This is a genomic window from Dolichospermum planctonicum (genome assembly GCF_005402965.1).
In the GTDB taxonomy this organism is placed as follows: domain Bacteria; phylum Cyanobacteriota; class Cyanobacteriia; order Cyanobacteriales; family Nostocaceae; genus Dolichospermum; species Dolichospermum planctonicum.
This window is the reverse complement of record NZ_BJCF01000033.1, coordinates 1-51,953: the sequence shown is the minus strand read 5'-3', so window position 1 is coordinate 51,953 and position 51,953 is coordinate 1. Positions and strand designations below refer to the sequence as shown.

Annotated in this window: 41 protein-coding genes and 1 tRNA gene; 24 read left to right on the top strand and 18 right to left on the bottom strand. The window is 39.7% G+C overall.

Going from position 1 to position 51,953, the window contains the following annotated elements; genetic code table 11:
• Positions 1 to 7,186: pre-peptidase C-terminal domain-containing protein (locus tag FFO06_RS14440; RefSeq protein WP_137908656.1), on the bottom strand; the 7,186-nt coding region annotated here is incomplete at its 3' end.
• A gap of 1,078 nt (positions 7,187 to 8,264) precedes the next feature.
• Between FFO06_RS14440 and FFO06_RS14435 the strand changes: the two genes are divergently transcribed.
• The 3 genes from FFO06_RS14435 to FFO06_RS14425 all read left to right on the top strand — a co-directional run bounded on the left by FFO06_RS14435 (position 8,265) and on the right by FFO06_RS14425 (position 12,436).
• A complete protein-coding gene (locus FFO06_RS14435; protein ID WP_137908655.1) occupies positions 8,265 to 9,203 on the top strand; it encodes a serine hydrolase in 939 nt (312 codons plus the stop codon).
• 145 nt (positions 9,204 to 9,348) lie between these two features.
• A complete protein-coding gene (locus FFO06_RS14430; protein ID WP_137908654.1) occupies positions 9,349 to 11,214 on the top strand; it encodes a tetratricopeptide repeat protein in 1,866 nt (621 codons plus the stop codon).
• 223 nt (positions 11,215 to 11,437) lie between these two features.
• Complete coding sequence (locus FFO06_RS14425; RefSeq protein WP_137908653.1) at positions 11,438 to 12,436, top strand: tRNA-dihydrouridine synthase family protein; 999 nt, start codon at positions 11,438 to 11,440, stop codon at positions 12,434 to 12,436.
• A gap of 274 nt (positions 12,437 to 12,710) precedes the next feature.
• Here the strand turns inward: FFO06_RS14425 and FFO06_RS14420 are convergent, their stop codons facing one another.
• The 3 genes from FFO06_RS14420 to ccsB all read right to left on the bottom strand — a co-directional run bounded on the left by FFO06_RS14420 (position 12,711) and on the right by ccsB (position 17,634).
• Positions 12,711 to 15,392: a DEAD/DEAH box helicase gene (locus FFO06_RS14420; RefSeq protein WP_137908652.1), complete on the bottom strand. Its 2,682-nt coding sequence runs from the start codon at positions 15,390 to 15,392 to the stop codon at positions 12,711 to 12,713.
• 345 nt (positions 15,393 to 15,737) lie between these two features.
• Positions 15,738 to 16,427, bottom strand: a complete 690-nt coding sequence (locus tag FFO06_RS14415) for a sterol desaturase family protein (RefSeq protein ID WP_236097151.1) — start codon at positions 16,425 to 16,427, stop codon at positions 15,738 to 15,740.
• A gap of 163 nt (positions 16,428 to 16,590) precedes the next feature.
• Positions 16,591 to 17,634 (bottom strand): c-type cytochrome biogenesis protein CcsB, encoded by a 1,044-nt coding sequence (gene ccsB / locus FFO06_RS14410; protein WP_137908650.1) that lies wholly within the window; start codon positions 17,632 to 17,634, stop codon positions 16,591 to 16,593.
• A gap of 537 nt (positions 17,635 to 18,171) precedes the next feature.
• On the opposite strand from ccsB, the gene FFO06_RS14405 reads away from it, so the two are divergent.
• Both FFO06_RS14405 and FFO06_RS14400 read left to right on the top strand, forming a co-directional pair.
• The gene (locus FFO06_RS14405) at positions 18,172 to 18,351 is read left to right on the top strand and encodes a hypothetical protein (RefSeq protein WP_137908649.1); all 180 of its coding nucleotides are present in this window, start codon (positions 18,172 to 18,174) and stop codon (positions 18,349 to 18,351) included.
• 389 nt (positions 18,352 to 18,740) lie between these two features.
• Positions 18,741 to 19,088 (top strand): UPF0175 family protein, encoded by a 348-nt coding sequence (locus tag FFO06_RS14400; protein ID WP_137908648.1) that lies wholly within the window; start codon positions 18,741 to 18,743, stop codon positions 19,086 to 19,088.
• 139 nt (positions 19,089 to 19,227) lie between these two features.
• Here the strand turns inward: FFO06_RS14400 and FFO06_RS14390 are convergent, their stop codons facing one another.
• Positions 19,228 to 19,842, bottom strand: coding sequence for a chorismate lyase (locus tag FFO06_RS14390; RefSeq protein WP_137908647.1), 615 nt, complete (start codon positions 19,840 to 19,842; stop codon positions 19,228 to 19,230).
• Between the two features lie 307 nt (positions 19,843 to 20,149).
• Positions 20,150 to 20,232 (bottom strand) — tRNA-Leu (locus FFO06_RS14385).
• A 278-nt stretch (positions 20,233 to 20,510) separates the two neighbouring features.
• Here FFO06_RS14385 and accC point away from each other — a divergent pair.
• Complete coding sequence (gene accC / locus FFO06_RS14380; protein WP_137908646.1) at positions 20,511 to 21,857, top strand: acetyl-CoA carboxylase biotin carboxylase subunit; 1,347 nt, start codon at positions 20,511 to 20,513, stop codon at positions 21,855 to 21,857.
• 482 nt (positions 21,858 to 22,339) lie between these two features.
• Here the strand turns inward: accC and FFO06_RS14375 are convergent, their stop codons facing one another.
• Positions 22,340 to 22,627 (bottom strand): YggT family protein, encoded by a 288-nt coding sequence (locus tag FFO06_RS14375; protein WP_137908645.1) that lies wholly within the window; start codon positions 22,625 to 22,627, stop codon positions 22,340 to 22,342.
• A gap of 262 nt (positions 22,628 to 22,889) precedes the next feature.
• Here FFO06_RS14375 and psbX point away from each other — a divergent pair, with 262 nt between their 5' ends.
• The 4 genes from psbX (at position 22,890) to FFO06_RS14355 (ending at position 25,454) form a co-directional block, all read left to right on the top strand.
• Positions 22,890 to 23,009: a photosystem II reaction center X protein gene (psbX, locus tag FFO06_RS14370; protein WP_028083398.1), complete on the top strand. Its 120-nt coding sequence runs from the start codon at positions 22,890 to 22,892 to the stop codon at positions 23,007 to 23,009.
• A 270-nt stretch (positions 23,010 to 23,279) separates the two neighbouring features.
• The gene (locus tag FFO06_RS14365) at positions 23,280 to 24,206 is read left to right on the top strand and encodes a Ycf66 family protein (protein ID WP_137908644.1); all 927 of its coding nucleotides are present in this window, start codon (positions 23,280 to 23,282) and stop codon (positions 24,204 to 24,206) included.
• Positions 24,207 to 24,266: 60 nt separating this feature from the next.
• Entirely contained in the window at positions 24,267 to 24,827 is a 561-nt protein-coding gene (locus FFO06_RS14360; RefSeq protein WP_137908643.1) for a TolB family protein, read from the top strand.
• Positions 24,828 to 24,929: 102 nt separating this feature from the next.
• Positions 24,930 to 25,454, top strand: a complete 525-nt coding sequence (locus tag FFO06_RS14355; RefSeq protein ID WP_137908642.1) for a TolB family protein — start codon at positions 24,930 to 24,932, stop codon at positions 25,452 to 25,454.
• A 65-nt stretch (positions 25,455 to 25,519) separates the two neighbouring features.
• Here the strand turns inward: FFO06_RS14355 and FFO06_RS14350 are convergent, their stop codons facing one another.
• A complete protein-coding gene (locus FFO06_RS14350) occupies positions 25,520 to 26,527 on the bottom strand; it encodes a succinate dehydrogenase/fumarate reductase iron-sulfur subunit (protein WP_137908641.1) in 1,008 nt (335 codons plus the stop codon).
• A 641-nt stretch (positions 26,528 to 27,168) separates the two neighbouring features.
• On the bottom strand, positions 27,169 to 27,303 hold the full coding sequence (locus tag FFO06_RS22350) for a hypothetical protein (protein WP_265915575.1): 135 nt from the start codon (positions 27,301 to 27,303) through the stop codon (positions 27,169 to 27,171).
• Between the two features lie 469 nt (positions 27,304 to 27,772).
• Here FFO06_RS22350 and FFO06_RS14345 point away from each other — a divergent pair, with 469 nt between their 5' ends.
• The 7 genes from FFO06_RS14345 (at position 27,773) to FFO06_RS14310 (ending at position 35,451) form a co-directional block, all read left to right on the top strand.
• The gene (locus FFO06_RS14345) at positions 27,773 to 28,204 is read left to right on the top strand and encodes an AbrB family transcriptional regulator (protein ID WP_137908640.1); all 432 of its coding nucleotides are present in this window, start codon (positions 27,773 to 27,775) and stop codon (positions 28,202 to 28,204) included.
• Positions 28,205 to 28,400: 196 nt separating this feature from the next.
• A complete protein-coding gene (locus tag FFO06_RS14340) occupies positions 28,401 to 29,270 on the top strand; it encodes a CPBP family intramembrane glutamic endopeptidase (protein ID WP_201275465.1) in 870 nt (289 codons plus the stop codon).
• Between the two features lie 176 nt (positions 29,271 to 29,446).
• Positions 29,447 to 29,812: a response regulator gene (locus FFO06_RS14335; protein ID WP_137908639.1), complete on the top strand. Its 366-nt coding sequence runs from the start codon at positions 29,447 to 29,449 to the stop codon at positions 29,810 to 29,812.
• Between the two features lie 13 nt (positions 29,813 to 29,825).
• Positions 29,826 to 30,386: a CheW domain-containing protein gene (locus FFO06_RS14330; RefSeq protein ID WP_137908638.1), complete on the top strand. Its 561-nt coding sequence runs from the start codon at positions 29,826 to 29,828 to the stop codon at positions 30,384 to 30,386.
• Positions 30,387 to 30,402: 16 nt separating this feature from the next.
• Positions 30,403 to 32,763, top strand: a complete 2,361-nt coding sequence (locus FFO06_RS14325; protein ID WP_137908637.1) for a methyl-accepting chemotaxis protein — start codon at positions 30,403 to 30,405, stop codon at positions 32,761 to 32,763.
• 51 nt (positions 32,764 to 32,814) lie between these two features.
• Positions 32,815 to 35,253 (top strand): chemotaxis protein CheA, encoded by a 2,439-nt coding sequence (locus tag FFO06_RS14315; RefSeq protein WP_370743813.1) that lies wholly within the window; start codon positions 32,815 to 32,817, stop codon positions 35,251 to 35,253.
• A gap of 15 nt (positions 35,254 to 35,268) precedes the next feature.
• On the top strand, positions 35,269 to 35,451 hold the full coding sequence (locus FFO06_RS14310; protein WP_137908636.1) for a response regulator: 183 nt from the start codon (positions 35,269 to 35,271) through the stop codon (positions 35,449 to 35,451).
• Here FFO06_RS14310 and pheA read toward each other — a convergent pair.
• A complete protein-coding gene (gene pheA / locus FFO06_RS14305; RefSeq protein WP_137908635.1) occupies positions 35,444 to 36,304 on the bottom strand; it encodes a prephenate dehydratase in 861 nt (286 codons plus the stop codon). The two genes, FFO06_RS14310 and pheA, sit on opposite strands and share 8 nt — an antisense overlap.
• Before the next feature lie 58 nt (positions 36,305 to 36,362).
• Between pheA and FFO06_RS14300 the strand changes: the two genes are divergently transcribed.
• Entirely contained in the window at positions 36,363 to 36,953 is a 591-nt protein-coding gene (locus FFO06_RS14300) for a DUF1997 domain-containing protein (protein WP_137908634.1), read from the top strand.
• 24 nt (positions 36,954 to 36,977) lie between these two features.
• Here FFO06_RS14300 and FFO06_RS14295 read toward each other — a convergent pair whose 3' ends face one another.
• Entirely contained in the window at positions 36,978 to 37,622 is a 645-nt protein-coding gene (locus tag FFO06_RS14295; protein WP_137908633.1) for a ribonuclease HII, read from the bottom strand.
• Between the two features lie 157 nt (positions 37,623 to 37,779).
• Positions 37,780 to 39,972: a ribonuclease E gene (gene rne, locus FFO06_RS14290; protein ID WP_137908632.1), complete on the bottom strand. Its 2,193-nt coding sequence runs from the start codon at positions 39,970 to 39,972 to the stop codon at positions 37,780 to 37,782.
• A gap of 1,252 nt (positions 39,973 to 41,224) precedes the next feature.
• On the opposite strand from rne, the gene FFO06_RS14285 reads away from it, so the two are divergent.
• Entirely contained in the window at positions 41,225 to 41,422 is a 198-nt protein-coding gene (locus tag FFO06_RS14285; protein ID WP_137908631.1) for a hypothetical protein, read from the top strand.
• A 20-nt stretch (positions 41,423 to 41,442) separates the two neighbouring features.
• On the opposite strand, the gene FFO06_RS14280 is transcribed toward FFO06_RS14285, so the two are convergent.
• Positions 41,443 to 41,943: an acyl-CoA thioesterase gene (locus tag FFO06_RS14280; RefSeq protein ID WP_137908630.1), complete on the bottom strand. Its 501-nt coding sequence runs from the start codon at positions 41,941 to 41,943 to the stop codon at positions 41,443 to 41,445.
• Positions 41,944 to 42,128: 185 nt separating this feature from the next.
• On the opposite strand from FFO06_RS14280, the gene FFO06_RS14275 reads away from it, so the two are divergent.
• The gene (locus FFO06_RS14275; RefSeq protein WP_137908629.1) at positions 42,129 to 43,601 is read left to right on the top strand and encodes a leucyl aminopeptidase; all 1,473 of its coding nucleotides are present in this window, start codon (positions 42,129 to 42,131) and stop codon (positions 43,599 to 43,601) included.
• 55 nt (positions 43,602 to 43,656) lie between these two features.
• Here FFO06_RS14275 and gntT read toward each other — a convergent pair whose 3' ends face one another.
• Positions 43,657 to 45,012 (bottom strand): guanitoxin biosynthesis MATE family efflux transporter GntT, encoded by a 1,356-nt coding sequence (gene gntT, locus FFO06_RS14270; RefSeq protein WP_137908628.1) that lies wholly within the window; start codon positions 45,010 to 45,012, stop codon positions 43,657 to 43,659.
• 502 nt (positions 45,013 to 45,514) lie between these two features.
• On the opposite strand from gntT, the gene plsX reads away from it, so the two are divergent.
• The 4 genes from plsX (at position 45,515) to FFO06_RS14250 (ending at position 49,244) form a co-directional block, all read left to right on the top strand.
• On the top strand, positions 45,515 to 46,540 hold the full coding sequence (plsX, locus tag FFO06_RS14265) for a phosphate acyltransferase PlsX (RefSeq protein WP_137908627.1): 1,026 nt from the start codon (positions 45,515 to 45,517) through the stop codon (positions 46,538 to 46,540).
• A gap of 190 nt (positions 46,541 to 46,730) precedes the next feature.
• On the top strand, positions 46,731 to 47,732 hold the full coding sequence (locus FFO06_RS14260; RefSeq protein WP_137908626.1) for a beta-ketoacyl-ACP synthase III: 1,002 nt from the start codon (positions 46,731 to 46,733) through the stop codon (positions 47,730 to 47,732).
• A gap of 35 nt (positions 47,733 to 47,767) precedes the next feature.
• Positions 47,768 to 48,649: an ACP S-malonyltransferase gene (gene fabD / locus FFO06_RS14255; protein ID WP_137908625.1), complete on the top strand. Its 882-nt coding sequence runs from the start codon at positions 47,768 to 47,770 to the stop codon at positions 48,647 to 48,649.
• A gap of 133 nt (positions 48,650 to 48,782) precedes the next feature.
• Positions 48,783 to 49,244 (top strand): DUF4079 domain-containing protein, encoded by a 462-nt coding sequence (locus tag FFO06_RS14250; protein ID WP_137908624.1) that lies wholly within the window; start codon positions 48,783 to 48,785, stop codon positions 49,242 to 49,244.
• Positions 49,245 to 49,255: 11 nt separating this feature from the next.
• Here the strand turns inward: FFO06_RS14250 and FFO06_RS14245 are convergent, their stop codons facing one another.
• The 4 genes from FFO06_RS14245 to FFO06_RS14230 all read right to left on the bottom strand — a co-directional run.
• Positions 49,256 to 50,086, bottom strand: a complete 831-nt coding sequence (locus FFO06_RS14245; protein ID WP_137908623.1) for a CPBP family intramembrane glutamic endopeptidase — start codon at positions 50,084 to 50,086, stop codon at positions 49,256 to 49,258.
• A gap of 30 nt (positions 50,087 to 50,116) precedes the next feature.
• Entirely contained in the window at positions 50,117 to 50,398 is a 282-nt protein-coding gene (clpS, locus tag FFO06_RS14240) for an ATP-dependent Clp protease adapter ClpS (protein ID WP_137908622.1), read from the bottom strand.
• Between the two features lie 254 nt (positions 50,399 to 50,652).
• Positions 50,653 to 50,850: a hypothetical protein gene (locus FFO06_RS14235; RefSeq protein ID WP_137908621.1), complete on the bottom strand. Its 198-nt coding sequence runs from the start codon at positions 50,848 to 50,850 to the stop codon at positions 50,653 to 50,655.
• A gap of 480 nt (positions 50,851 to 51,330) precedes the next feature.
• Positions 51,331 to 51,953: RNA-guided endonuclease InsQ/TnpB family protein (locus FFO06_RS14230; protein ID WP_137908620.1), on the bottom strand; the 623-nt coding region annotated here is incomplete at its 5' end.

The following is a 51,953-nucleotide window of genomic DNA, read 5'->3' as shown; positions in this document are numbered from 1 at the left end:
CTGTTCCTGTTAAAGTCAGGTTTTCCACGTTAGCAGGCAAAACAGTGTAAGTAACACTAGATTGAACGGTATCTATACCTGCGTTGGTAAGTTCAGTAATGGTGTCAGTGGTGCTATCTACAATGTAGATATCGTTGCCTAAACCACCAATTAAGGTATCTGTACCTGCACCACCGTCAAGGGTGTTATTAGCACCGTTACCAGTGATGGTGTTATTAGCAGTGTTACCAGTACCGTTAATGGCTGCTGTTCCTGTTAAAGTCAGGTTTTCCACGTTAGCAGGCAAAACAGTGTAAGTAACACTAGATTGAACGGTATCTATACCTGCGTTGGTAAGTTCAGTAATGGTGTCAGTGGTGCTATCTACAATGTAAATATCATCCCCTAAACCACCAATTAAGGTATCTGTACCTGCACCACCGTCAAGGGTATCATTACCTTCACCACCATCAAGAGTATCATTACCTGCCAAGCCGAAGATCTGATCATTTCCAGCATATCCATACAGAAGATCATTCCCAGCAGCACCGGATAAAGTGTCATTTCCGGCAGTACCCTCAAGAGATGGGTCAAAGAACAACGAATAACCAACTGCTGCTTGACCACTTGGTTGACTGATTTTTAACTGATAGTTTTGCCCATCTTCCGCAGAATACTGGATTTTTAGTTCACCCGTACCAGTTTGAGAAGCGATCGCTGTTGAATTTCCCACCCGGAAAAGTTCTGCACTCACAGTTGAACTACCAGCAATGCTAACAATAACTTGTCCAGGTTTTGCAGTGAGACTTCTGGCACTAGCAAAATTAAAGAAATCTGGGTTTGTGGCATCAATCCTCAGTCCAGGGACCCGTAAATCACTTAAAATCACCCCCAAATCTTCCGACTTACCAGAGCGATTATTAGCCCCCACCCAGTCATTGCCATTAGTAACTGTTCCCGGTGCGTCTATACTCAAAGAGTAATCAGGGACAACCGTTGTACCATTCCCCGTCACCTTAATTAAATATTCTCCCGCAGCCAACCCTGTTAAAGAGACAATTTCTTGTCCCGAACCAGTATTAGAGGTAAGTTGCTGTTGTTGACCATTAGCATTAGTGTAACGGAGTGACAGAGATAGACTTTGTCCATTGATTGGACTATAGTTGACCTTAACGCGATCGCCAGTTGCTCCAGTTTGGTTAATAGTAAAACGGAACCAGTCCTGATCACCAGCTTGATGAATATTCAAGCGATTAAAAGTATGACCATCACCAATCAAAGTCCGTAAATTATAAGCAGTAGCCGCTAAATCATTCGACTCCGACCAATCTAAAGACCAATCTGGAGTAGAACCACTCCGTCCAGCAGACCGAGTAGTAAAACTTTGGAGATAATCTTTCCAACCAGTAGCCGTAAAGAAAGACTGATAACCATTTAGATAACTACCGTCCAGACTTGAGCCTGGTGCAGGAAGATAAATTGACAGTCCTTGAGTATTGAACTCATCAGTTGTATCCGCAATCACTAAATTATTCAAAGCAGTAATTACCAATTGGGCATTAGTGCGAATAACTTGGGTAATACCACTATTATTAGCGATCGCTCCCATATACTGCCCCAAGTCCCGGAACTCTTGGTAACTAAACCCCGTAGCAGAATCACGGGCTGCTTGCAACTTAGTCCAATCACTAGCCGTGGCACTAGTGCTGACACTGGTTGTAAAACCCCTTAAAGCCGTTGTGAAAGCATTAAATTGAGTTGTATCAGTAGCCGAAAGCGTATCCCATCCATTTCCACTTCCCTGATATTGATTTTGAAAACTTGTAACCAAGCCCGAAGCCAGAGATTGAGCAGTGACTTGACCAGGATTAGTCAATAAAGTATTAAAGGCAGTAGTGTAATCATAGCCATCTCCACCCACAACTTCCTCAGAAGCAACAAACACCCTAGCGTAATCCTTCAAAGCGAAGCCAACTTCCGCCATCGCCATCAAACAAGCATCAAAAGCCAGCACACTAATATTAATACCCGCTGACTTGAGAGTATTCAAAGCTGTAGCTAACTCATTAGTAGTCAGGTTATCACTAGTCGTACCATCAGAGTCATCATAGTTAAAACCATAGAACCCACCACCATGGTCCCACATCACCAAAGCGTAATTATTAGCAGGAGCATTAGTTGTTGCCCATTGTACAAAATTGACTAAAGTGTTTGGATTACCCGTATTTTGTTCACCAATGCGCTCAAAAGGAGTAACAACCGTATTTGTGTTAGTATCCGGTCGAATAATCGCCCGACCCGTATCACCCCAGGCCGCACTTCCACCAGTGGCATAAATTGTCTCTTGAGAACTTTGATCCCAAAGAGCCGCAAAATTAACGGTACTAGGTAAACGAGAAGCAGCCACCTCCATTTCGTTAATATCTTTAAAGGCATAGGGGTCTAGATCACTTGCCGTTATATAGGCCATTACCGTCCAATCATTGCGGTTATTGGGTTGGCTGCCTTGAGTTGGGGCATCAATATTCAGTTGATAGGAATTAGTAGCAGTACCATTACCATAGACATGGGCATAGTAAGTACCCGCAGCTAATCCATTCAAAGAAAGGCTTTCATTATTAGTAGTCCCTACAGAACTGCTAACCAAGACTTGACTACCGCTTTGTTCTCGATACAGTTTTAGCTGTAAATCACCAAGACTATTCTCAAATTGCAGACTAATGGAATTAGAATTTGTGCCTGTTGCCGTTGTCGTAAACTTGAAATAATCCACATCACTGCTATGGATAGTAGCAGCAATATTAGTCACCCCATCTACCAAGTTTAAATTAGTTGCCGTAGCAAAACTATTATTGGGTTCAAAGTCATCAGCAGCAACAGAAGTGTCTGGGGCAATTACAGAAAGATTATATTGGGGGTTGAGCGCACCATCGTAACCATAAACCTTAACCGTGTAAGTTCCAGCAGCCAAACCATTGAGACTAATCTCTTCAAAGTCTTCCGTACTATCAGACTTACCAATTTCTTGACCGCTTTGATTATACAGAACCAGGTCTATATCACCCTGGTCGTGGCTAAAATCAATGCGAACCTTATTAGCTGCTTGTCCTGGCCGTAATGTTGTAAACTTAAACCAATCCTGATCTGTGTCCGTATGGATAGACAGGTTATTGAGAGTACGAGTACCATCCACAGTTCGTAAATCGTAAGCTGTGCTAATGGTGTTATTCGCTTCTGCAAAGTCCCCTTGATTAATTGTACCAGTATTCAGTGCGATCGCATAAAGGGGATTAGTCGCGCCATTAACTCCACTAACGCGAACATAATAACTACCCGCCGTTAAACCAGCTAAACTAACTTGCTCATTATCACCACTATTATTAGAACTATCCACCAAATAGCTTTGATATTGACTAGCAGGGGTATTAGTTGCAAAAGCCTCAAACAGTTCTAATTGTAAATCCCCCAAATTGTTATCAAAGCTAATAGCAACTTGACCCTCTTCTCCACTACCGCTAAGTTCAAACTTAAACCAGTCCGTATCAGTAGAAGTGTGAATAGACAGATTTTCCAGTGGGTTATCAATCCGGTTAGTTACAGTCCGAACAGGAGGACTACTTCCAGCAGCGGGATTATAACCATTGCTATAGGGATTGTCACGACCTGTGTAAACATTATTATTCGCCGCATTAGAACCAACAGCGCCGTCATTACCAGCATTTCTCCTTGCCCTATTCCGCAAATTGTATGCTACTGCTGGAGAATCATTAGGCTCTAAAGCATCTGGTCGTAAAGCAGCAGGACCATCAATCACTAAACTGTAATTAGGATTAGTTGCTCCACCAACTCCCGACACCCTAACGTAATAAGTTCCTATTCCCTTACCCGCTAAAGAAATTTCTTCAAAATTACTACTCGTGTTAGCATTATAAGTCTGACCATCAGCACCGATTAACTGTAAAGCCAGATTACCTACAGCATTTTCAAAATTAATCCGTACCGATTGACCCAGTACAGGAGCAGTTGTTAAATTGAACTTAAACCAATCTACATCTGTACTAGTATGAATGGATAGATCCTCTTGAGTAACTATACCATCAATAGTCCTTAAATTGTATGCAGTCACCTGGGTATTATTGGGTGTGCTGGCATCAATAACATCCGCAACAGCGGTTTCTGGAGCATCAATAACCAAGCGATAACTGGGATTAACAGTCGCGCTAGTTGCCCCAAATACCCTGACATAGTAAGTTCCCTGGGCCAGGTTTTCTAAAGAAACTTGCTCACGGTTGGCATTAGAGTTTGATGTATATTGTTGACCATTAGCACCAATAACCAACAAACTTAAATCACCCAAACTATTGTCAAATTCAACCGTAACTGCATCCCCAGCCTTACCTTGACCAACAGTAGTGAACTTAAACCAGTCCTGATCTCCGGCTACATGAATTGAGTAATTTTCAGCAATGAATTGTCCCTGTATTTCCCGTAAATCATAAGCGGTGGCTTGAGTATTATTAGCTTCTGCTGCATCACCCGCTGGTTCATTACTATCAGGTGCATTGATGATTAAATCGTATGCTGGGTTAGTCGCACCATTGTAGCCAAATACCTTGAGCAAATATGTCCCCACCGCTAAACCGTTGAGGTCAAACAACTCATAATCGTCAACTGAGTTAGAATTACGCAACCGGGTTGTTCCCGTTGCGTTATATAACTCCAAGTCAAGATCCCCCAAGTCATGACTAAAAATAATTCCCACATTATTTTCTGCCGTACCAGCACGGGTAATCGTAAACTTGAACCAATCCTGATCACCTGTGGTAATTGATAGGGGTTGGGAATTAACAGTAGCAGAATCCCACCAACCGTTAATAGTTCGCAAATCTTTGGCGGTTGCAGCGGTATTATTCGTTTCTGCCCAATCTCCCGTTACCCCTTGAGGTGGGTTAATAAATAGACTATAATCAGGATTAACAGCACCGTTATAACCATAGACTTGCAGATAATAACTGCCAGCAGTTAGTCCCTCTAGGGAAATCGTTTCTTGATTATCTACCCCCGTAGAATTATTGAGGAAATTACCATTACTATCATACAGTCCAATATCCAAATCCCCTTGAATATGGGTGAAGTCAATGCCCACAGAATTGGTTTCATTACCTGCGGTTGCTAAAGTAAATTTAAACCAGTCAACATCACTACTAGTATGAATTGAGAGATTACCACGATTAAAGGCGCTCGTTAGAGTTCCTAAATCCGTTGCTTCTGCTTGGGTATTATTAGATTCTGCACTGTCTCCAGAGGGGTTTAACGCAGTCCAAGGTGCGTTAACAAAAAGAGAGTATTCCGGGTTTGTAGCATTATTATAGCCAAAAACTCGCAGATAATAGTCCCCAGCCACCAAACCATCAAGACTAATTTCCTCGCTGTTGGTGACACAATTAGAGTAGTCTAGTTGAGTTCCCGTAGCGTCATATAGTTCAAAATCTATATCACCCTGATCATGCTCAAACTCAATTTTGGCATAGTGAGTATAATCTCCTGCACCAGCAATGGTGAACTTATACCAGTCCTCATCTCCAGTTGTATAAATAGATAAAGGACGAGCGGGATTATCTAATGCTAATATCTGTTCTCCAGCCTGTAATAATGCATTCAAGTTCGTGGCGGTTGCACGGGTATTATTTGGCTCAAAAGTATCAACAATTGTGGCAGGAGGAGCATTGATAGTTAAGGTATAATCTGGATTAACGGCACCATTGTAACCATAGATTTTAACCCTGTAAGTACCAGCAGCCAAACCATCGAGACTGATTTCTTCAGCATCATCAATGCCTGTGGAACTACCGACTTCAATGCCATTGAGGTCATAAAGTTTGAAGTCTACATCCCCTAGAGAATGAGTAAACTCAATCCGCACATAATCACTTTCCGTTCCCGCATTAGCTATAGTGAATTGAAACCAATCTTGATCACTAGAAGTATGAAGAGAAAGATTGTCAATTACCCTTAACCCGGTGATTTGTCCTAAATTAGTCGCCGTAGTATTGGTATTATTTACTTCGTAAGCATCCCCACCAGGAGCATTGATAGTTAAGGAATAGTTGGGATTAGTTGCACTATTGTAACCATAGACCTGAACAAAGTAGTCACCAGCAGCAAGTCCCTGTAAACTAATTTCTTCCTCATCTCCAACCCCGGTTGAACTAGCTACCTCAACGTTGCTGGCATTATAGAGTTTGACATCTACATCACCAAGGCTATGAGTAAAAGCTATCTTGAGGAAATTTCCCTCACTACCTGTAGTCCCTAGCCGGAATTTAAACCAATCTTGATCACCAGAAGTTATTGAGAGGTTTTCCCACTCACGAATACCGCTAATTAAACCAAAGTCTTTAGCGGTTAGTTGAGTGTTATTTGGCTCAAATTCATCCCCTGTAATTGTTGTTGTTGGTAGACTGGTTTGTAAACTATAGGTATTGGTCGCGCCATAAAAACCATAAACCTGAACGAAGTAGTCACCCGCAGCCAGTTCTTCTAAGGAAATTAACTCTTCATCACCTGTACCTGTTGAGCCGGTAATGTAAGTTCCATCTGCTTGATAGAGTTTTAGGTCTATGTCTCCTGAACTGCCAGGAAAGTTAATTTTGACGTAGTTGCTGCTTGTTCCGGTGTCTAGCAAGGTAATCTTAAACCAATCTTCATCGCTACTACTGTCAATGGTGAGATTACTCCAAGATTGACTTACAGACCCTAGTGAAGCAGCGGCGCTTTGAGTGTTATTTGGCTCAAATTCATCGCCTGTAATTGTTGTTGTTGGTAGACTCGTTTGTAAACTATAGGTATTGGTCGCGCCATAAAAACCATAAACCTGAACGAAGTAGTCACCCGCAGCCAGTTCTTCTAAGGAAATTAACTCTTCATCACCTGTACCTGCTGAGCTGGTAATGTAAGTTCCATCTGCTTGATAGAGTACTAGGTCTATGTCTCCTGAACTGCTAAGAAAGTTAATTTTGACGTAGTTGCTGCTTGTTCCGGTGTCTAGCAAGGTAATCTTGAACCAATCTTCATCGCTGTACAGGTTGTCAATGGTGAGATTACTCCAAGATTGACTTACAGACCCTAGTGAAGCAGCGGCGCTTTGAGTATTATTTGGCTCAAATTGATCGCCTAACAGTCTGAAGTTATACAAAGTATTGCTCATAAATTAAATCAGTTCTGAGTAAGTAACTGTATGTACGTTTCTAGTTTAGATAATAACTGCTGATTTAATTTTCGTAAATATACAGAAGTGTTAATTTTTGTATCATAATTTTATTGCCAATTTATTGCCAAAGTTCTGAACTATTCTATTTTACCTTGGGGCTTGAGTAGCTAACGGGAGATATTAGGCACAATCGTATAGAGTGTAAAGACGGATAAAAAACAACCTATTGACAGGAAAACCAGCAGATATTACTCATCTTTGCTGTTCTCTGAAAATGGCAAATGGCACATTAGATCACACTCTATTACCCATTGAGCAGTACAACGAGGGTAACTATTTGGATCACAAGTCCACACTAGTTTTTGGTGACAGTTTTCACTCTCCTGATTAACTGAGTTTTCACTCTCCTGGTTATTGATATTAGTCGAGGACATAATTTAAACTCCTCTTATCTTTTTTTTAATTAAACCTTAACTATTTTATATACCAAGTTACGGGGAAATTAGTAAATAACTAAAGTAGATATTGTAATATTTATTTACATTGTGTCCCATTTTGTAGGTGTCATGATGTCCGATATTAAGGAGAAAACCAAAAGATGATTTTAGCCAACATTCCGCAATTCAATAAGTAGGATGAATAAACTACCAGGGATTCAAAATATAGGTTTTAAAAATCAATTAGGCATGATAAAATAAATTATGACTGCTGAAATTCCAGGTTTCTTATACAATAAAAAAGCTAGTTAAATAAGTGAACGGAAAAAAACCGACATAAGCAACGAAAAGTAAAGTTGCCCAAAACCTCTTCCCCGTCCCCTGTTCCCAGTTAAGAGTTCCCAGTTAACAGTTCCCTTGTCATAACGACAATTTTTAACGCCAACCTACTAAATAGGATTTTACTAAACTTTAAAACTTAACTTTAAAACTTATTTAGGACTTATTTAGGGAAAATAAAAGTAAGATAAAAAAAAGATAAAAAAAAGAGATATTTCTCAATAACTAATTACCAATGATCAATGACTAATAACTAATGATAAGATTACACTAGTAAAATATCAGGAAATTATTCACAAATGGTTTTTTTTAATCAAGACAAACAACTAGAAAATCTCGGTAATCAAATATTAGAAGCAACTTGGGCAAAATTTTCGACTTTAGCACCTAACCAAATTGCGCTGACTTGGGTTGTATATGATCCTCCTGCACCAGTTAATACAGGTGGTGCGCTGACTCCCAATGCTTTCTGGGAACACCCAGTCCGGGGATTTAGCTATCGTGGAGGAGAACGTATTTATCCTGCTAGTGTGGTAAAATTATTCTACCTGGTAGCGGTGCAAGAATGGCTAGAAAAAGGCATGAGTCAAACAACGGACGAACTAAACCGGGCTTTGACGGATATGATAGTAGATTCTAGTAATGATGCTACTAGCTTAATTGTTGATATTCTCAGTGGTACTACTTCCGGTCCTGTGTTAACCCCTGGTCCTTTTGAAACCTGGAAATATCAGCGTCAGATTGTTAACCGCTATTATCAGTCCTTGGGGTGGGAGGAAATAAACGCAATTAATGTCTGTCAAAAAACCTGGGGTGATGGTCCCTATGGACGGGAAAGGGCGTTTTATGGGGAAATGTTTGAAAACCGCAATATGCTAACAACAGATGCCACTGCGAGATTATTACATAGTATCGTGGGTGGGGTGGCAGTGTCTAGTGGGCGATCGCAAGGGATGATGAAGTTACTTAAACGCGGTCTTAATGCTGATGAATTACCCCAAAATGTGGAAGAAGACCAAGTTACAGGCTTTTTAGGCGGTGGATTACCGGAAAATAGTCAAATCTGGTCAAAACCAGGTTGGACAAGCACGGTGCGTCATGATGCGGCTTATATTGAATTACCAAATCAACGTCCTTATCTGTTAGTGGTATTTACGGAAGGGAAGGAACAAGGAAAAAGTCGGGAAATCTTGCCTTTTGTTTCTGGGAAAATTGCGGAAGCAGTTAGCAAACTATAACCAGGAATTAACCGCAGATAAACACAGATAAACACAGATAAATTTTTCCATTGGTGGATTAGGAAATGCTATAATGATTCCTGAATGATTTTTAGTTGCTTCTAATTCCCAATACTTAAAGCTGCTACAGCTACAATTAGCTAAAGTGTCAAATTCTCTACCATTACGTGATCAATATCTGACTTTAATTGATGACATTATCCAAACCACTCTCAAGGGTAAGATTAGCTCTGTAGAGCAGGTTTATCAAATGTTACTCAAGGGTATTACTTCTGGAACTGGGGAAGTATTTGAGTTAGTTTTGAGCGATCGCCTCAATATTATACAATCTCAAGTAGACTCGGAAACGGATGAACTGAAAAAAGCCAAGGCTACCCGGAGTTTACGCGCCGCTAAAACGATTCAAACTCAATGGCAACGGTGGCAAGAACAAAATAAAGCCACTGAAGCGATATCCTTATCTATGCGGGAAATTACCACAGCCACCGCAGATGAGAGATTAACAGCTTTATTACGAGCCATTGATCCTAATCAAAAGTATCCATTAAATTTATCCCAACTGCAACAGTTAGCCAAGTCTTTACAACAGTTTGCAACTGCTAATGAAGATTTTGGGCAAATTGCTGAAGGTATTACCCATGGTATAGCCTCTTGGCAGAGAATACAAGCAAATTTACTGAATTGGATGTATGAACAACAGAATACTTTAGGATTTGGGGGTTTACCCGGAGAAAATAGTCCTTGGGCAAGTTGGGCTAAAGTAGTCAATAGCGAAATTCCCCAAGTATTTTTTCAGACTTTAGCAGTAGAACAATCAGCGCTAGAATTTGCCCAAAAACAGCAGGGAATTAGTTTAAGTAATTGGGTAGAATTAACAATAGTTTTACAGTTTTTACAAAGGGGTTTAATTACTTGGTTTGATTCCTACGGAGCGCTTCGCTATCAACAAGCCTATGATATTAAAGCCGGACCAAAATTATCTATTTCCACATTTTTAACCTTTGCAGTAATTTGGAGTCAATTAGCAAATGGTTTTGAAAATCAAGCAGTAAAATATAGTAATGCTGCTTCTCAAATCATGCTACAAATTTTGCGAAATTTCGCCCAATGCCCTTATTTTCCTTTATATGGAGGGATTTTTGCCTCATTTTCTGGTAGTTATTTACGTGATGCTTTAGATTATTTAGATGCCCCCTTGCGTTCAACAGCAGGTACTCAAGAAAAAGCCCGGATTTTGACCTTATTGGGTTATTCCCAGCGCGGTTTAGGCAGATATGATCGTTCTCTCAATTTTCATCAACAAGCTTTAGAAATAGCTAGAAATGCGGGTGATAAAACCTGCGAAATTGCTAATCTTAATCACCTCAGTCGCACTTATGTGCAACAACAAAATTATAGCGCAGCCATTAATTATAGTCAACGGGCATTAATTTATAGCAGACAAACAGGAGACAAAACCGGGGAAGCTAACGCTTTAGTCAACTTAGGTTATAGCGAAGTTATGCAAGCCAAAGAAACAGAAATTAGTGAGCCAGAAGTTTATGAAACTGCAATTAACTATTTAGAACAGGGGTTAAAATTAGCAGAAAAATTAGGTGATTTACAAAGTCAAGCTTTATGTTTTAGTAGTTTAGGTATTGCTTATTTAATTACCGCACAATACCCAACAGCAATTAAATATTTAGAAAATGCCTTCAAAACTGCTCAAATTGCTGGTGATTTGTATTTACAAGGCAGAAATTTAGCATATTTAGCCGAAGCTAATTATCATCTTGCTAATTATGAAAAAGCAGTTTACAATGGTAGTTTAGGAATGTATCTTTTAGAGCAAATTGCATCTCAAGAATGGCAAAAACCAGCTAGTTTACTAAATATTATTAAAGGACAAATTGGGGTAGACAAATTCCAATTACTACTACAACAAAATCGCCAAAAAATGATCGCCATTATTGGTATTGACGGCTATGATTATATTCCCCCATTGCTGGTAAAATATCAAGAAGAGATGTAATTGAAACTTGTATCTAAATGATACAGGACTTACGCAAAATATCTCTCAAATCCTCATTTCTCCGTGACCTCTGTGCCTGGAGTGGTTCGTTATTCCATGAATCTTGCGTAAGTCCTATGATAAAAAATCAAAGAGTCACCCTGTATACCTAGAAAAGTGGAAATAATTTACTCATAAACAATTCCTTACTCCAGTTATGCCTGATTAAAAGCTACTTATTTCTATGTCCCTACTTCAAAAAGGAATACCACTCACTGCTCTTGCGCCAATGCAAGACGTGACAAATCTCTGGTTTATGAAAGTTATCGCCCATTATGGTAGTCCTGATTACTTTTTTACTGAGTATTTTCGCGTAAATGAAACCTCACGGCTCAACCCTAAAATTTTGGCAGCAATCACGGAAAATGATACAGGTCGCCCAGTTTTTGCACAAATGATAGGGGAAAGTGTTCCCGATTTAGCAAGAACAGCAAAGGAACTCTGTAAATATAATACTGCGGGAATAGACTTGAATATGGGCTGTCCAGCACCGAGGATCTATCGTAAAAATGTAGGAGGTGGATTACTACGAGAACCAGAAAAAATAGAGCGGATTTTAGCAGAACTGCGGTGTGTTGTGAATGACCGCCCCTTAACCGTTAAAATGCGCCTAGGCTTTGAAAATACGGATAACTTTTATAAAATACTCGATATAATTGCCCGTCAAAACATTGATTTATTAAGTTTACATGGTCGCACAGTCAAAGATATGTACCACGGGGTAGTAAAATATGATTTAATTGCTGAAGCCGTCAAACGGGTTGATTGTCCAGTGCTGGCTAATGGTAACATTAACTCAGCCACAACTGCTATGGAGGTGCTTTCTCAAACTGGTGCAGCGGGTGTCATGGTGGGACGTTGGGCTATCGGGAATCCTTGGCTGTTTGATCAAATTCGTCAGGCTTTAGCAGGATACCCTATTATACCTGTATCTTTAGTAAAAGTACGTAATTATATTGACCGCTTGTGGCAAACCCCCACAGCGTCAACTATGCCAGAACGAGCGCGGGTTGGCTACCTGAAAATGTTTCTTAACTACATTGCTTTAAGTGTTGATACTGATGGTTATTTCCTCCGCATGATGCGACAAGCACAAACGGAGGTAGAATTATTTACTATCTGCGATCGCTTTCTCCTGGCTGAAACGAAAACTTTGGCTTTAGTACCATCATTAAGCGGGTAATTTTAATCACTATTTAGATGAGGAGGGATTTTCTAATTGTGGTATAAATTATGTTTCGCGCCAAGCCGCAAAGTCGCAAAGTCGCAAAGTCGCAAAGTCGCAAAGTTGGAGATCTTGAATTTTCTTGATTAAAGGCAACTATTTAGAGATTATGCTTATTTAATTAAGATTAAATCTACTCTTACTCTATATTCTGTATTCTTGAACAGCCCGGACAGGCAAGATGCCTGTCCCACAATGGTTTAATTATGGTTTAATTTAAGTATGGTCTGATTTACTCCATTGCTTCATTCACAGGGAATCTATCAATTAACTGCATAGCTCTTTGAGCATTACGCCGCAATACATCTGGTAAATTAGGCACATGAGGAATCTGGGATAATAAATCCAGGGTTCGGCGCAAAATTCGCACTACGTCCCCTTCGTCTAAAGTGGTTTTCTCACATAATACCTTCCACTCTACCCCTAGCGCCCACTGTTCCACTAGAGAAATCAAGCTAATAAAGCGAGTTTCCAAGCCTACTGGTAAAGCCACACCATGACGATACTGTACTTTTAACACAGAACGGCGAATAGGTTGTAATGCTAACCAGGCTGTATCCGCTTCCGTGGATAAACTAAAGTCAACTTTAGTATCTGGACGGGGGCTTTCAGTCACTAAAGCCGCTACTACTGCTGCTAGGTTATGGGGACCAATATTGTCTAATTCCCCACTGGCCAAGACTAAACCTAACCATAACTCATTTTCGCCACGAATGGCTGCCGCAATCTCTCCTAATTTTGTCGGTATTAAATTATCTAAACATTCAAATGACTGCAAAATTTCAATTAAACAAAGAAATTCCTCCCAGTATCTTTGGGATTGTAATGATACTTGTTCTTCTAAATGTTCGATTTCTGCTTCTAATTCGACACAACGCGCTCTATTTTTAAATATTTTGGCAATATTTCCTGATTTATAGATGGGGTGATTTTCTAACTGTTCTTGAATAGCGGTTAAGCGTATAAGTTGTTCTCTTACTTCTGTTGGTAGATGATTAAATTCTTCAGGGTTAGGGATGCTTTGAGCAAGAGCAATTGTGCTTTCATCACCACGTATAGAGTGTCCTCTTTTTAAGCTCAATTCTGAGGGTGGGATAATATCATCTGGTACTTCTACTCGTGGCATTTCTGCATACATATCTAATATATCTGCCGAAGTTGCTACATACCAACGATTATTTTGTCCCAAGCACACAAAGTAAGAGATTTCACCAGCACTCACAGCTTTATCAATTAACACTACTGTTATCGGTAAAGGTGACATGGAACTTCTGTCTTGAAGACTCAACATAGTCCCAGATATGGCAAAATCTAGCATCATTGCCAATTGGGCTTTTCTGTCCTCCTGTGCTTGTTCTTGCAAGGTTTTGAAAATTTGCCGTTCTACTTTCAATCTTTGACGCAATTTTTCATACACCATTAATTCATTTTCATCAATAGCTGCCAGTTGTCGTTGAATTTGCCCTAATTCGGCTTTAAATTGCGCTAATTCTTCAAAATCTGGTTGTAGATGCAAATTAGACATATATTGTCCAAAACTGCGTTCTATCAGTTCTCTGGCTTTTTCTATGGTATGAGTTTGCAAGAGATTCAATACCATGCCGTAGCTGGGTGTAAACTGACTTACAAGGGGATCAGCTTTAGCTGTGGCTAAATAAGATGCTTCCTTAGCTCCTTCAAAGGGCGTTTGCAATGTCACTACATAACCTTGTAGATCCATGCCTCGACGACCAGCGCGGCCTGCCATTTGCAAAAATTCTGAAGCATTGAGTAAGCGATGTCCGTTATCAGTGCGTTTAGATAGGGTAGAAATTACTGTAGTTCGTGCAGGCATATTAATTCCCGCTGCCAAGGTTTCCGTAGCGAACACTACTTTAATTAATCCCTGTTGAAAGAGTTCTTCAACTAATCCCTTCCAAGCTGGTAAAATACCCGCATGATGAGCGGCAATTCCTCGGTATAATGGGGCAACTTGTCCAGTCCTGGCTGCGTCAGGGTTTTTACGTAAAAATTCATCAATTTGTTTACGTAGAATTTGAGACTCATCATTATTCACTAACCATAAATCACCGACTTCCTCCACCGCTTTATCACAGCCTCGACGACTGAAAATAAAGTAAATTGCCGGTAGCATATCCCGTTCTTGTAGTTGGCTGAGGGTATAAATAATACTCGGTGGCTCTGGTCTTCCAGCTTTGCCTTTTTCCCAATATCCCTTTTTAGCCCGTTTTACCAAGCGGGGGTTAATTTTGCTATTAGTTTCATTTAATAACGGAAATAAGCCCTTGGGATTACAAAAGTTAAATTCTAGGGGAACAGGGCGAAAATCGGAGTAAATTAGGTCTGTCGGACCATGAACGTGATTTAACCAACTGGTGAGTTGATCACTGTTGGCAACGGTAGCAGAAAGCGCTACAAGTTGGATAGAGCGGGGACAGTAAATAATGGATTCTTCCCATACTGTACCCCGTTGGCGATCGTTCATGTAGTGGCACTCATCTAGGACTACAGCCTCAACATCTGTCAAGGAGATGCCAATTTGACCTATGGGCGTGCCATAGAGCATATTACGGAAAATCTCCGTAGTCATAACCAAAATTGGCGCATCTCGATGAATGGAAGCGTCTCCCGTCAGGAGTCCAACTTGATCAAAGCCAAACTTTTCGCGGAAGTCCCGCAGTTTTTGATTAGATAACGCCTTGAGGGGAGTGGTGTAAAATACCCGTTTCCCGCGAGATAAGGCACGATAGATAGCATATTCCCCAATTAAGGTCTTTCCTGAGCCTGTGGGCGCACAGACCACTACTGAACGGTCAGCATTTAGGGAAGAAATCGCTTCCTTCTGGAATTGATCTAATTCAAAGGGGAAAATTGACCCAAGGTCAATGTCATTAACAGGGGGAGAATAATTCACTCAATCATAATTTACAAGCAGACTATCTACTATCATAACGTGATTAGTGGTTGGCTACGTTGGTAAGAAAAGCTGAGTTGTGGAAGCATTGCTTAAAGGTTGTTTTAAAAGTATATGGCCATGTCACGCTACTAGCGATTATACGGTAATTTTCTCGTAAATAAACCACATTTTTTATCTCACACAAAAGCACACCGGGCGCGGATTTGTAGTTAGCTCAGTCAGGTGTAAGCGCCTGTGCTTTGCTAGAAATGTTTGATTATACAGCAAGTAGCTTTGAGTGAGGTACACTTTGTGCGGGCAAGATGCCCGCACCACAAGAGTTTTATTATTAATATCTGTACTTCATAAGATCGGGAACTGCTGTTTTTTAGTAACTATCATCACATCAGTATTCATCAATTTATCCCAAAAGCGAAAGTAAAGACCATAATTACAATTAAACTTATGATGATGGAGTGTATGGTGGGTTGGTGTAATCCAATTTTTACCCCAAAAACCACTCATCCAAGAACGGGGATAAACTTCATAACCAGTATGATTGACAACAGCAAATATGGTCATTAAGGTTAATAATAAAAGTACCATACTAATGTGAATGGGAATGATAAAAACCAGAATAGGAATAATAATTGCTTGAATAACACTCTCAAAGGGATCAAAAGAAAAAGATGTCCAGGGTGTAGGATTAATAGATTCGTGATGTATTTGATGATAACGACGATATATACGGGGAATGTGTAACCAGCGGTGGGTCCAGTAAAAATAAGTATCGTGAAGAAATAAATAAATAAACAAACTCAAAGGTAAATATAATAAACTATATTCCAGCGGATTAAAATAAACTTTCGTATATCCTGAGACAATCAGAGTCATCATTAAAGCACCAGGTACAGCAAAAATCAGACAAGATAAAAGTGACCATTTGATTTCGCTGTTGATTTTACTTTTACGTCCGTCCAAGTCATGAAGACGACGACCCTCCCAAGACTTTGGACGACGCACCCAAAGTAACCAATAGAGAAATGAGGACACAACTAGGTATCGTGTGGAAAGTACAAAAAACATGAACAAAATTGAGATGGCAAATTGTGTCAAGTTAGGGAGCATAGGGGTAGGATATAAAATGATGGCTAAGAGATAATATAATATACATCCCCCTCAACCCAAGAGTTAAGGGGGTTATGGGGTAAGATGATTACAAAAACCAACCGTAGGAGTGTAAACCTTTACCCAAAAGATTTACACCCAGGTAACAAATCCAAACCACGACAAAACCAGCAGCGGCTAAAATTGCGGGTTTTTTACCTTGCCAACCGCGAGTGATTCTAGAATGCAGATAGGCCGCGAAAACTAACCAGGTAATTAGCGCCCAAGTTTCTTTGGGGTCCCAACTCCAGTAAGAACCCCAGGCTTCGTTAGCCCAAACTCCACCAGCGATAATACCGATAGTTAAGAGGGGAAATCCTAAGCCAATAATGCGGTAACTAATATTATCCAGGGTTTCGGCTAAATTCAGGCGTTGAGGTGAAAGAGTTTCGGTAGTTTTAGTAGAAGTAGTTGTCACTAAATTTAAAACTGCTGTGCCATTTCCGTTGTTATTACTTTCCATGGGTGAAAAGCCATTAGTTTCCGCAGTGTTTGTAGATGTAATTAACTCTAACTCATCTGCTTTGATTAATTTATAACCATTACTGCGATAACCGCCATTACCAACAGAACTACCTTGTAATTGGATATTTTTGCCGCCAGTGACAATTAAAAAAGCGATCGCTAACAATGCCCCTACCATTAAAGCAGAGTAGCTTAACATCATAACACTAACGTGCATCATCAGCCAATTAGATTTCAAAGCTGGGACTAAAGGCTCTGAAACCTGCATATTTGCTGGTAGAGTCAGAGTAGCAAAAGCTGTAATTCCCATGGCTACTGGTGCAGTGACAACACCAACCAAGCGACTACGACTACTATTTTCAGCAATGAGATGTACAGCGGTAATTCCCCAAGTCAGGAAAAATAGAGACTCATAGAGATTACTGAGGGGAAAATAGCCAGCTTCTATCCATCTAGCTCCCAACAAAGTAGCCATACACAAATTAGCAATGGCCATTCCGGCTGTCCCCAAAGCCGCTGTCAGCGATAAACTCGGAAAAGCCGCTCCCACCCAGTACACTAACATAGTACAGAATAAGACAGCAAAAGAGGCGTTATCTAGCCAGTTCTGGAGTACAACCAGATTCATAAACAATTCTCTCCAGTGGATACTTGAAAAATTAATTGCGCTTACCTTGATCCTATCTGGTTTTGGGGATTAGTTATTGGCAAGATTAACCGTTGATTAACCTTGATAATTCATCTGACCGCTCCCAACCCAAATATTTAGATAAAAACCCAGGTGTGTAGGGGTTTAGCAGTGCTAAACCCTGACTAAAGAATCACACGATTAAGCAATTTTAAATACAACTTGGTTCATAACCTGACTAAACTTGTTTACATTTAGATATAATTTAGGAGAGCAAAAGTATTGAGTTTTATTAAATTAATATTGCACAAATTACCTAAAGTTATGAAATAAAGGTTATTTAGTCAATGGTGGATAGGGTTAGCGCAAACCGTCACCCTTGCCTCCCTGACAGCATTCACAACCATTGCGACTACCAACCAACCCACCCACGCTAAAGGTCAGACCTTTTACTGTGGTAAGAGTAAAGGTATACCTGTTACCTTTGTCGGTACTCAAGATGGTAGAATTGATTTTGATCAGATCAATAGCTCTAATGTGACTGTAAAGGGAATAAATTCCGGTGGTATTCTATCTCAAGGTTTCTCTGAACCACCAAAGACGACAAAACAAAAAGCTGATGATCTCTTAGTTCAGGCTGCGGATAAGTATGAAATAGGAGATTTGCGAAATTATATCAACAACAAGGTGAAAATGAAGATTACCAAAATGCTTTGAATAGAATTAGGGAATTACAACAATAGTATTTTTGTCAGAATCAGGATATATGGTTACTGAGCGAAGTCGAAGTACAGGATTTAAGGATTAACAGGATGTTTAATTGTAATTGAATGATGAGATTTTGATAATTTTCTATTATTCTCACAGTTACTTTCTTCTTTGCGTCTTTGCTCTTTTGCCACTTTGCGCGAAACATAAAACACAGGAACACACGAAGAAGATGTTAATTTCATCCTGAAAATCCTCAAATCCTGGACATCCTGATTCAGACAATTAACACACAGGAATACACGAAAAGAATATTATTTTCATCCTGAAAATCCTGATTCTGACCAAAAATATCATGTATAATTAAACAAATCCTAATTCTGAAAAAAGATAAAAATATGCAAATTACTATCGAAATTCCCGAAGATATTGGCAACCAACTACAACAAAACTGGCAAGATTTACCACAAAAACTTTTAGAAGCTTTAGCAGTAGAAGCTTATAGAAATAAAATTATGACTGCTGTCCAAATTCAAGAATTACTAAAATTTCCTTCACTGCAAGAAACTGAACATTTTTTAGAACAATCTCAAATTTCTCTAGATTATCGTCAAGAAAATTTGGTACAAGATCAACAAACAAAAACTTTAGCTGATGCTTTTAACGAACTTCAGCAAATCTGTATTGAAGAAGATTATTCTTTAGAAATTCCTTCTCGTCAAGACCGTCCTAATTTCTTTTTTTAATATCCGCAATGACTTTTTTATGTGATAGGAACATTATTAGCGAATTAGTGCGACCCCAGCCTAATCCTGGTGTTTTAATATGGGTGAAAAATTTATCTTCCCTAAAGATTAGTGTAATTACTCTGGAAGAAATACATTATTAACTTTCAAAATTCATCGGACCTAAGTATTTGGTTAAAAAAGGCGAAAAAACCTCATAAATCAAAGTTAGCGGTTGTCCATGATGCCAAAATAAATAATGACGACCCCAAAAAGGTCCTTTTTCCTGAAAACCTGTCTCTAATGCTTCTGAGTTACCAAAATAAATACCTTGTACATCTCTATATAATTCAGTCCGTAACCGCGCTAAACTTGCCCAAATTGGTAGAGACTTGTTTTGTAAATATTCATCTACATGACTAGCTTCCCACCAAGAAGCAGCATAGTATAAACGTTGACCGGAAGCAGTTCGCACCCATACCTGTCTTCTAATTCTTGGACCTGGTAGCATTTGCATCATAGCTGGTGCCTGGTCTGTACTCATACCAATGGGTGACATATCAATCACATCTACCTCCGTTGGCTCACCGGTCAGCAGTTGTACGTGTCGAGTCGGAGAACCATCGCCTAAAAGCAGTAATTGCCACGCTGGAGCTAACTGGGTGTGAGGTAAACCTCGTTTAACAACCTCCTCCCCACCGGTCCAAATGGGAGTTAGAGAATACCAAGGGTTAGGGAGGATTAAGTTATGTATGGGATTACAAGTAGTAGTCAATTTTCTTTACAAAAGTTCATTTATCTACATAATATAGCAATTTTCATTTTTCTGTGCGCCGCTGCGCGAGATAAAAAATGTGGTTTAAGCTGTTATGCAGCTAAATTGTAGAATCCTAATATGGCCATAATATGGATAAATATTGTGGTGCGGGCATCCTGCTTGCTATAATTATACAAATAAAGTAAATTGAATTCAGTACAGCCTAGCTAGGGAAAAATCGCTGTAATAGTTGAAAAACCGCCCCTAGGATTATGTTTACAACATTAGGAGCGGGTAACTTATATGTAAAAAATGTATGTAAGAATGCGGATGGCGAGACTCGAACTCGCAAGGGCTATGCCCACACGCACCTCAAGCGTGCGCGTATACCAATTCCGCCACATCCGCAGGATTTCAACACAGATTAGACTATAACATAAAAAATGCTCAAATACAATATTTTCCCAAAATTTGGCAAATATTTTTTGAATGGGTGTAAGACTGACAGAAATATGGTGACAGCAAAGGTGATATTAAAAGGTTTAGTCAGGAGGCCACATCATCCAATAGTCTGCTAAGAATTATGTTTGGGGATCTCTCGTCACGATTTATAGTAATGCAATAGCCTTATGTTAACAGGATGGGAGAAAATGTGAATCTACTCGTACTGATATCCTAACTAGAAAATGAAATTTGACAAAATATTAATTGCCAATCGAGGAGAAATCGCCCTTCGCATTCTCCGGGCTTGTGAAGAAATGGGAATTGCTACAGTTGCGGTTCATTCCACTGTTGACACAAACGCTCTCCACGTCCAACTTGCAGACGAAGCGGTTTGTATTGGTGAACCGGCCAGCAGTAAAAGTTATTTGAATATTCCCAATATTATTGCGGCTGCATTAACGCGTAACACCAGTGCTATTCATCCCGGATATGGTTTTTTATCGGAAAATGCCAAATTTGCAGAAATTTGTGCGGATCATCATATTGCTTTTATTGGTCCTAGTCCCGAAGCGATTCGACTAATGGGGGATAAGTCTACCGCTAAAGAAACTATGCAAAAAGCTGGTGTACCTACAGTTCCCGGTAGTGAAGGGTTAGTGGAGTCAGAAGCGGAAGGACTAGCGATCGCCAAAAAAATTGGTTATCCTGTAATGATTAAAGCCACTGCTGGTGGTGGTGGTAGAGGAATGCGGCTTGTCCGCTCTGAGGATGAATTTGTTAGACTATTCTTAGCTGCTCAAGGAGAAGCAGGAGCAGCCTTTGGTAATTCAGGCGTTTATATAGAAAAATTTATTGAACGTCCTCGTCACATTGAATTTCAGATATTAGCGGATAACTATGGTAACGTGATCCATTTAGGTGAAAGGGATTGTTCAATTCAGCGTCGCAACCAAAAACTCCTAGAAGAAGCCCCCAGTCCGGCTCTTGACCCCGACTTACGGCAAAAAATGGGAAAGGCCGCCGTCAAAGCCGCCCAATTTATCCATTACACTGGTGCTGGAACTATCGAGTTTCTCCTTGATAAATTCGGTAAATTCTATTTCATGGAAATGAACACCCGGATACAAGTTGAGCATCCAGTCACTGAGATGATTACTGGTATAGACTTAGTAGTAGAACAAATTCGCATTGCTCAGGGGGAAAGACTCAAACTGACACAAAAAGACGTAGTTTTAAGGGGACATTCTATAGAATGTCGTATTAACGCTGAAGATCCAGATCGTGATTTTCGCCCAGCCCCTGGTAAAATTAGTGGTTATCTTCCCCCCGGAGGACCTGGTGTACGTATAGATTCTCATGTATACACAGATTATCAAATTCCGCCTTATTATGACTCTTTAATTGGTAAATTAATTGTCTGGGGACCAGATAGAGCCACCGCTATTACCCGCATGAGACGAGCATTGCGAGAATGTGCCATTACTGGAGTTCCTACAACTATTCCCTTTCACCAAAAAATCATGGAAAACTCCCAATTTTTACAAGGTAATATTTACACCAGCTTTGTTCAGGACATGAAAATGCAGTAATTAACTCAAGTTGCTAGTTATCTAGTTGAGACTGGTAATAGGTAATGGGTAATTGGTAATTGGTAATTGGTGATAAAATCCCTGTTTTCATCCTGTTTATCCTTTAACCTTGGACATTCTGATTCTGACACTGTGTCTAACTAGCAACTTACGTTAATTATTGACATACCCGTCCTAGAAAGACGGGGCTTGTATCCGATTTTTTTCAGTCAGTGGTCAGTGGTCAGTTGCAAAAGAATATTTCTCTCCCCTGTCACCTATTACCTGTCACATATCACATATCACCTATCACCTATCACCTATCACCTGTCCCCTATCACCTATCACCTATCACCTGTCCCCTGTCCCCTGTCCCCGTGGCGTAGCACCTGTCCCCTGTCACCTGTCCCCTATCACCTGTCACCTATCACCTATCACCTGTCACCTGTCCCCGTGGCGTAGCACCTATCACCTGTCACCTGTCCCCTGTCACCTGTCCCCTATTACTTATATAACATGATCAGTAACCCTTGCTGACCTAGTAGAATTTCCCTGATAAAACTAAAAATACCCACCCAAATAATCGGGGTAATATCTACACCACCAATAGGTTGGATCAACTTCCGCAACGGGATTAAAAATGGTTCAGTAGGCCAAGCGATTAGACTAAAAGGCAGACGATTGAGATGGACTTGGGGATACCATGTGAGAATAATGCGGAAAATAAACAAAAACGTCATTACTCCCAAAAATGGACTGAGAACCCAAGCAGTCAAGTTAACACCGGTCATGTTGTTTAGCTACTATCTGTGATAAAATCCAAAACTTGGGCGCAAGCTGAAAAACTTTAAGCTTTGTAACGGATTCTTGCTTTAATTTTAACCATAAGGTGACATTTTCTTGTCAGAATCCAAAAACAAAGTTATTGACTTGAGTTTGAAACTGATCATCAATCAAGTAAATACTAAGTTAGATAAATAATCTTGATCTGCTTTTCAAGAAAGTGATCCAAGATTAAAATAAGAATAAACTGTGTAAAAAAGGTCGAAAACTATGACACCCTCTTTAGCAAATTTTCTTTGGAGTCTGGTTTGGGGTACTGCAATTGTCGTTATCCCTGCTACTGTTGGTTTAATTTTCATTAGCCAAAAAGATAAAATCCAACGTTTTTAATCCCTGGGGACTGGAGACTGGAGAAAAATTATCTCCTTTCTCCTCCTGATTCTCCCCATTTCCCCCAGACTCCTGAATTATTCTATAGTATTGTGACTAGTTAAAGTAGTGATGGGCTATTGAGCATTTAACTTAGGATAACAGTAGAAAGTCTAACTCTTGTGAAGTGATTATGCTTGTGTACTCATCCACACAAGTATCTAAAATTAACTAGATTTTAGCTGACTAACTGTAACTCGTTAACATAGATTTAATATTAGGAAAATAGTCATGATTAATTTTGGGCTAAACTCAGCCAGTGTTTTGGCTCAGGTAAATTTTGGAGCGAACTCAGCCAGTATTCTAGGAATTTTCTTGGCTGTAGCTGGAGCAGCACTATACTTCCTGCGTTCTGTTCGTCCTGAACTGTCAAGAGATCAAGATATCTTTTTTGCGGCAGTTGGTTTATTATGTGGTTTTATTCTCGTCTTCCAAGGATGGCGACTTGACCCGATTTTACAATTCGGTCAACTGCTTTTGGTCGGTTCTACGGTATTTTTTGCGGTCGAAAGTATTCGTCTACGTAGTATAGCTACACAACAAGCAAAACGTAATACTCCCATTGTAGATGATGAGCGAGAAGTCAGTAGAAAATACTCTTACTCAGAGCGACGAAATTATCAAGCGGAAATGGATGCTGATTTAGAACCCCTACCTTATGAAGAAGAAGAGGCTCCTCCACGTCCGAGAATTCGCGGTAGTCGAGATGAACGTTCTAGCCGTGATGACTATTATGATGAAGCACCATCACGCAGTTCACAAAGCCCACGGAATAGGGAAAAACCAGATTCAGGCGAAAGAAAGCGTCGTCCTAATTCCGGGCGTTCTGTTAGCCCTTCCAGCCCAGGCTATGAAGATGAAAATTGGGGTTCTGCTCCCAAAACAGTTGATGATTGGGGAAGTTCCAACTCTCAAGATGAGTTAAGAAAACCACCACGTCGCAATAATAGCAGTAATAATCGTCCCCAAAGTCCAGACAGCCGTGAAGATGATGTTACCCCCACTCCTAGACCAAGAAAACGTCGTCCACCTAGAGATTCCGTTCCCCCAAGAAGACAGGATGATGATGAGGCTATCCCAACTGAATATGTACCATACAATCCCATTAAGAAGCCAAATAATGAGCCGGATAATTCCGATTTCAATGACGATATTTAAAATTAAAATTAAAATCTTGGTATTGGCCATATTTGGGGTGGACAACGGAAAAACAGGAATGTGAAAACATTTACACCTAGTTTCTGGCTCCAAAAATCAATTTATTGGAGCCTAATTTTGGGAACTACAAATTTACTAGTATCTTGTAATGCTGCTGATATCCCTATGGGAGTTACCTCCCTCAATAGCCGCTATACTGAGGAACAACCTGCTATCAGTGGAAATGGACGTTTTTTGGCTTTGATCTCCAATCGTTCTCGTTATCAGCAGTTGTTGGTATATGATTTGGAAAATCAAACTTTTATTCCCACACCAGGGTTAAATCGAGGATCAGTAATTGCAGAAAGTCCTAGTCTCAGTTATACGGGTCGCTATATTTGTTATCTGACCAGTGACCAGGGTAGACCTGTAGTTGCACTTTATGATCGTGCTTCCCAACAGTCACAAATTCTCACTCCTACTTTTCGTGGTTGGGTGAGAAATCCTAGTATTAGTCCTGACGGCCGTTATGTTGTCTTTGAATCTTCTACTCGTGGACAATGGGATATTGAGGTTCTTGATAGGGGTCCGACTATTGAGTTAGATATTCCTAATGGTACAACTGTTTCAATTAAAAATTAAAACTAAAACTAAAATTAAAACTAAAATTAAAACTAAAATTAAAATTAAAATTAAAATTAAAACTAAAATTTTTTAAAATTTTTTCTGTTGCTTTATGCTTCAATGAATTACAAAATATCAATTATTTTATTTTTCTGCTCAAGTCTATTAACTGGGTGTTTTGGCTATCCACGGTTACTCAGTTACCCCTTTGATTCTGGGGGAAGAAGTCTTAATAGTTTTGCATCGGAATTAAACCCGCAGATATCTGTCCGATATATTATATTTACCAGCGATCGCAGAGGAAGTCAAGATGTGTATATGTTTGATACGTTAACTCGTAATTTAGTAGACTTACCTGGATTAAATTCCTTTGATACAATTGCTTCCCATCCTGCGGCTTCTGAAAATGGTAAATTTATTGTCTTTGCTGCGAGTCGTCAAGGAAGAACACAAATTGTATTTTATGATCAAGATGTGCGTCAATTACGGAATTTAGCAGGTGATCTACAAGGAGAAGTCCGCAATCCCACAATTAGCGCTGATGGTAGTAGAATTGCCTTTGAGTATAGTAATAATGGACAGTGGGATATTTTAGTTTATGACCGATTTGGGCGAAAATTGAATATTCGTCAAGATCCAAGTTAGGGAAAAGTCAAGAAAGAAGAAAATAAATTCTTCCCCATGACTAAATTACTAATCATTGAATATAATTAACCCTGATTTTGTCCAGAATTTTGTACAGACTCAATCAGAGAACGCACTTGTTGAGTTCCTTGGGAAGGTTCAAAAGAAAGGGGAAATTTACCCCTGACAAGCATTCGTAACCCCAAAGGTGCAATACTAAGTAATCCCTGAAGATCCCGAAAATAATTACCAACTACTTGGAGTCCAAATTGACGTTCATCAATCCAACCACCCTGTTTTACTAAGTCTACTAAAACTTGACGGTGACGAATTGAACGACTATCATTTTTCTGTTTACGCTCCAGAATTTCCTGTTTAATTTTGGTGATTTGCTCCAAGGGAGCAACTTCCATGGGACAAACCGAATCACAGTAAAGACAACGAGTACAACCCCACACTCCTTGAATTCCCGCGCTATAGTTTTCTAATCGTTGTTCTGTATTGCTATCACGGGAATCTGCCACCATGCGGTATGCTTTAGCCAGAGCATGAGGACCGACAAAATCAGAATTGACTTCAACAGCATTACATTCAGAATAACAAGCTCCACACATAATACAATTGCCCGTTTGATCCAGGAGCGATCTTTCTTGTGGTGTTTGTAAAAACTCCCTTTCAGGAACTTGTCTACCGGCCGTACTTACATAAGGAGCAACGGTCTCTAAATTATGCCAAAAATTGCTCATATCCACAACTAAATCTTTAATTACAGGCATATTCCCCAAAGGTGCTACTGTAATTTCTGGAGTAGTTTGAGACTGATTGTGAGATGATGAGATTTTTTCCAGTCTGGCCAGTTCACCCCTTACATTTTCCTTACAAGCCAAAGCAGAACGGCCATTAATCCTCACAGCACAACTACCACAAATTGTATTGCGACAATTTTTGCGAAATGCTAGAGTCCCATCTTGTTCCCACTTAATTTGATTCAGACAATCCAGGATAGTATTACCTGGTTCTACCTGCAAAAGGTAGGATTTGAAAACAGGGTGAGAATTTTCTTGTTGTCGAGCAATCTTAAAAATAACTTCCATAATGATCAGTCCAAATCTTGGGTTCAAATTTTCTCTCTTCTCTGATATATCTCAAAAACCATCAGCACAGGTAAGGACGAAGTATGCAGCATGAAGTATAAAAATCGTTTTCTTTGATGCTGAAGTTAACCATAGGCTTTACTGCTTCACCATTGATCCTTTACACTTAATAGGAATTTCGTCAAGCCCTAGTTATCAAAATTCTACATCTTTAAATATATAGAAGTGTTACAACCAGTGAAAATATTTGCTAGTGGCTATCAAATCCCCCATAGATGTGGTAAATTTATTATTCCCCTAGACAGACGTAGATAATCTTATGAGAGCTGGGAATTTAACGGTGATCAACAGCGAGGATTTTCTCCCCCGCTTTTTGTCTTTGACCACTGATAGCTGCTGTGGCCAATCCTTAGAAATTCCCTGGCATTAACTCACTCTCTCAATCCCAGCCAATCTGAATCAGATTAACTTTTATAAAAGTCCTGAGATTATCCTCTTGACAGCATCAACCACAGCGAAAATCTCTACTGCTTTTTACCCGCTCAACTTCAGGGATTTAGATCAAAATTTAGTGGCAATATAAATTTAAAATTCCCAAAATATTTTGCTATTATTATTTCATGCTACTATTTAATAGGAAATTACGAACTCACAAAATCAGGAACAATAACCGCATAAGCACGGCTAAAACTTCTGTGGTTTTCTCGCAATCTAGAGACTAGAAAAATCATGTCTCTACTGGTAGAATCAAAGGGTGTATGTTCGTTAGACCACATACAAATACTATGCTGTCTTCAGCTAAAAACGAGAATTAGGTGTAAGCCCATAACTCCAAAGCGGTAAAAGTCAGCATTAAATGTGAAAAACCTGTAATTTATTGGCTCTACAACTTTTTTGGAGTAGAACTAACCTGATTTGTAAAGGTGGCTGGAAGTTACACCGCACTCAGCAGCCCAAAGAGAAAATAATTTAATTTCTGATGGCCAATCATGGTTAAAATCGCGGTAAAATTACTGGAATTAATGTCTGTGGCAGCCATGAATTAAACTGCTATTATAGTTATCTATAATAGACTATTTTAGTGCTTCCATATCAGCAGAAATTCATCCATCACCCTTCTATCTATCTGCTTCTGAAATCTGGTCTTTAGCTAAAAAGCTCAATACTAAATTCAGAGAAAATTTTTCCATGGCTAAGGCCAGACTACCCTATCAGTTTGAAGAGATTAAGGACAATTAGAGCATAATGACTGAAACTGCAACTGCCCCATTAACTGGAAAAACACTACTAGCGAAAGTTAAAGAACTTTCAACTTTACCGCGTCGGGAAAGAGCAAAACAGTGTGGTTACTACACCGTTACTAAAAATAGCCAAGTTCGCGTTAATCTCACAGATTTTTATGATGCTTTACTGTCAGCTAGAGGCATTCCCCTTAGCCCAGAAGCACCTAAAGATGGCCGTGGACGTGAACCGACATACCGGGTGAGTGTACACCAAAATGGTCAAATCGTGATTGGCGCAACCTACACTAAAGCTATGGGTTTAAAGCCCGGTGATGAATTTGAAATTAGACTAGGTTACAAACACATTCACTTGATTCAGTTAAGCGAAAGTGAGAAACAATTAGTCCAGTCTGATGATGATGCTGATGCTGATGAATCAGACGCAGAAGAATAATTCTTTCACTGATTAAATATCAATTTCAGGTCAATACTAACGAATTTATCCCTAAAGCTACAGCTACTACTTAGCTGTAGTTAAATAATTTCAGTGGCATAAGACATAAAAAACAATTTGGACTCTTCCATGATTGACAAATTCTGGTAGAGTCTTGATTATTAATCAAGAAATATATTTTTGCGGGAAGTTAGCCGTGTTTTTTATGTCTATTCTACTGTCATTTTTAGAATCATCGGCCAATATTTTGCTGGAGTTGCTTAAACATACACCAGTATTTTTGGTCATAGCTTTTTTTATGATCTGGGTAGGTTGTTGGTTGCCATTAGTAGCAATTTTAGCCATTACCTGGAATTGGCAAATACACAAATCTTTGCAACCAGAGCAAAAAGTTCCTTTATTGGTGTCTCTTTACTTATTAGTCCCCCTAATTCTGTGGGGATTTCAATGGTTGAACTTGGGTTCTTTTTCTGATTATGGATTAGTAGGGAAAATAGAAATTTTCCGTTCTTTATTACTTGGTTTTAGCTTGGGTGTTTTCATTTTAGCTATAGTATTCTTTGGTCAAATCTGTCTGGGTTGGTGCTATTTAGAAAAACCTAATATCAAGTTAATACAATCTAGTTTCCTGACAATTTTCTTAGTGGCTTGGTTTGTAGGAGGAATAGAAGAACTTGTATTTCGGGGATTTTTATTGAGCAAATTAGAGCAGAATTATTCAATTTGGTTAGCGGCAATTATTTCTAGCTTAGTTTTTGCCATTTTACATTTGGTATGGGAACAAAAAGAAACTATTCCTCAACTTCCTGGACTATGGTTAATGGGCATGGTATTAGTATTGGCTAGATTAGCTGATGGCCAGAATTTAGGAATAGCATGGGGACTTCATGCTGGTTGGGTATGGGCTATTGCTACCATAGATACAGCAAAATTAATTACTTATACGGATAAAGTTTCTGAATGGGTGACAGGTAAAAATAAAAAACCCTTAGCGGGATTAACAGGAATTATGTCCATTTTGGCAACAGGGGCAGCACTGTTATTGATATCTGTGATAGCTAACTAACAATCTCTTTGGTGCGCCTACTCCCAAAGCAGGTAAAATTCTCATGTTCTACTAGCAACTGACGTTGTATGGTAAGTTAGTGAAACGATCGAGTTAATTTATATAGTTTCCTTTTGCCGTCAAAGCAAGTTATATTGCCTAACAGCACATTTGAATCAAAATGTAAATCAACAGTTATGATGACAGTTCTCATTGTTGAAGACAGTGTCTCCCAAAGAATGATAATCACAAACCTCCTCAAAGCTAGTGGTTTAACAGTCACCCAAGCCGCAGACGGAGTAGAGGCTTTACAGGTGATTCAAAACACACCTCCCGATTTAGTTGTTTTGGATATTTTTATGCCCCGCATGAATGGCTATGAACTCTGCCGATGCTTAAAATCCGATCCTAAAACCGAAAATATTCCTGTGCTGATGTGTTCTTTTAAAAGTACAGAATTTGACCGCTATTGGGGGATGAAGCAAGGGGCAGATGCCTACATAGGTAAACCCTTTAAAGAAACTGAATTGGTGGGAACAGTCAAACAACTCTTGCGAGGATAAGGATAAAAGCAATATGGTTAGCAACTCGGAGTTTTTAACTGACCCTGGGCAAGATCAATTCTCTCCCCAATTACAACTAGAAAATCCTCCAGGACATGGTGACGAGATAGGATTATTATGTGAGCTACATTTGCGGTTTTATCTACCTTCAGGTCAGGAGTTTGCATTTCCAGCCACGGGAATCCGGGAAGTAATTGAACTTAGTCCAGATCGGATTACACAAATTCCTAATACATCCCCCTTACTCTTAGGTACGCTAAATTTACGGGGGCGTTTGATTTGGGTCGCTGATTTGGGGCAATTTCTGGGTGAAACAATCCCATTAAACACAGATTGCTCAGAAATACCCATAATTGTCATTGAAGATCAAGACACGTTACTAGGCTTAGGAGTCGCAGAACTTTCTGGAATAGACTGGCTGGATATAAGGCATCTGAAGCCACTCAATCATGTACCAGATCATCAGGCTGAGTTTTTGCGTGGTGCTTATGTATTTGATACAGAAAAAGAAAAGAAGTATTTGCAACTATTAGATCAAGTAACAATTTTACGAAGTGCGCGGTGGTCAGAATAAACTTGGGAGAGAGGCAATGGCAAAACCTACAGATGATCAAGATCCAACTTATAATCAGGACAAAACAGTATATCAACAACAGGTTTCTCAAGACGATGTTACAGAGGCTTTATCTTATGAACCGTTGATAAGTGAAGAGGAATCTGGCGATATTTGTGAACTTAATTCCTTTGCAGAATATGAACCACCCCTAGATTCGCTGGAAAATCCGTTTCTTGCTGGTGATGAAATAATTGATACAATTATTGGCGAATTAGACAGCAATTTTGTGGAGCGACCGGCGGCTAAGAGTGATGATCCCTTTGTCTTAATTCCAGAAGATATCACAAGTAATCCGATATCAGATCATAGTAATTTAGCTAATGAAAGTTCAATAATGAGTGATGGTGATGACAGCTATTCACCTTTTTTGGAAGACTTTAACCCCAGCCAAAAAGATAACTCCAAAGGGGTTTCCTTTACCAACAATTATATAGTACCAAAACAGGAGTTTAATCTTAACTACATGACTACGCCACGCAGGCTATCATCAGAAAAAAATAACGATAATAAATTTGATTTAGAAGCGTTTGTAGCCGCTTTCGATGGGGAAAATCAAGCAAACATGACTGGCAAAATATTGATTTCTGGCGGAGATATTCATAATGATAGAGAGGTTTTAAACGACCTTGATGAATTTGACAATCTCGGTGATATACCAGTATTTGAATTTATTGAAGATGATAGTCATGAACTCATGGGAATGCTGTCAGAATCCCTAGATAGTTCTGAAAATGTTTTAAATATTGATGAGTCATTTGCTCATGAAAGAATCTATAATGATCAAGAATTATTGACGATTAGTGCAGCTCAAGAAGTGATTCCCGTTTATATCACCCCATCAGAAGTTGCCAAAATAGAAACCAATGTAGGTCTTGAAAAAAGTTTATTTGGATGCTTTGAAAATGCTTCTTTAGAGAAAAAACAATGGTGGATAGCTGGAACTGTAGGCGTTGTATCAGTTATGGCTGTAGTGATTGTTAGTGCCTTGGCGAACTTCACAACACCTGTGAAACAACGGGAATCAATTAGAAATACAAACTGGTTAATGCCTTTATTAATTCCTCTAACCGCAGGAGCTACAGGTGCAGTTACCGCCTGGTTTATGACTAATTTCATGGTCAAAAAAATTAGCCGCAGCACGAAGGATTTACAAAGTCAGTTTAATGCTATAGGTGAAGGTAATCTCAATGTGGCAGCCACAGTCTATTCAAAAGATGAATTAGGGCAGTTAGCCACTGATTTTAATAATATGGTGCAGTCTATGGTCGCAAAAACACAAGACAATGCTCGTCTTGCTATTGAACAAAAAGAAACTAAAGAAAATCTGCAAAGTCAAGTAATTCGCCTTCTAGATGAGGTAGAAGGGGCAGCCAAGGGAGATTTGACAGTGCGAGCCGAAGTGACAGCCGAAGGACTGGGAGCGGTAGCTGATGCCTTTAATCTGATCATTCAAAATCTTCAAAATATTGTGCAACAGGTAAAAGTGTCAGCACACGATGTCACAAAAGCTGCCAGCACCTCAGAAACCTTTGTGAGAAACTTATCTATGGAGGCCTTAAGACAAGCAGAAGAATTAGCTGTGGCGTTGAATTCCGTACAGGCAATGAACAATTCCATCCAACGGGTAGCAGAAGCAGCAAGAGAGGCCGAAATTGTAGCCTGTGAAGCAAGTAAAATCGCCCAAAGAGGAGGAGAAGTAGTAGAAAATACTGTGGTAGGGATTTTGGAACTGCGGCAAACAGTGGCGGAAACTAGCCGAAAAGTGAAAAGACTCGGAGAATCATCCCAAGAAATCAACTCTATCGTGGCTCTAGTTAGTCAGATTGCTTCCCGCACCAACTTACTCGCGCTCAATGCCAGTATTGAAGCAGCAAGAGCGGGAGAAGCAGGACGAGGGTTTGCAATTGTAGCTGATGAAGTTCGTCAGTTAGCAGATAAATCAGCCAAGTCCTTGCGGGAAATTGAACAGATTGTCATGCAAATTCAAGGTGAAACTAGCTCGGTGATGATGGCTATGGAAGAGGGAACACAACAGGTAATTCACCAAACTAGATTAGCCGAAGAGTCCAAGCGATCGCTAGATAATATCATTCAAGTGGCAAATCACATTGATATGTTGGTACGCTCAATTACTAATGATACTGGAGAACAAAGGGAAACTTCTCGCGGTGTAGCACAAGTAATGCAATCTGTAGAGCGAACAGCCCAGGAAACTTCTCAAGAAGCACAGCGGTCTGCTCAAGCTTTGCAATATTTAGTGGGAGTATCCCGCAACTTGATTATCTCTGTGGAACGCTTCCGAGTGGAATCTAACCCAGAATCAGGTGAGACTTGACGATGGTATCAGTACCGCAAGTCAAAGAGAATGATTTGTTTATTTAAGACAATGACTATGCAGCAAGAAGAACAAGAAATTTTAGGTTACTTTCTCGAAGATGCCAGAGAACAGCTAAATACCATTGAACAAAGATTACTGAATCTGGAAATTACCCTAAGAAATTCGGAAATGATGAATGAAGTCTTCCGCGCAGCCCATTCCATCAAAGGTGCTGCATCTATGTTAGGTCTCAGCAGTATTCAGCACACATCCCACTGTCTGGAGGATTGGTTCAGGATTCTTCAAGAACATCCTGTTAAAATAGACCTGAATTTAGAGTCTTTACTACTGGATATCTGTGACAGATTAAAAACCCTGATAGATAATCTTAGTCATCCGGTTGGTTTATCAGAGCAAGAATCAGAAGTTTTGATGTCAAAATGGCTGAATAAACATAGAAAAAAACTGGAGTCATTACAATTTATTGATCATGATCATCGTCAGGTGGGAATTTATGAGTTAAATAGCTTTGCTGATTTATTTGAAACTGATATATACGCTTTAGATGATAATTGGCAAGAAGAAGAAATATTAAAAGATATCACTAACTATCAACTACTAATTACTGATAATGAAATTGAGGATAATCATCAGGATTTAAGTGATTTACTCCTCTTAGAAGATGAAGAAATGAGTAGAAAAAATGAAGATAATGCACCGCAGATTAGCTCAAAGCCACTAGTAATTGGTGAATCTGCTGTAGTCGAGTCGGAAAATCCTTTTTCTTTATTGAGACCAGAAGATGAGTTTAGTGAGTCGGAAAATTTGTTAACACAGTCCGATTTATCCCCAAGGAGTAGGTATCAAAAATTATCGGGTAGCAATGCAACATCACGGAAAACTGCTACTAGCAAAATCCCAGGTGATAGAACTCGTGAGACAATGGGAGAATTGGAAACCATAAAAGTTCCCGTTAAACAACTGGATGATATAAGCAACTTGGTCGGGGAGTTGGTGGTAAATCGCAACACCCTAGAGCAGGATCATGAACGTCTAAGACAGTCAGTGGATACCCTGCTGGCTGAGGTACAGCATCTTTCAGAGGCGGGAATAAGAATGCAGGAATACTACGAGGGATCGCTTCTGAAAACATCTCTCCTATCCAGTCGTCGCGCTAGAGAACATAATATCGCCTCTAATTCTCGTTATCGCTCCCGTGACAATGGTGATCATGTCGGGTTTAGCGAAATCGAAATGGACCAGTTTACGCCTTTCCATGTTCTAGCCCAAGAAATGATTGAGTTTATCGTCGGAGTTCGGGAGTCAGCCAGTGATATTGAATTTGTTACTGAAAAAATAGAACAGGTAACCCGACAGTTGGGACAAGCAACCAGTAGACTACAAGAAAGACTAACAAAAGCACGGATGGTTCCATTTAGTCAAGTGATTGATCGCTTGCGACCAGGAGTGCGGGATAATGCTATTAAGTATGGCAAACAAGTGGAGTTGGTAACGGAAGGAGTCCATACTTTGATTGATAAGATGATTTTAGATCATCTTACATATCCTTTGACTCATATCCTCAATAATGCGATCGCCCATGGAATTGAAACCCCTCAAGTGCGCCAAGCTGTTGGTAAATCAGCTACAGGAATCATTAGCATTCGCGCCCTACAGGAGGTAAACCAAACCGTTATTTCTGTAAGTGATGATGGTGTTGGTATTGATCATCAAGAAGTTAAAAATCAGGCCATCAAAAAAGGTTTTATTACGTTTGAACAGGCAAAAACGATGTCTCGTTTTGATATCTATAAGCTTTTATTCCTCCCCTGCTTTAGTACCGCCGATGGGGTAGATGATATCAAAGGTAGGGGTGTGGGTCTGAATGTCGTTGAAAATGATATTAGCCAGATTCGTGGTAGAGTTACCACTGACTCCACACCAGGTAGAGGAACTACCTTTACCATTTTTCTCCCACAGACTCTGAGTATTTGTAGAGCTTTATTATGCGCCTGTGATAGATTTAAAATTGCTTTCCCAATAGATGGTGTGGAGGATACTCTAAATATCCCCGCCAATTCCCAAAAAATCCAACAAGATATTAATGAAGAATCATTTATTGTCTGGCGAGGTATCAAACTTCCTGTCAAACCCCTCAAAGACATCTTAGTTTTTAATCGTCAGTTTGGTTCTGGTGAAGCATTAATCATGAACAGAAATAATGACATGATTTCCGTACTCGTTGTCCGCTCAGGTAATACGATGCTTGGTTTACAGATTGACCAGGTTTTGGGTGAACAGGAAATTGTCATTAAGCAATTTGAAGGACCAATATCTAAACCTATTGGTCTAGCAGGTGCCACAGTTCTTGGTGATGGGATGATTATGCCCATTGCTGACGTGGGAGAAATCATTGATCTCTCCCAAGGTAAGACATCTAAATTTTGGCAAAGCCCAGCTTCTCCTACTGTTGACCAAAAAAATGGGACACAAGCCCCGTCCTTCTAAGTTTGGAAGATTTGAATGTGTCGGGCATGGTTAAAAATCGCCGACTTGCTAGGGCGATTAGCCTTCAGGGATAGAGAGAATTTCGGATGTGATGGTACTATTAATCACTTAAATGTTGCCATGCTCACCTCTCGCGGTGCTGATAAACATAGAAAAATGGCGATACAACTCGGCGCTAGTGGCTACTTTACTAACTAATTGGTAAGACTCTATAGCTGCCAAAAATTTTCAAGATTTCTGTATAATTTTGTAATTCCCCTAAAGCAGATTTCATCATCACTGCATTTACATCCGCTTCTATGTCCAAATAAAATAAATATTCCCCCAGAGAACGTTTTGTAGGCCGCGATTCAATGCGACTCAGATTAATGCCTAAACTGGCAAATACTTCTAGTGCTTTCACTAATGCACCTGGTACATTAGCTGGTACGCTAAAAGCTAAGGATGTATGTGTACAATCAATAGTATTATTTTCCTCTGTGCTAACTACCCAAAACCGAGTACAATTTTCTGGATAATCATTAATCCCCTGGGCAAGAATAGGTAAATTATACAGTTGTGCCGCACGACTAGAGGAAATTGCCGCTGTTGTTAGTTCTGCTTCTAATCTCTGTAGCGCTTCCGTCGTCGAATTACTAGCAATCAAGTTGACATTTGGCAAAAACTGTGATAACCACCCTTGACATTGAGCTAAAGCTTGAGGATGAGAATAAACAGTTTTAATATTATCTAAGCTAGTGGATCTGGAAACTAATGTATGTTGGATGGGTAAAACTAAAGCTAATTGAATTTTTAAATTATCTAATTGCCATAAGCTATCTAGTGTCATGTTGACACTTCCTTCAATGGAGTTTTCCACCGGGACAACAGCTATTTCTGCAATTCTTTTGATTACCGCTTGTAATGATTGAGCTATAGTAGGATAGGGACATAGTTCAAAACTTTGTTGAGCGGTAATACCCTCATAAGTTTGCAACCAATTGAGATAAAAAAAGGCAGCTTGTTCAGCATAAGTACCCGGTGGACCTAAATGTGCAATTTTTAGATTCATACTTTTAAATTTGACGATTTTGACTGATAATTAATTAAACAGATGGTTGAATTTGCTTATGGTTACCAAGTTTACTGCCTCTGAGTCCGTTGAAATTTCCGTCCCTAAGCATTCTATTCCTATTGGTCACTACCTCCGTCAGCCTCAACGGTTGGTGAATACCTTGGCTGATAATACCAGAATTCAGCAGTTGTCGGAGGAAGTGTTTCGGTTGAAAATGCGTCCTCTGTCTTTTATGTCACTGAGTATTCAGCCAACGGTAGATATGAGAGTTTGGGCAGATGCAAGCGGAACGATTTATTTGCGATCGCTCGGTTGTGAAATTATGGGTTTCGAGTATATTAACGAAAGGTTTGATCTGAATTTAAAAGGTTATTTATCGCCAGTTGAACTCAGTAGTGGTACTTACCTGCAAGGGAAAGCAGATTTAGAAGTTTTAATCGCCATACCCCAACCATTTTCCCTGACACCCAAATCAATTTTAGAAGCTACAGGTAATGGATTGCTCAAAAGTGTGTTGTTAACTATTAAGCAAAGATTATTACATCATCTTCTATCAGATTATCGCCATTGGTGCAACCAAGCCACAAAAGACTTAGGGACTGATCACCACACTACTGATAGCGGCAGCGTGGTGCAAGCCTTATGAACAATTTTGAACCTCACAAGTAGTTTAGTGCTGAATTTGGCAAGGGCGAAAAGATTGACGATGTAAAGGTGAAGGTCCATATTGTTGGAGTGCTAGTAAATGACGCTGGCTTCCGTAACCTTTATTCCTTTCTAGATCATACCAAGGGTATTTCAATGCCAAACGCTGTAGCAAATCATCACGCCAAACCTTGGCCATGATACTAGCTGCGGCAATATTCAGCGAACGCTCATCACCTTTGACGATACTTACTTGTGGTATTGGTAAATTCTTTACCAACTGATTACCATCAATTAAACACAGTGCAGGTTTTACCCGCAACTTGACTATAGCACGCCGCATTGCTAATAAAGTTGCCTGTAAAATATTCAACTCATCTATTTCCGCCGTTGTCGCATAACCGATTCTCCAGTCTAAAGCCAGAGTCGTAATTTTTTCAGCCAGCTTAGTTCTGCGGGAACTAGACAACTTTTTGCTGTCATTAATATTCTCTACCATTAGAATTGATAAAGCTTCTACTGGTAATATAACCGCTGCTGCAACCACCGGACCGAATAAAGCACCTCGTCCTACCTCATCAACACCTAAAACCGCACCCTGAATATCCGAGTAGCTAGAAAACTCTAACCAACTCGAATTATTCCCGGCTGCTGGTTTGATTTCTTGCATAAAAAAGTCAAAACGTAATTTTTGTGATTTTTGTGATTTTTGTGATTTTTGTGATTTTTGTGATTTTTGTCTGTTAAGAGTTCCCTCAAATCATAGTCCAATTACAAAGGCCGATTTCAAGCAGAACACAATCTAAAATCCTTTTAGGGTATTGACTTCAATCTTGGCTAAAACCATCTGCATCTATGGCTGATGAACGACGACGACGGCGACGATTAGGCACGGAAGTGAAAGTGTTAGAAGAGTCAGTTTCAGATTCAGTTTCCCCGGGAATTATTGTCAATTCTGGGACGATAGTTAATGAAGATTCAATTTCCGGCTCAAGGGTTTGTTGGGTTGGTACTTTCTTATGTGCAGGAATGACTGTATGCCTGAAGCTATCAGAATTTTCCGTTTCACTAATAATTGGTTGAGTTGGTTGAGTTGGTTGAGTTGGTTGAGTTGGTTGAGTTGGTTGAGTTGGTTGAGTTGGTTGAGTTATTTCAGTTAGTTCAGTTAGTTCAGTTAGTTCAGTTGGTAATTCTCCTGGTTGAACAACATTAATAATCACCGATCTAGAACTTTTCCCCTCACGATCTAACTTGAGTAAAGGAGAAATTCCCATTTCAGCATAAGTATCTTGTTCTTTTGCTGACATTTCCACAGTGATAATCTCCGGTGGTTCTACTTTAATCGGTTCTAGTTTGACTTTTACCCGTTCTGGCCTTTCTGTCCAACCAGATTTATTAATAGTAGGTGAAGAGATTTCTGGTATTGGTAGTTCAACCTCTTCCAAGTCTAAATCTGAATCATTAACAAAAGCTAGGGGAGTTAGCCCAGATCGGGGTTCATCTTTACCATTAGCTGGATTGACACCCGTTCTGGGGCGACGGGTACGGGTACGGCGCTTGCTATCATTTAATTCCTGGTAACTAGGATGATTGATCAGATGCAGGGGACTAAATTCTGGTTCACCTTCAAATCCTTCCCCAAAGCCATCGTAAGTATCTCGTGGTATAGCGGCAGTCATGCTACCGATATCAGGTATGCGAGTAGCTAAACGTGGTTCTTTTGGCGGCATACTTCCAAACCGTTCTGGTATATCTGTGGACGGAATGGGCAGGCGGTTTTCCGTTTCTCCCGGTAATCTCACAGTATGTCCTAAACCACCGCAAGCGGGACAGGGTTCGCCAAATAATTCATAAATGTTTTGGCCTTGACGCTTGCGAGTTAGTTCAACTAAACCTAATTCGGTCAATTGGGCAATTTGTGGACGGGCTTTATCAGCTTTGAGAGCTTTGTTAAAGTGTTCTAACACTTGCATTTGATCGCGTCGGGATTCCATATCAATGAAATCAACCACAATCACACCCGCAATATTCCGCAAACGTAACTGACGGGCAATTTCCGCAGCAGCTTCACAGTTTGTCCATAACACTGTTTCTCTAGCGGTTGCAGAACGGGTGAAAGAACCAGAGTTAACATCTACTACGGTTAAAGCTTCCGTAGGTTGGATGATAATATAACCACCTGATGGCAAATCTACCCTTGGTCTGAGGGCTTCACGGACAGCGGCATTAATGCGGAAATATTCTAAAATCGGAGAGCGATCGCGGTGATGATCAATCAGCAATCCCTGGGGCGTTTGTCCACCACTCCAGTTTTGTAAATATTGTTTCACCCGTTTTAATCCCGTGCTGGAATCAACAACAATGCGATTCACATCACTACCATACATATCCCTGAGTACGCGCTGAATAAAGTCATCATCACGATTCAGTAGAGCCGGCGCGCGGGAGGTTACTGCTTCTTGTTGAACAATTTCCCACTGCTTTTGCAGCACTTCTAAATCTTCAATAATTGCTTCTTCTGGCTTCCCTTCTGCTTCTGTGCGTACTAGCAAACCCATCCCTGCTGGTTTCACCAAAATTGCCAAAGCTCTGAGACGGTTACGCTCACTTTCACTCTTAATGCGTCTCGATAAATTTACACCCCGTCCATAGGGCATTAACACCACATAACGGCCAGGTAAGGTAATGTTCCCTGTCAACCTGGGACCTTTTGAGCCTGTTGGCTCTTTCATCACTTGCACTAAGGTTTTTTGCTGTGGTGTCAACAGTTCTGTAATTGCTGCTGCACTTCGTTTCAGCCTCAATGGACCTAAATCAGTGACGTGAATAAAACCGTTGCGCTCCGGGTCGCCGATATTGACAAAAGCCGCATCTATCCCAGGTAATACGTTTTCTACTACACCTAAATAGATATCACCAATTTGGTGATGACCAGTAGCTACAACGAGTTCTTGTATTTGATCTTCAGAAAATACAGCAGCGATTTGATGCTGCTCCGCGATGATAATTTGTTTTGGCATTCAATTTCCTCAAAAACTGGCAGCACTGGTGGGAATCACCAGAAAGTTCTCTGTTATCCCCCTTCTACAGTCACTGCTACAAGGTGCTACTAGTAATAAAAACTTCCAATTTGCAGCTCTGCTTTAGTTTGGAGAGCTAATCATACTGTGATGGGGTTTACACACCAGATCACTCCTGAACAGAATATAGTTTAAGAACTTGAATCAACCTTCCTTGGCCGATTTACCATACTATACGCTGCTATTTAAACTTTGGATATCCGTAGATATCTGTCCCAATGTTAACGTTTCATCAGCTAAAGTTGACTGTACCTAAATGGCAAGCACTTGATCACTTTTTAGAAACTTCCGTTAGACACGGTCTATTACACATTGGTTTGACTGTCTGCTGAGGGAAACAAACCTGCCTTTAGCAATGGATTTGCTATCCGTGTTTACACCAGAAAATCTAGCTAAGTGCAAACAACCCACTGAGTCATCTTGACAAGAATTTTGGCAGCTTTTTAATCTCTGTCATTACTTATGTAGTATATTTTAATACTAGCCGCTCTCGCTTCTGTAGTAATTGCACAAAAGCCCGCAATAAAAGCAAGTCTCATTTAAGGGATAGAATCTATCAATGAATCGAGAAGCTAACAAAAGCTATTGTTAGTCATCAATTCACAAGGTAGCTAAAGAGAGAGTGGTTTGTAATCAGCAGCAGAGTTGATCCGGGATACAATTTTAGAAGTTGCACTCTTATATCTTTGCCTTCGCACCCGTGAGTATCACAGGTAGTGAATCAATTGACATACCTTCTCTTCCTTTCATGAGAGAGGATTCCTTAACGCTTCATTGGGTTGTGCTATCGAAATAGTCTTACCATCCCTCGACGTTCGTTTAAAGTCTCCCAATGCCATAAGGCGACTAAACAAAATTCTACCACAATAATCGCCAATCCGTCCTAGAAGGACGGGGCTTGTATCATAAGTTTTTGGTCACTCAATGCAGCACCAGAAAATTTCTCTTAATCGCCATTCTAACGCAACTTTGCTAAAAATCAATTGCCAAAATAGATATCTGGTGAAAATTAAATGGGATAGGATAATTTCCTTTGTCTAGTGGTAAATTAGACGATAAATTTTCAACTATCCCTAAGAAAGATGTCATTTTTCCCAAAAATAGGTGACAGAGCACAGTAAATAGTTTATTTTGGAAACAAACTCAATACCCGTTCATACCCCTTGTCGTTTATTCCCTATCACCTAACGTTATGATTATTACATTAATAGTAGCTTGGATAGTTTTTATGATTCTGTGGAAATTAATCAAAACTACCATTAAAACCGCCCTGCTCTGTGCCTCTATTGTCATGTTATTATACTTTGGTTTCCATATTACTCCCCAAGATATTTGGCATCAAATCAGCCAGTTTGTTCAAACCTTTTCCCAAACACCAGCAAAGAAGTAAAACTACCAATTACCAATCAATTACCCAATTTTTCGAGAGCCTGAAATCTTTGCTAAAGCATCTTGAAATGCAGGTGGTAACTGACGCATAATTTTACCCTTTTCCCGATCTAAAGCCACTAATGTCACCTGAGCGGTAATATATAAATCCTGGTTATCAGGAGAAACAATAGTATAATCCCAGTTCATACGCACTCCCGTCACCTCATTCATCCGTGTTTTTACTATGACTGGCATCCCCAATTGCACGGAACGATGATAACGAATTGACAACTCCACTACGGGCAAATCACAACCTAAAGCTACTAAATCAGCAAATTCAATGCCGATAGAACGTAAACATTCTACCCGTGCTTCTTCCATCCAAGTTAAATAAGTACCGTGCCAAACAATACCAGCATAGTCAGTGTGATGGGGTTGGGCCCTGACTGGATATTCAAACCAATTTTCAAATGCTACATTGGTAACATTCTCAATAGCACTTGTTGGTGGTAATTGGGGTGGGGTTGTTTCTTGAGACATTTTAATAATTTTTTGATCCTTTTTTGAGCAACAGACTACCAAAAATTGATAAAATTTTGTAAATTGGGAATTTTTCAACTCTATTCCAATTTTACCAGATTGTGAAAACGTTGCATGAAACCTGCATAATTCAGAAAATTTGAGCAATACTGGTACAAGAAGGAAGATAAGCAGAACTTACAAAAATGACGATTCAACCTACGGATAAGACTTTACTTGACTGGACGGGCGATACTTTAGCAATTGGCTTATTTGAAGATGCAGTACAATTAACGGGTGATTTGGCGACTTTAGACCAGAAATTGGCTGGAATCTTCACAGAACTAATTGCTGAAGAAGAATTTACTGGTAAAGTCAATAGTACCATCTTTACGAGAGTAGGCGCGGGTAATTTGGTACGAAAGGTGATTTTAGTTGGCTTAGGTAAACCAGAGGCGCTACAATTAGAAACCCTGGGACGAGTTGCGGCCACAGTTGCACGCACCGCTAAAAAGCAGAAAACTAAAACCCTGGGAGTTAGTTTACCACTATGGAACAATGATCCAGCCGCTACAGCCCAAGCTATTACTCAAGGTATAGAATTAGCACTTTACCAAGATATTCGCTTTAAGTCTGAACCAGAAGATAAAAGCCCCAATATTGAAACTATTGATTTACTGGGTTTAGCAGGACAACAAACAGCTATTACCCGCGCTAATCAAATTGTTTCTGGAGTCATTTTAGCACGGCAGTTAGTAGCAGCCCCAGCTAATGCAGTGACACCGATTACTATGGCCGAAACTGCTGGGGCGATCGCTCACGAATATGGGTTAGAATTAGAGATTCTAGAACAGGCAGAATGTGAAAAATTAGGTATGGGGGCATTTTTAGGAGTAGCCCAGGCTTCCGAATTACCTCCTAAATTCATTCACCTAATTTATAAACCAGCTACCACACCTAGACGCAAGTTGGCTATTATTGGTAAAGGTTTAACTTTCGATTCTGGTGGTTTAAATATTAAGGGTGCTGGTAGCGGTATTGAAACCATGAAAATTGACATGGGTGGTGCTGCGGCTACTCTGGGCGCTGCTAAAGTGATTGGACAATTAAAGCCAGATGTGGAGGTTCACTTTATATCAGCCGTCACCGAAAATATGATTAGCGGTAAGGCTATGCACCCTGGAGACATCTTAACCGCCTCAAATGGCAAAACCATTGAAGTGAATAACACCGATGCTGAAGGGCGTTTAACTTTGGCTGATGCCTTGGTATATGCTGATAAATTGGGTGTAGATGCGATCGTTGATTTAGCTACGCTTACAGGTGCCTGTGTGGTGGCTTTGGGTGAAGATATTGCTGGTTTATTTACACCGGACGATGCTATGGCCTCCCAACTCCAAACAGCCGCAGAAGCAGCTGGTGAGAAAATTTGGCGTTTACCAATGGAAGATAAATATTTTGATGGGCTGAAATCTGGTATTGCCGATATGAAGAATACAGGACCTCGTTATGGCGGTTCTATTACTGCTGCTTTGTTTCTCAAACAGTTTGTTAAGGATACTCCTTGGGCGCATTTAGATATTGCCGGTCCTGTGTGGGCTGATAAGGAAAATGGCTATAACGGTGCAGGGGCGACCGGTTTTGGTGTCAGAACTTTAGTAAATTGGGTGTTAAGTTAAACTTTGATAGCCCTGTATTCCCAGTCTGGAGACTGGGAACGAGAATTCTGGACTATCAACTAGAAATTAATGGCTGATTTTGTAAACTTTCATCTTTCAAGGTTCGGGGGATAGATACAGCTAGTAAAAGCATATTACCTGCCATATAAGAGACTAAAGTAGACCACAATAAATGATTACTATGAAAATACCAGGCAGCAATTACTAGTGGCATGAAACCTACTGCAAAAGATAATAATACTACATTCCGCAAAGTTGCACCTTCTCTTAAACCGATAAAATAACCTTCTAAAACAAAAGTTATACCTGTAACTACGCAAACCGGAAGTAACCAAATCGTATATTGATTAATATCTTGATTAACTTCTGCATGATTAGTTAATAATCCAAATATCTGATTAGGAAATAAGATAGATGTGCCAGCAAACCCTAATGCTATGACTAAACTAGTCAGTCCAGCAACTATCAATAAAGGTATCATTTCTTGGGTATTACCTTTACTTTTAAAATTAGCTGTCATAGTTTGCACTGTTAGTCCGACACCATTAATGGTGAACTGACTTAAAATGGCAATTTGTAACAATAAACCATTTTGTGCTAAGATCGTTGTTCCCATGGTGGCACTTAAATTAGTAAAGATAGAATAGACAGAAATCAATAATATGTAACGGATCAAAATATTACCTTTTAAAGCAACAGTTCCTTGCAAAGCTACCCAATCAAATAATTCCTTAATAGCGGCTGGTACGGTTTGCCAAGGAATAGTAAAAACCATCCATATTAAGCCGACAATTAAGGCTAAATATTGGCTTAATGCTGTTGCTAAACCGGCTCCTGTACTTGCCCAACCCCATTGAAAAATCATTAAGTAATCTAATAATACATTAGAACCATTACCCACAATTGACATTAATAAGACTACCCAATTCATTTCTCTACCTAAAAACCAACCGAATAAAACAAAATTGAGTAGTACAGCCGGTGCAGCCCAAATTCGTGCATAAAAATAATCAACTCCAGCAGCTTCGATATCTGAAGACCCACTTAAAATAAAAAAGCCAATTTTTTGTAAAGGATACTGTAATAAAATAATAATTAAACCCAGGAATAAAGCAATTAAACCGCTACGTAAACCAGCTAAAATTACCTCCTTATTATCATCTTTGCCTACTGCTTGAGCGGTAATGGCATTAGTGCTAGAACGGATAAATTTTAATACTCGATAAAGATAATCAAAGAGAATAGTTGCTAAAATTACTCCTGCTAAATGTCGAATATCTGTTAAATGTCCTAAAAAAGCAATGTCTACCAAACCAGCTAAAGGAATCATCATGTTACTGAGAACGCTGATACTGGTTAATCGGTAAAACCGGCCTAAGAAGTTGTACTTATTGGGAACTGTAAATATCATCTTTGTTCTTTGGAGTGCCGTAATTTTAGTAAAAATAGGTAGAGTTAATGCCTGCTAATAAGTATTTATGCAAACTTATGGATGTCCACAGCTTAATTCTGTCATCAATGCTAACACGATTGTTAATTAATAACTCAAGTTACTAGTTATCTAGTTGGGGCTGGTAATGGGTAATGGGTCATTTCATTGGTGAGTAATTTTCTGTTGTAATTCTGTAAATCCTTTAATCATGGACATCCTGGGCTATCAGACATTTTCCCTAACTAGCAGATGCCCAAGGCTAATTTTAAGCGGGTTGTACCATTAGTTGTTGTTGTGTGCTTACCGTGGGGAGGTTTGATAGGTCACTGGGAGATAAATCTGGTGCTTTGATGCTATCTAGATTTTGATTCTAGGGTTCTGAACCTACTTCCCGATAATTTCTGATGGCTTTTTTGAGAATTTTGCATTTTTAAGTATTACAATCTGATAAAATTTGTAAGGTTTCTATAAGCTCTGAGCAATGGGATCGACAGGTGTAAGAATCGCAATTGACGCGATGGGGGGAGATCATGCACCCGCTGAAATTGTCGCTGGCGCACTGCGGGCGAGAGAAGAATTGGGTGTGAAAATATTATTGGTCGGAGATCCCCAAGGAATTGAGGCTGTAATACCGCCAAAAACTAATATGGCGGACTTGGAGATTGTTCCTGCTAAGGAAGCGATCGCTATGGATGAAGAGCCTCTCAACGCAGTTAGGCGTAAGCGAGAATCTTCTATCAATGTAGCGATGGATTTAGTCAAAAATAAACGAGCAGATGCGGTATTTTCTGCGGGACACTCTGGGGCGGCCATGGCCTCGGCTTTGCTGCGATTAGGAAGATTACCGGGAATAGACCGTCCAGCGATTGCTACAGTATTCCCCACCATCAAAGTCGGTAAACCAGTAATGATACTGGATGTCGGTGCGAATGTAGACTGTCGCCCTAAATTTTTGGAACAGTTTGCAGTCATGGGTTCAATTTACAGTCAGTATGTTTTGGGAACAGAAAACCCCAAAATAGGTTTACTGAATATTGGCGAAGAAGATACCAAGGGTAATGAAGTGGTTTTTCGCGCCCACCAATTGTTAAGGGAAAATACTCAAATTAATTTTACTGGTAATGCAGAAGGACGCGATGTATTATCCGGTGAATTTGATGTGATTGTCTGTGACGGCTTTGTGGGTAATATTTTACTAAAATTTGCCGAAGCAGTCGGAGGTGTAATTCTGCAAATTCTGCGAGAAGAATTACCCCAAGGGCTACATGGTCAAATCGGGACAGCAATTTTAAAACCCAACCTCAAGCGCGTTAAACAGCGCATGGATCACGCTGAACATGGAGGGGCTTTGCTTTTAGGTGTCAGCGGTATTTGTTTTATTGGTCATGGTAGTTCCCAAGCACCATCTATTTTTAGCGCCATTCGCATGGCTAAGGAAGCTGTAGATAATCAGGTGTTAACAAGACTCCAATCCCAATATCAAATTCTGCAAAATGAAAGTAGTTAGTTGGTATTTCTCAACTATGGAAATTATCGCTAACAGCTATTTGTCAATTGTCATCCAATTTTAGATTAGGGATGAAAATCCCTAATTTGATAACTCAAATTGGAATTGTCATTGGTACTCGTTATTAATGCTTACAAACAAGACAATTGACAATTAATCACTGACAATTGACAACTGAGGATATTAAGAAGTGCAAAATTTTTTAGCCAGCGGCATAGCAATTACAGGCAGTGGTTCAGCAGTCCCAGCAACGGTTTTACATAACCAACAATTAACTCAATTGGTGGAAACATCAGATGAGTGGATTACTTCTAGAACAGGTATAAGTCAGCGACGGTTAGCATTACCCGCTGACTCACTCACATTATTAGCCACCGCTGCGAGTCAACAGGCTATTGCAGCAGCAGGAATTACAGCAGCAGACATAGACTTAATTTTACTGGCCACATCTACCCCGGATGACCTATTTGGAACTGCTTGCCGTGTTCAAAGTGAATTAGGTGCTATCAAAGCAGTGGCCTTTGACTTAACTGCTGCTTGTTCCGGTTTTGTCTTCGGTTTGGTAACGGCGGCACAATACATTAAAACAGGTGTTTATCAGAATGTACTCTTGATTGGGGCAGATATCCTCTCTCGCTGGGTAGATTGGCAGGATAGACGCAGTTGTGTATTGTTTGGTGATGGGGCTGGAGCAGTGGTATTACAAGCGAGTAAAAGCGATCGCTTATTAGGATTTTCCCTGAAAAGCGACGGTTCTCAAAACCAATATCTGAATCTGTCCTATCATGGCTCTAGTGTAGAACTGACAGGGGATATTCATGTATCTACGGGCAAATATCAGCCCATGACCATGAATGGAAAAGAAGTTTACCGCTTTGCTGTCCAAAAAGTTCCCGAAGTAATAGATAAAGCCCTATTTGTAGCTAACCTGAGAGTGGAAAATATAGACTGGCTAATATTACATCAAGCAAATCAAAGAATTATTAATTCCGTTGCTGAACGCTTGAATATTCCTGAACATAAAGTTATCAGCAATGTTGCTAACTATGGTAACACCTCTGCCGCCTCTATTCCCCTAGCTTTAGATGAAGCGGTGCGAGAGGGAAAAATCAAAACTAATGATATCATTGCCATCTCTGGTTTTGGGGCTGGACTTTCCTGGGGTGCGGCCATTTTCCAATGGGGAAGATAATTGACAACTGACAACTGACAACTGATTAATAACAAATGACTAAAACTGCATGGGTGTTTCCCGGACAAGGTTCTCAAGCATTGTCCATGGGAGTAGACCTATTAAATCTACCATCTGCCAAAGAAAAATTTATTCAAGCTGAGGCCATTTTGGGCTGGTCTGTGATAGATATCTGTCAAAGCGACATTGACACCTTATCACGGACACTTTATACCCAGCCGAGTTTATATGTCATCGAAAGTATAATTGCTGATATATTGCGAGAGAAAGGACAGCAACCAGACTTAGTTGCAGGTCACAGTTTAGGGGAATATATCGCTCTTTATGTCGCCGGAGTTTTTGAATGGTCTGCTGGTTTATACTTAGTAAAGCGGCGGGCGGAACTGATGGAAAGTGCTGCTGGCGGGATGATGGCCGCACTGGTAAACTTTAATAGAGAGGAGTTGGAAAAAGTTATTAGTGAAACACCTAATGTAGTTTTGGCAAATGATAACAGTCCTACTCAAGTCGTAATTTCTGGCACACCTGAAGCTGTGCAAGCTGTCACGTCTCGAGTCAAAACCAGAAAGGCTATTCCTTTAAAGGTTTCAGGAGCATTTCATTCCCATTTAATGAAAGCAGCAGCAACGGAATTTCAAGAAGTTTTAGACTCAGTGATTTTTCAGTCAGCAACTGTCCCAGTTTTATCTAATGTTGACCCAATTCCAGCCACAGAAGCAAAAACTTTGAAAGAGCGCCTTTCTCAACAAATGACAGGACCTGTGCGTTGGCGAGAAATTTCCTTACAATTCCCAGAAAATGGTGTTGAGAAGGTTGTGGAAATTGGTCCTGGTAACGTTTTAACTGGTTTAATTAAACGGACTACTTCTGGGTTAATTTTGGAAAATATTCGTAATGCTCAGGAGTTGCCTGTTTAGGTTAAACTCATTAAACATCTTGACGCTCTGCGGTCTAAAGACACGCAGATTCTTTAAGACTTGCTGAAAAGGAATAGTTAATTATCCCGCTACACGCTCAAAACAACTACCAGTACGAACTGAACTGTTTTTTATGCACTTACCTTCTTTTCTATGGTTATGGAAAATAGCCGCCTGGTCAATGGGGTTATCTTTGATGGCATACTTGTTTTTAGCAATCACTGGTATTTGGATGTTGCGGGTTAAAACTACTCTCAAAGTCCCCATGGAGATTATATTACCGTGGCATCGTGGTCAAGTGCTATTGCTGCATTATATCATCGGCATCACTATGGTTAGTCTAGTCTTACTCCTGTTAGCAGTTGGTATTGTGGGTACTTTGGGACATTTTGGTTCTTTAGGACATTCTCCACATTTAGGGGCTGGGTTAATAGTGGTGATATTAGTTTTAGTATCTGCTTTTAGCGCCACGCAAATTAGTACGGGCAAGTCTTGGGCTAGACCTTTACATCTTGGTTGTAATCTATTATTATTACCGGGCTTTATTTGGGTATCGCTGAGTGGTTGGACGGTGGTACAAAAGTATTTACCTTAATTAGCTATAGGTTAATTTGGCCTTTTTAATTGTTGACTACCTATCCACCAAGCTAGTCCAGCCATGAATAATACTCCCATAACTCCCTGCAAAGGATTATTATTCACACCAGTTACCCAATCAGGAACTTGTCCCGAATATTGGGTTAATTGTCCAACATTAATGATATAATAGCCCCAAACTAGTCCACCATGTAAACCTATAGGTAAGCCTAAACGTCCCCGTTTCCAACGTTTTCCCCATACCTGGGTTAAACCCAATAGCACTAAGGCCGGAAACTGTGGTAAAGTGTGAATAATTGCCTCTAAGGGTTTAATGAAATGGGTAACAGCAAATAAAATTGCATCTATCCAAAGGGCAGTATTTAATTTATAATCTCTTTGTAGTTCATCTAATAACCAACCCCGGAATAATAGTTCTTCTGCAAAACCTACACCAAAACCAACTAATAAACCTTCTAATATTATTTTCCCTAAAAATGCTTTGGGTTGTTGCCATACTAACCAACCTAGCACAGCTTCTAAACTAAATAAGACTAAAACACTAATTAATCCTATGGTCAACCCTTGGAAGAGTTCTATACCATTAAAGCGTGTAAATTCTAACCCATAACGGCTGAATATTCCTGGTTTTTGATAGACTTTTTTCCCCCAGATATTCAGCAGCAAAATAAACTCGACATATAATATCACAATTGTCAAGATACTTTCTAAATTAGAATCTGGAACTAACCAATAAATTGGTACAGCTAGGGGTAGCCACAACAACAGTAAGGCTAGTATAAAGCAAACCAGCCTTACATAAACCGGGTATTGGGTAAGGTGAGTGAGATTAATTTTCATCCTTATTGACCAATGGCCAATGACCAATGATTATTCATCGGGTTCAATTGTACTAATCAAACCATGGTTTGTGAGTGTTTCACAATAAAATTCCGCGTGTTCTTGAGCGCAACTAATCACCAAAGCTAACCCGTTATGGTGAGCTTCCATCATGATACTAACAGCCTGGGGTTGAGTAATGCTAGTAACGGTAGTCATTAGCACTTGAACTACGTACTCCATGGAATTGTAATCATCATTATGAAGCAAAACGCGATATCGAGGCGCGAGCTGGCGGGATGTAGAACGCTTCTCAATGGTTTCGACTGACACGATTTTTTGCTCTTTTATCCTTGATTTACTAGAATATAGTTACTGTTGAGCAGCTGCTTAACAGTTATTTACCTCTGTATAGACTATCCAATCTGAAGATTGGGGTACGCCGTATTTTTATCTGAAAATACTTGTGGCGTTGCTTACAGATTTTTCACTTTAGCATTATAACACAAATAAAGCGGCTTGGCCTATGGTCCAGGAAAATTCTCCTTTGTTTTCCCATGCTTTCACTCACAACTGGAGTTATCAGGCTATCCCCAGCTAGGAACTAACTGTACCCTACCAGCGTCCATTTCTGCCATCAGTAATTCTAAGGCTTCATAGTCAACATCAGATATATGACCCAGTTTTGTCAGTTCTGAGTTAATCTCATTTTCTATTTCTGGTGTTAATTTTCTGATATGTAGGGCTTTTTCGACCAAGTGACGAATGACGTATCGAGTTTTCATAAGCAATAAACCAGGTAGTTACTAGTCATTATCTTAGATAATGGTTGGTATAAGATGTTTTTTTGTCTTCTCTATCTCCGTGATTTACATGACCACTTAATTCACAAGATTAGTTATTCAATAACTCTGTTTTTTTGTCAACTACACTGGCAAAAAACATGACTGAAAACTACGGAGAAATGTGGCTGAAACTAGGTTTATTTATAGGTTCAACCTTGGTAACTTCTATGGCTACAGATGATTAATCTGCATTCAGAATCTATATGTAGATTGTTTTTTAACTGCTCGAAAAAAAAAGTATATATAAATACATTTTACTACTAACTTATAACAATCTTTAAATAAGGGTCGTAAAATGGTAAGGATTTAGCAAAGATAGATTAAACTTGTCGCCAATTCGGAAAAAAAAGTTTCTCTGCAAATAGAGAGCAAATTTTGACATACTCACCGTCCTAAAGAAGCGGGGAAACACTTGACGCTTCACTGACTGACGCTAACCGAAGTAGTCTTATTCTGTCTCTGCGTCCGTTTAGAGCCGTGGCAATGACCTATCCCGGCTTTATTTATATTTTTAGCAGCATTTTCATCTCGGTCGTGTTCAGTTCCGCAATTTAAACACTTAACCGACCGAATTTTTAAATCAAGTTTGCCCCATTTGTATCCACATTTAGAGCAAATTTGACTTGTTGCTTCCCATCTACTAATAACACGGAAATCTCTATTAAACTTTTCTGCTTTACCTTCGCATAAAGTTCTAAATTGCCTCCACCCTTGTAGACTAATTGACCTGGTAAGTTTGCGATTTTTAACCATACCCGACACATTCAAATCTTCCAAAACAATAACTTGGTTTTCGCTAATAATCTTGGTGGATAGTTTGTGAAGAAAGTATTGGCGAGTATCAGTAATTTGATTGTGCAGTTTGGCAATTTTAATTCGAGTTTTATGACTGCGTTTTGAGTCTTTGGGTTGCCTTGCTAGTTTTTTCTGGAGTTTACGAATCTTCCTGTCTAATTTTGAGTAATCAGGACTTTGGGCTTTTTCTCCATTACTCATTACAGCAAAAGTTTTTATTCCTAAATCAATACCGATACTTTGGTTTT

Excerpts from the sequence above, each read along its gene's own strand:
- FFO06_RS14435 (WP_137908655.1), top strand. The coding sequence starts at position 8,265 with ATGGTTTTTTTTAATCAAGACAAACAACTAGAAAATCTCGGTAATCAA.
- FFO06_RS14425 (WP_137908653.1), top strand. The coding sequence starts at position 11,438 with ATGTCCCTACTTCAAAAAGGAATACCACTCACTGCTCTTGCGCCAATG.
- ccsB (WP_137908650.1), bottom strand. The coding sequence starts at position 17,634 with ATGAATCTGGTTGTACTCCAGAACTGGCTAGATAACGCCTCTTTTGCT.
- FFO06_RS14400 (WP_137908648.1), top strand. The coding sequence starts at position 18,741 with ATGCAAATTACTATCGAAATTCCCGAAGATATTGGCAACCAACTACAA.
- accC (WP_137908646.1), top strand. The coding sequence starts at position 20,511 with ATGAAATTTGACAAAATATTAATTGCCAATCGAGGAGAAATCGCCCTT.
- FFO06_RS14375 (WP_137908645.1), bottom strand. The coding sequence starts at position 22,627 with ATGACCGGTGTTAACTTGACTGCTTGGGTTCTCAGTCCATTTTTGGGA.
- psbX (WP_028083398.1), top strand. The coding sequence starts at position 22,890 with ATGACACCCTCTTTAGCAAATTTTCTTTGGAGTCTGGTTTGGGGTACT.
- FFO06_RS14365 (WP_137908644.1), top strand. The coding sequence starts at position 23,280 with ATGATTAATTTTGGGCTAAACTCAGCCAGTGTTTTGGCTCAGGTAAAT.
- FFO06_RS14355 (WP_137908642.1), top strand. The coding sequence starts at position 24,930 with ATGAATTACAAAATATCAATTATTTTATTTTTCTGCTCAAGTCTATTA.
- FFO06_RS14350 (WP_137908641.1), bottom strand. The coding sequence starts at position 26,527 with ATGGAAGTTATTTTTAAGATTGCTCGACAACAAGAAAATTCTCACCCT.
- FFO06_RS22350 (WP_265915575.1), bottom strand. The coding sequence starts at position 27,303 with ATGTGGTCTAACGAACATACACCCTTTGATTCTACCAGTAGAGACATG.
- FFO06_RS14345 (WP_137908640.1), top strand. The coding sequence starts at position 27,773 with ATGACTGAAACTGCAACTGCCCCATTAACTGGAAAAACACTACTAGCG.
- FFO06_RS14335 (WP_137908639.1), top strand. The coding sequence starts at position 29,447 with ATGATGACAGTTCTCATTGTTGAAGACAGTGTCTCCCAAAGAATGATA.
- FFO06_RS14330 (WP_137908638.1), top strand. The coding sequence starts at position 29,826 with ATGGTTAGCAACTCGGAGTTTTTAACTGACCCTGGGCAAGATCAATTC.
- FFO06_RS14325 (WP_137908637.1), top strand. The coding sequence starts at position 30,403 with ATGGCAAAACCTACAGATGATCAAGATCCAACTTATAATCAGGACAAA.
- FFO06_RS14315 (WP_370743813.1), top strand. The coding sequence starts at position 32,815 with ATGACTATGCAGCAAGAAGAACAAGAAATTTTAGGTTACTTTCTCGAA.
- FFO06_RS14310 (WP_137908636.1), top strand. The coding sequence starts at position 35,269 with ATGTGTCGGGCATGGTTAAAAATCGCCGACTTGCTAGGGCGATTAGCC.
- pheA (WP_137908635.1), bottom strand. The coding sequence starts at position 36,304 with ATGAATCTAAAAATTGCACATTTAGGTCCACCGGGTACTTATGCTGAA.
- FFO06_RS14300 (WP_137908634.1), top strand. The coding sequence starts at position 36,363 with ATGGTTACCAAGTTTACTGCCTCTGAGTCCGTTGAAATTTCCGTCCCT.
- FFO06_RS14295 (WP_137908633.1), bottom strand. The coding sequence starts at position 37,622 with ATGCAAGAAATCAAACCAGCAGCCGGGAATAATTCGAGTTGGTTAGAG.
- rne (WP_137908632.1), bottom strand. The coding sequence starts at position 39,972 with ATGCCAAAACAAATTATCATCGCGGAGCAGCATCAAATCGCTGCTGTA.
- FFO06_RS14285 (WP_137908631.1), top strand. The coding sequence starts at position 41,225 with ATGATTATTACATTAATAGTAGCTTGGATAGTTTTTATGATTCTGTGG.
- FFO06_RS14280 (WP_137908630.1), bottom strand. The coding sequence starts at position 41,943 with ATGTCTCAAGAAACAACCCCACCCCAATTACCACCAACAAGTGCTATT.
- FFO06_RS14275 (WP_137908629.1), top strand. The coding sequence starts at position 42,129 with ATGACGATTCAACCTACGGATAAGACTTTACTTGACTGGACGGGCGAT.
- gntT (WP_137908628.1), bottom strand. The coding sequence starts at position 45,012 with ATGATATTTACAGTTCCCAATAAGTACAACTTCTTAGGCCGGTTTTAC.
- plsX (WP_137908627.1), top strand. The coding sequence starts at position 45,515 with ATGGGATCGACAGGTGTAAGAATCGCAATTGACGCGATGGGGGGAGAT.
- fabD (WP_137908625.1), top strand. The coding sequence starts at position 47,768 with ATGACTAAAACTGCATGGGTGTTTCCCGGACAAGGTTCTCAAGCATTG.
- FFO06_RS14250 (WP_137908624.1), top strand. The coding sequence starts at position 48,783 with ATGCACTTACCTTCTTTTCTATGGTTATGGAAAATAGCCGCCTGGTCA.
- FFO06_RS14245 (WP_137908623.1), bottom strand. The coding sequence starts at position 50,086 with ATGAAAATTAATCTCACTCACCTTACCCAATACCCGGTTTATGTAAGG.
- FFO06_RS14235 (WP_137908621.1), bottom strand. The coding sequence starts at position 50,850 with ATGAAAACTCGATACGTCATTCGTCACTTGGTCGAAAAAGCCCTACAT.